The 57,671-nt window shown below is 72.3% G+C and carries 46 protein-coding genes (1 of these 46 only partly in view); 36 read left to right on the top strand and 10 right to left on the bottom strand.

Going from position 1 to position 57,671, the window contains the following annotated elements; all coding sequences use genetic code 11:
* Window positions 1-80: 80 nt before the first annotated feature.
* A complete protein-coding gene (locus G3I54_RS00475; protein WP_164609913.1) occupies window positions 81-1,250 on the top strand; it encodes a cysteine desulfurase family protein in 1,170 nt (389 codons plus the stop codon).
* Window positions 1,251-1,273: 23 nt separating this feature from the next.
* On the opposite strand, the gene G3I54_RS00470 is transcribed toward G3I54_RS00475, so the two are convergent.
* The gene (locus tag G3I54_RS00470; protein WP_164609911.1) at window positions 1,274-2,047 is read right to left on the bottom strand and encodes a peptidoglycan recognition family protein; all 774 of its coding nucleotides are present in this window, start codon (window positions 2,045-2,047) and stop codon (window positions 1,274-1,276) included.
* A 61-nt stretch (window positions 2,048-2,108) separates the two neighbouring features.
* Here G3I54_RS00470 and mnmA point away from each other — a divergent pair, with 61 nt between their 5' ends.
* Window positions 2,109-3,245 (top strand): tRNA 2-thiouridine(34) synthase MnmA, encoded by a 1,137-nt coding sequence (gene mnmA / locus G3I54_RS00465; protein ID WP_164609909.1) that lies wholly within the window; start codon window positions 2,109-2,111, stop codon window positions 3,243-3,245.
* Between the two features lie 44 nt (window positions 3,246-3,289).
* Here the strand turns inward: mnmA and G3I54_RS00460 are convergent, their stop codons facing one another.
* Complete coding sequence (locus G3I54_RS00460) at window positions 3,290-4,099, bottom strand: alpha/beta fold hydrolase (RefSeq protein ID WP_164609907.1); 810 nt, start codon at window positions 4,097-4,099, stop codon at window positions 3,290-3,292.
* Between the two features lie 76 nt (window positions 4,100-4,175).
* Window positions 4,176-4,511, bottom strand: coding sequence for a DUF427 domain-containing protein (locus G3I54_RS00455; RefSeq protein WP_164609905.1), 336 nt, complete (start codon window positions 4,509-4,511; stop codon window positions 4,176-4,178).
* 107 nt (window positions 4,512-4,618) lie between these two features.
* Between G3I54_RS00455 and G3I54_RS00450 the strand changes: the two genes are divergently transcribed.
* The 16 genes from G3I54_RS00450 (at window position 4,619) to G3I54_RS00380 (ending at window position 26,396) form a co-directional block, all read left to right on the top strand.
* Window positions 4,619-5,158 carry a TIGR00730 family Rossman fold protein gene (locus G3I54_RS00450; protein ID WP_164609903.1) on the top strand — a complete coding sequence of 180 codons (540 nt, stop codon included), beginning with the start codon at window positions 4,619-4,621 and terminating at the stop codon, window positions 5,156-5,158.
* Window positions 5,159-5,182: 24 nt separating this feature from the next.
* Window positions 5,183-5,872 carry an SDR family oxidoreductase gene (locus G3I54_RS00445; RefSeq protein WP_164609901.1) on the top strand — a complete coding sequence of 230 codons (690 nt, stop codon included), beginning with the start codon at window positions 5,183-5,185 and terminating at the stop codon, window positions 5,870-5,872.
* A gap of 45 nt (window positions 5,873-5,917) precedes the next feature.
* On the top strand, window positions 5,918-6,946 hold the full coding sequence (locus tag G3I54_RS00440; protein WP_164609899.1) for a methionine synthase: 1,029 nt from the start codon (window positions 5,918-5,920) through the stop codon (window positions 6,944-6,946).
* 32 nt (window positions 6,947-6,978) lie between these two features.
* On the top strand, window positions 6,979-9,210 hold the full coding sequence (gene ligA / locus G3I54_RS00435) for an NAD-dependent DNA ligase LigA (protein WP_164609897.1): 2,232 nt from the start codon (window positions 6,979-6,981) through the stop codon (window positions 9,208-9,210).
* Window positions 9,211-9,570: 360 nt separating this feature from the next.
* On the top strand, window positions 9,571-11,739 hold the full coding sequence (locus G3I54_RS00430; RefSeq protein WP_164609895.1) for a bifunctional diguanylate cyclase/phosphodiesterase: 2,169 nt from the start codon (window positions 9,571-9,573) through the stop codon (window positions 11,737-11,739).
* Between the two features lie 115 nt (window positions 11,740-11,854).
* Window positions 11,855-12,151 carry an Asp-tRNA(Asn)/Glu-tRNA(Gln) amidotransferase subunit GatC gene (gene gatC, locus G3I54_RS00425; RefSeq protein ID WP_003966094.1) on the top strand — a complete coding sequence of 99 codons (297 nt, stop codon included), beginning with the start codon at window positions 11,855-11,857 and terminating at the stop codon, window positions 12,149-12,151.
* A gap of 5 nt (window positions 12,152-12,156) precedes the next feature.
* Window positions 12,157-13,659 (top strand): Asp-tRNA(Asn)/Glu-tRNA(Gln) amidotransferase subunit GatA, encoded by a 1,503-nt coding sequence (gene gatA / locus G3I54_RS00420; RefSeq protein WP_164609893.1) that lies wholly within the window; start codon window positions 12,157-12,159, stop codon window positions 13,657-13,659.
* 5 nt (window positions 13,660-13,664) lie between these two features.
* Entirely contained in the window at window positions 13,665-13,898 is a 234-nt protein-coding gene (locus G3I54_RS00415) for a hypothetical protein (protein WP_164609992.1), read from the top strand.
* Between the two features lie 16 nt (window positions 13,899-13,914).
* Window positions 13,915-15,423 carry an Asp-tRNA(Asn)/Glu-tRNA(Gln) amidotransferase subunit GatB gene (gene gatB, locus G3I54_RS00410; RefSeq protein WP_164609891.1) on the top strand — a complete coding sequence of 503 codons (1,509 nt, stop codon included), beginning with the start codon at window positions 13,915-13,917 and terminating at the stop codon, window positions 15,421-15,423.
* A gap of 79 nt (window positions 15,424-15,502) precedes the next feature.
* Complete coding sequence (locus tag G3I54_RS00405; RefSeq protein ID WP_164609990.1) at window positions 15,503-16,762, top strand: SLC13 family permease; 1,260 nt, start codon at window positions 15,503-15,505, stop codon at window positions 16,760-16,762.
* A gap of 124 nt (window positions 16,763-16,886) precedes the next feature.
* The gene (locus tag G3I54_RS00400; RefSeq protein WP_164609989.1) at window positions 16,887-18,989 is read left to right on the top strand and encodes a phospholipase C, phosphocholine-specific; all 2,103 of its coding nucleotides are present in this window, start codon (window positions 16,887-16,889) and stop codon (window positions 18,987-18,989) included.
* 281 nt (window positions 18,990-19,270) lie between these two features.
* Window positions 19,271-21,511, top strand: coding sequence for an MMPL family transporter (locus tag G3I54_RS00395; RefSeq protein ID WP_164609889.1), 2,241 nt, complete (start codon window positions 19,271-19,273; stop codon window positions 21,509-21,511).
* Window positions 21,489-22,046: a GNAT family protein gene (locus tag G3I54_RS00390; protein ID WP_164609887.1), complete on the top strand. Its 558-nt coding sequence runs from the start codon at window positions 21,489-21,491 to the stop codon at window positions 22,044-22,046. The genes G3I54_RS00395 and G3I54_RS00390 overlap by 23 nt, the downstream gene beginning before the upstream one ends.
* 59 nt (window positions 22,047-22,105) lie before the next feature.
* The gene (locus tag G3I54_RS00385) at window positions 22,106-22,792 is read left to right on the top strand and encodes a hypothetical protein (protein WP_164609885.1); all 687 of its coding nucleotides are present in this window, start codon (window positions 22,106-22,108) and stop codon (window positions 22,790-22,792) included.
* 224 nt (window positions 22,793-23,016) lie between these two features.
* Window positions 23,017-23,193, top strand: coding sequence for a hypothetical protein (locus tag G3I54_RS38805; protein WP_203685358.1), 177 nt, complete (start codon window positions 23,017-23,019; stop codon window positions 23,191-23,193).
* A 53-nt stretch (window positions 23,194-23,246) separates the two neighbouring features.
* Window positions 23,247-26,396 (top strand): helix-turn-helix transcriptional regulator, encoded by a 3,150-nt coding sequence (locus G3I54_RS00380; protein WP_164609883.1) that lies wholly within the window; start codon window positions 23,247-23,249, stop codon window positions 26,394-26,396.
* A gap of 32 nt (window positions 26,397-26,428) precedes the next feature.
* On the opposite strand, the gene G3I54_RS00375 is transcribed toward G3I54_RS00380, so the two are convergent.
* The 3 genes from G3I54_RS00375 to G3I54_RS00365 all read right to left on the bottom strand — a co-directional run bounded on the left by G3I54_RS00375 (window position 26,429) and on the right by G3I54_RS00365 (window position 29,200).
* A complete protein-coding gene (locus tag G3I54_RS00375; protein ID WP_164609880.1) occupies window positions 26,429-26,854 on the bottom strand; it encodes a DUF6191 domain-containing protein in 426 nt (141 codons plus the stop codon).
* 38 nt (window positions 26,855-26,892) lie between these two features.
* On the bottom strand, window positions 26,893-28,104 hold the full coding sequence (locus tag G3I54_RS00370; RefSeq protein ID WP_164609879.1) for a PQQ-dependent sugar dehydrogenase: 1,212 nt from the start codon (window positions 28,102-28,104) through the stop codon (window positions 26,893-26,895).
* 139 nt (window positions 28,105-28,243) lie between these two features.
* Window positions 28,244-29,200, bottom strand: a complete 957-nt coding sequence (locus tag G3I54_RS00365; RefSeq protein ID WP_137234610.1) for an aldo/keto reductase — start codon at window positions 29,198-29,200, stop codon at window positions 28,244-28,246.
* Window positions 29,201-29,432: 232 nt separating this feature from the next.
* Between G3I54_RS00365 and G3I54_RS00360 the strand changes: the two genes are divergently transcribed.
* Window positions 29,433-30,545 carry a helix-turn-helix domain-containing protein gene (locus G3I54_RS00360; protein ID WP_164609877.1) on the top strand — a complete coding sequence of 371 codons (1,113 nt, stop codon included), beginning with the start codon at window positions 29,433-29,435 and terminating at the stop codon, window positions 30,543-30,545.
* 54 nt (window positions 30,546-30,599) lie between these two features.
* Here the strand turns inward: G3I54_RS00360 and G3I54_RS00355 are convergent, their stop codons facing one another.
* On the bottom strand, window positions 30,600-32,075 hold the full coding sequence (locus G3I54_RS00355) for a carboxylesterase family protein (protein WP_164609875.1): 1,476 nt from the start codon (window positions 32,073-32,075) through the stop codon (window positions 30,600-30,602).
* A 24-nt stretch (window positions 32,076-32,099) separates the two neighbouring features.
* Window positions 32,100-32,981 (bottom strand): acetylxylan esterase, encoded by an 882-nt coding sequence (locus G3I54_RS00350; protein WP_343240239.1) that lies wholly within the window; start codon window positions 32,979-32,981, stop codon window positions 32,100-32,102.
* Between the two features lie 235 nt (window positions 32,982-33,216).
* Between G3I54_RS00350 and G3I54_RS00345 the strand changes: the two genes are divergently transcribed.
* The 10 genes from G3I54_RS00345 to G3I54_RS00300 all read left to right on the top strand — a co-directional run bounded on the left by G3I54_RS00345 (window position 33,217) and on the right by G3I54_RS00300 (window position 47,881).
* Window positions 33,217-34,164: a 2-hydroxyacid dehydrogenase gene (locus G3I54_RS00345; protein ID WP_164609873.1), complete on the top strand. Its 948-nt coding sequence runs from the start codon at window positions 33,217-33,219 to the stop codon at window positions 34,162-34,164.
* Window positions 34,165-34,572: 408 nt separating this feature from the next.
* A complete protein-coding gene (locus G3I54_RS00340) occupies window positions 34,573-37,395 on the top strand; it encodes an EAL domain-containing protein (protein WP_164609985.1) in 2,823 nt (940 codons plus the stop codon).
* A gap of 218 nt (window positions 37,396-37,613) precedes the next feature.
* Window positions 37,614-39,470 (top strand): acetolactate synthase large subunit, encoded by a 1,857-nt coding sequence (locus G3I54_RS00335; RefSeq protein WP_164609871.1) that lies wholly within the window; start codon window positions 37,614-37,616, stop codon window positions 39,468-39,470.
* Window positions 39,471-39,493: 23 nt separating this feature from the next.
* The gene (gene ilvN / locus G3I54_RS00330) at window positions 39,494-40,021 is read left to right on the top strand and encodes an acetolactate synthase small subunit (RefSeq protein WP_003966072.1); all 528 of its coding nucleotides are present in this window, start codon (window positions 39,494-39,496) and stop codon (window positions 40,019-40,021) included.
* A gap of 105 nt (window positions 40,022-40,126) precedes the next feature.
* Window positions 40,127-41,128: a ketol-acid reductoisomerase gene (gene ilvC, locus G3I54_RS00325; protein WP_164609869.1), complete on the top strand. Its 1,002-nt coding sequence runs from the start codon at window positions 40,127-40,129 to the stop codon at window positions 41,126-41,128.
* Window positions 41,129-41,422: 294 nt separating this feature from the next.
* Entirely contained in the window at window positions 41,423-43,015 is a 1,593-nt protein-coding gene (gene serA / locus G3I54_RS00320) for a phosphoglycerate dehydrogenase (protein ID WP_164609867.1), read from the top strand.
* Between the two features lie 186 nt (window positions 43,016-43,201).
* Complete coding sequence (locus tag G3I54_RS00315; protein ID WP_164609865.1) at window positions 43,202-45,700, top strand: Tox-REase-5 domain-containing protein; 2,499 nt, start codon at window positions 43,202-43,204, stop codon at window positions 45,698-45,700.
* Between the two features lie 89 nt (window positions 45,701-45,789).
* Window positions 45,790-46,488, top strand: a complete 699-nt coding sequence (locus tag G3I54_RS00310) for a hypothetical protein (protein WP_164609863.1) — start codon at window positions 45,790-45,792, stop codon at window positions 46,486-46,488.
* Window positions 46,485-47,015, top strand: coding sequence for a hypothetical protein (locus G3I54_RS00305; protein ID WP_164609861.1), 531 nt, complete (start codon window positions 46,485-46,487; stop codon window positions 47,013-47,015). Before G3I54_RS00310 ends, G3I54_RS00305 begins: the two co-directional genes overlap by 4 nt.
* 83 nt (window positions 47,016-47,098) lie before the next feature.
* Complete coding sequence (locus G3I54_RS00300) at window positions 47,099-47,881, top strand: isoprenyl transferase (RefSeq protein ID WP_030714843.1); 783 nt, start codon at window positions 47,099-47,101, stop codon at window positions 47,879-47,881.
* Between the two features lie 15 nt (window positions 47,882-47,896).
* On the opposite strand, the gene G3I54_RS00295 is transcribed toward G3I54_RS00300, so the two are convergent.
* A complete protein-coding gene (locus G3I54_RS00295) occupies window positions 47,897-49,045 on the bottom strand; it encodes a helix-turn-helix domain-containing protein (RefSeq protein ID WP_164609859.1) in 1,149 nt (382 codons plus the stop codon).
* A gap of 191 nt (window positions 49,046-49,236) precedes the next feature.
* On the opposite strand from G3I54_RS00295, the gene G3I54_RS00290 reads away from it, so the two are divergent.
* The 3 genes from G3I54_RS00290 (at window position 49,237) to G3I54_RS00280 (ending at window position 53,152) form a co-directional block, all read left to right on the top strand.
* Entirely contained in the window at window positions 49,237-50,163 is a 927-nt protein-coding gene (locus G3I54_RS00290) for a proline dehydrogenase family protein (RefSeq protein WP_164609857.1), read from the top strand.
* Window positions 50,164-50,216: 53 nt separating this feature from the next.
* Window positions 50,217-51,848, top strand: coding sequence for an L-glutamate gamma-semialdehyde dehydrogenase (pruA, locus tag G3I54_RS00285; protein WP_164609855.1), 1,632 nt, complete (start codon window positions 50,217-50,219; stop codon window positions 51,846-51,848).
* A 236-nt stretch (window positions 51,849-52,084) separates the two neighbouring features.
* Window positions 52,085-53,152: a S1 family peptidase gene (locus G3I54_RS00280; RefSeq protein WP_164609853.1), complete on the top strand. Its 1,068-nt coding sequence runs from the start codon at window positions 52,085-52,087 to the stop codon at window positions 53,150-53,152.
* Window positions 53,153-53,258: 106 nt separating this feature from the next.
* Here G3I54_RS00280 and G3I54_RS00275 read toward each other — a convergent pair whose 3' ends face one another.
* Window positions 53,259-54,272, bottom strand: a complete 1,014-nt coding sequence (locus G3I54_RS00275) for an NADP-dependent oxidoreductase (protein ID WP_164609851.1) — start codon at window positions 54,270-54,272, stop codon at window positions 53,259-53,261.
* Window positions 54,273-54,409: 137 nt separating this feature from the next.
* Between G3I54_RS00275 and G3I54_RS00270 the strand changes: the two genes are divergently transcribed.
* The 4 genes from G3I54_RS00270 to G3I54_RS00260 all read left to right on the top strand — a co-directional run.
* Entirely contained in the window at window positions 54,410-55,327 is a 918-nt protein-coding gene (locus tag G3I54_RS00270; protein WP_164609849.1) for a LysR family transcriptional regulator, read from the top strand.
* A gap of 237 nt (window positions 55,328-55,564) precedes the next feature.
* Window positions 55,565-55,693 carry a hypothetical protein gene (locus G3I54_RS39950; RefSeq protein WP_256341920.1) on the top strand — a complete coding sequence of 43 codons (129 nt, stop codon included), beginning with the start codon at window positions 55,565-55,567 and terminating at the stop codon, window positions 55,691-55,693.
* 114 nt (window positions 55,694-55,807) lie between these two features.
* A complete protein-coding gene (locus G3I54_RS00265; protein WP_164609847.1) occupies window positions 55,808-56,851 on the top strand; it encodes a 3-isopropylmalate dehydrogenase in 1,044 nt (347 codons plus the stop codon).
* 256 nt (window positions 56,852-57,107) lie between these two features.
* Window positions 57,108-57,671: the 5' portion of a branched-chain amino acid aminotransferase gene (locus tag G3I54_RS00260; protein WP_164609845.1), read on the top strand. It continues 540 nt past the right edge of the window; 564 of the gene's 1,104 nt are visible here — the first part of the coding sequence; it begins with the start codon at window positions 57,108-57,110; its stop codon lies beyond the right edge, outside the window.

Below are 57,671 nucleotides of genomic sequence, written 5' to 3'. Positions count from 1 at the left end.
CCCTCACGGGCGTGCGCGGGTGCCGGGCCGTGACGCGCCCGGCATGCGCCCCACCCGGGGCTCGTAGAATCGGCCCCACCATGGCCTACCTCGACCACGCCGCGACCACCCCGATGCTTCCCGAAGCGATCGGGGCGATGACCGCCCAGCTCTCCGTCACCGGCAACGCGTCCTCACTGCACGCCGCCGGACGCCGGGCCCGCCGTACCGTCGAGGAGTCCAGAGAAGCCCTCGCCGACGCCCTCGGCGCACGCCCCAGCGAGGTCGTCCTCACCTCCGGCGGCACGGAGGCCGACAACCTCGCCGTGAAGGGCCTCTACTGGTCCCGCCGCGACGCCGACCCCCGCCGCACCCGGGTCCTCGCCGGGCCCGTCGAACACCACGCCGTCCTGGACGCCGTCGACTGGCTGGCCGAGCACGAGGGCGCGACCGTCGACTACCTCCCCGTCGACCGCTACGGCCGGGTGCACCCCGAAGACCTGCGCGAGGCGATCCTCCGCAACCCCGACGACGTCGCGATGATCACGGTCATGTGGGCCAACAACGAGATCGGCACCATCATGCCGGTCCGCGAACTGGCAGAAGTGGCGGCGGAGTTCGCCATTCCCATGCACGCCGACGCGGTGCAGGCCTTCGGACAGCTGGAGGTCGACTTCGCCCGCTCCGGACTGGCCGCGATGACGGTCAGCGGGCACAAGATCGGCGGCCCGTTCGGCATCGGCGCGCTGCTGCTGGGCCGCGACCACACCCCCGTACCCGTGCTGCACGGCGGCGGCCAGGAGCGGCATGTGCGCTCCGGCACCCTGGACGTGCCCGCCGTCGCCTCCTTCGCGGTCGCCGGGCGGCTGGCGGCCGAGCGGCGCGAGCAGTTCGCCCGCCGCGTGGGCTCCCTGCGCGACGACCTGGTGGACGCCGTACGCCGGGCCGTGCCGGACGCCGTGCTCGGCGGCGACCCGGACTCGGCCGGACGCCTCCCGGCCAACGCCCACTTCAGCTTCCCGGGCTGCGAGGGCGACTCCCTCCTCCTGCTGCTGGACGCCCAGGGCATCGAATGCTCCACCGGCTCCGCCTGCACCGCCGGGATCGCCCAGCCCAGCCATGTCCTGCTCGCCACCGGCACCGACCCGGACCTGGCCCGGGGCACCCTGCGCTTCTCGCTCGGCCACACCTCCACCGAGGAGGACGTCAAGGCGCTCGCCGAGGCGATCGGCCCGGCGGTCGAGCGGGCGAGGACCGCCGGACTCAGCTGAGGGCCGTCACCCGGAGACTGCCGTCACCCGGAAGCCTTCGCGGAAGCGGAGGCCGAGGCCGAGGAAGTGGGCGAAGGGGAGGGTGGCGCGGTGGCGGCCCGGCGCACCAGCTCCATGTACCGGTCCCAGTCCCAGTGCGGACCCGGATCGGTGTGGTCGGTGCCCGGCACCTCCACATGCCCGATGATGTGCTTCCGGTCGACGGGTATGTCGTGCCGGGCGCAGATCGACGCGGTGAGCCGCGCCGAGGACTCGTACATCGCCTTGGTGAGGTTCTTCGGCCGGTCCACGAACCCCTCGTGCTCGATGCCGACGGCCCGCTCGTTGAAGGAGCGGTTGCCCGCCTGGTACGCCACGTCCAGCTCACGGATCATCTGCACCACCCGCCCGTCCTGCCCCACGATGTAGTGCGTCGCGGCCTGGTGGGCGGGGTCCTGGAACACCTTCACCGCGCTGTCGAAGCTGCCCTGGGTGACATGGATGATCACCCGGTCGATCGGGAAGTCGTCGGGCCGGTCCGCACGCCGCCAGTTCGCCTCCGAGGCGGCCACCCAGGTCGCCCCCGCGTAATCCAGCTCGCCCGGCTTCCGCGGCTTCTCGATGCCGGGCACCTGCCACCACAGCCGCTTCACCCGGTCGCGCGCGAGCACGGCGGCGGTGCCGGCGGCCACCACCGCACCGCCGCCGATCAGCAGCGCGCGCCGGCTGACGCCGTCGGCGGGCTTCTTCCGCGACGGCCTGCCCGACGACTTGCCCGAGGGCTTGTCCGACGCCCGGGTGCTCCCGTTGTTCCCCATGTGGTCGTCAACGCATATCCGCGAGCGTTCGGTTCCCGGGGACCCGTACCCTGGAGAGGCTATGACTCAGACTTCCCAGCGCCCCCTGCGTGTTCTCGCCGCGATGTCGGGCGGCGTGGACTCCGCCGTCGCCGCGGCCCGTGCCGCCGAGGCGGGCCACGACGTGACCGGTGTCCACCTCGCCCTGTCCGCGAACCCCCAGTCCTTCCGGACCGGGGCGCGCGGCTGTTGCACCATCGAGGACTCCCGGGACGCCCGCCGCGCGGCCGACGTCATCGGTATCCCGTTCTACGTCTGGGACCTGGCGGAACGCTTCCGCGAGGACGTCGTCGAGGACTTCGTCGCGGAGTACGAGGCCGGGCGCACACCCAACCCCTGCCTGCGCTGCAACGAGAAGATCAAGTTCGCCGCGCTCCTCGACAAGGCCCTCGCCCTCGGCTTCGACGCCGTGTGCACCGGCCACTACGCCACCGTCGTGCTCACCGAGGACGGCAGCCGTGAGCTGCACCGCGCCTCCGACATGGCCAAGGACCAGAGCTATGTGCTCGGCGTCCTGGACGAGAAGCAGCTCGCCCACGCCATGTTCCCGCTCGGCGACACCCTCACCACCAAGGACGAGATCCGGGCCGAGGCCGAGCGCCGGGGCCTGGCCGTCGCCAAGAAGCCCGACAGCCACGACATCTGCTTCATCGCCGACGGCGACACCCAGGGCTTCCTCGCGAACCGCCTCGGCGGCCCGGCCGAGGGCGACATCCTCGACGAGTCCGGTACGAAGCTGGGCACCCACGAAGGCGCCTTCGGCTTCACCATCGGCCAGCGCAAGGGCCTGAAGATCGGCCACCCGGCCCCCGACGGCAAGCCGCGCTACGTCCTCGACATCTCCCCGGTGAACAACACCGTCACCGTCGGCCCGGTCGAGGCCCTCGACGTGACCGCGCTGACCGCCATCAAGCCCCGCTGGTGCGGAACGCCTCCGTCCGGCCCGGGCACGTACACCGCCCAGCTGCGCGCCCACGGCGGCGAGACCGAGGTCACGGCCGAGCTCGTCGACGGCACGGAGCTGAACGTCACCTTCACCGAGCCGGTCCGGGGCGTGGCCCCCGGTCAGGCGGTCGTCCTGTACGACGGCACGCGCGTGGTCGGCTCGGCCACCATCGCGACGACGGTCCGGCGCGAGCGGGTGGCCGCGGGCGGCTGAGCCCGGTCCGCTGACGGCTCACGACGCTCGGGCCCGCAGGCGGGTCACGACGCCTGTCGGTACGCGTACACGTCCACGTCCTTGGCGAAGAAGTCCGTCAGCACCGGCGCGATCACTTGGGGCGCCACCTCGCGCATCTGGCCCGTCAGCGTTCGGTGCCGGCCGCGCGGCAGGGCCTCGGCCAGGGTGCGGGTCGCCGCGCGGGCCGGGGCGCTGCTGAAGCCGCCGCAGACCACCAGCGTCCGGGCGGCGACCGCCGCGAACCGCTCGGCCGGGATCGCCCCGTCGCCCAGCAGCGCGTCGTCGTACGCCAGGGTGTGCGCCATCGCCTCCAGCTCCGCCCACACCGGCGTGCGCCGCATCCGGGCGGCCGTCTCCGCCGCGACGCCCGTCATGGACAGGAACAGCTCCACCGCCCCGCCCCGGTCACCGGCCGCCAGCAACCGGTGCAGCCGGGCCGTGCAGCGGGCCTTGAACAGCAGGCCGGACGCGCCCGGAGTGTAGGGCGGCTCGTACACGGCGAGCAGCTCCACCGGGAGCCCGGCGGCCGCCGCCTCCAGCGCCAGCGCCCCGCCCGACGACATCCCGAAGACCGCCGCACCCGCCCCGGCCGCGCCGACGACGGCGGCCAGATCCTCGACCTCCCGCGCCACGGTGCAGCGCCCGGCGGCACCGCTGGCGCCTCGGCCCCGGCGGTCGTAGGTGAGCACCGTGAAGCGCGGCGCGAGCAGGGCGGCCAGCGGCGCCTCGGCCGCGGCGGTGCTCAGCGCCCCGCCGACCAGCACCAGCGGCGGCCCCTCGCCCTGGCGGCGGTAGGCGATCGGCGTGCCGTCGGCGGAGAGAATCCTGTCCATGGGAGAGGAGACCGGGGCGGTCCGCGAAACTCATCGCTCCGGCGGAGAAAACTTCCGCGGACCGCCCGGAGCGGGGTCAGTCGGCCACCGTCTCCGTCGCGTAGAAGCAGAAGTGGTCCTTGATCGCGGCGACTTCGGGCTTCGGGTCCGGATAGGCCCAGACGAGATCGGCGGCCCCGGGCAGCGACCAGTAGGAGGCGTCCCCCTTGAACGGGCAGTGGGTGGTGGTGTCCGACGGGGCGAGCAGTTCGGTACGGACGTCCTCGGGCGGCAGGTAGTAGCGGACCGGACAGCCGGTCTCGCGGAGCGCGAGCGGGCGGCGGCTCTCGGCCAGCACCTGGCCCTCGTGCACCGCCCGGACGTGCTCGGTGCCCTGCTCGACGGTGATGCGGTGTCCTCGGGTGGCAGTCATGCTTCTTTCAGCGGCGTACGGGGCCGTCTTCTTCCCGTACGCCGATCCCGTACGCCGATCCGTCCCCGGAACGGGGGAGTGTCCGAGGCGGGTCGTACGGTGGCTCCATGAACATCTGCGTCTTCCTCTCCGCCGCCGACCTCGACGACCGCTACACCGTGCCCGCCCGGGAGTTCGCCGAACTGCTCGGCAGAGGCGGGCACACTCTGGTGTGGGGCGGATCGGAGAGCGGGCTGATGAAGGTCGTCGCGGACGGTGTGCAGGCGACGGGCGGGCGGCTCGTGGGCGTATCGGTCGACTTCCTCGCCGCGAAGGCCCGGGAGAACGCGGACGAGATGGTGATCGCCCGCGACCTCGCCGAACGCAAGGCCCTCCTCCTGGAGAAGTCCGACGCCATCGTGATCATGGTCGGCGGGACCGGGACGCTGGACGAGGCCACCGAGATCCTGGAGCTGAAGAAGCACGGCAAGCACACCAAGCCGGTCGTCCTGCTGAACACGGCGGGCTTCTACGACGGGCTGCGCCAGCAGTTCCAGCGCATGGAGGACGAGGGCTTCCTGCCGCTGCCCCTGACGGACCTGGTCTTCTTCGCCAAGGACGGCGTCGGCGCGCTGGCCTACCTGGAGGAGTCCGCCGGTCACCGGTAGAGGACCCGGATCTAGGATCGCCCCATGTCTACCCACCTCATCACCGGCGCCGGATCCGGCATCGGGGCCGCTGTCGCCCGCCGTCTCCTGGAGCGCGGCGACGGCCTCGTCCTGCTCGCCCGGGACGCCGGCCGCGCCAAGGAGTTCGCCGACCGCTATCCGGGCGCGCGCACCCTCGTCGGCGACCTTGGCAACCCGGACCGGCTGTCCTGGGCGTTCGGCCAGCAGGCCATGCCCGAGCGGATCGACACCCTGCTGCACATCGCCGGCGTCGTCGAGCTCGGCGAGGTCGGCGAGCTCACCCCCAAGGCCTGGCACTTCCAGCTCAACGCCAACCTGATCGCCCCCGCCGAGATCACCCGCCTCCTCATCCCGCAGCTCCGCGCCGCCCAGGGCCACGTCCTGTTCGTGAACTCCGGCGCCGGGCTCAACGCCCACGCCGGGTGGAGCGCGTACGCCGCGAGCAAGCACGGCCTCAAGGCGCTCGCCGACTCGCTGCGCCACGAGGAGCACGCCAACGGCGTGCGCGTCACCACCGTCTACCCCGGCCGCACCGCCAGCCCGATGCAGGCCAAGGTCCATCAGCAGGAGGGCAAGGAGTACGACGCGGAGCGCTGGATCGACCCCGAGTCGGTGGCGACGACGATCCTGATGGCCCTCGACCTGCCGCGCGATGCCGAGGTGAACGACCTCACGGTCCGCCCCGGCCGCTGACGCCCTGAGGAGCAGACGCCCCGCCGGTGACCGTAGGCTTCCCGCGTGAGCGAGAAGAGCAAGTTCAGCGGGTGTCCGGCGACCGGCATCGGGTCGATGCCCGGAGGAGACGCGAGGGAGGCGGCGAAGACCGTAACCGGCTCCTTCGCCGACGGCCAGGGCATGCCGTACCTGGCGGAACTGCCCGCGCGCGGGCCGGGCGCCGACATGATCGGCCGGACCATCGGCATGCTCGTCGAGATGTACGGGCACGTCGAGCCGAGCGGCTGGCGTATCAGCGACCGGCCCGGCCGCGACACCCGCCGCGCCCGCTCCTGGCTGGGCGAGGACCTGGACGCCCTGGAGGAGTTCACCCAGGGGTACGAGGGCCTGCTCAAGGTCCAGGCCGTCGGGCCCTGGACGCTCGCCGCCGCCCTGGAACTGCGCGGCGGCGAAGCCATGCTGGCCGACCCCGGCGCCTGCCGCGACCTGGCCGGATCCCTGGCCGAAGGACTCCGCGCCCACCTCGCGGAGGTCCGCCGCCGGATGCCCGGGGCGCAGATCGTCCTCCAGCTCGACGAACCCTCCCTGACCGCCGTCCTGCTGGGCCGCGTCCGCTCCGCCAGCGGCTACCGCACCTACCGCGCCGTCGACCGCCAGATCGTCGAGGGGACCCTGCGCGACGTCCTCGCGGCGGCGGGCGAGGACGGCACGACGCTCGTCCACTCCTGCGCCCCCGAAGTGCCGTTCGCGCTGCTGCGCCGGGCCGGGGCCGACGGAATCTCCTTCGACTTCTCCTTGCTCACCGAGCGTGAGGAGGAGACGATCGGGGAAGCCGTCGAGGGCGGCACCCAGCTCTTCCTCGGCGTGGTGCCCTCCACCGACGCCGCCTCGGACGGATTGTCGGACCCGGGCGGTAGCGTCATGGGAGTCAGGACGCTGTGGAGCAGGCTGGGGCTGAATCCGGGGACTCTCGCCGAGTCCGTCGCGATCACCCCGTCGTGCGGTCTCGCGGGTGCGTCGCCCGCGTACGCCCGTCACGCGCTCGCCCACAGCGCCCGGGCGGCGAGGTCGCTCGCGGACAACCCTGAGTGACGGGGACGACGGGTACACAGGAGGACGGGACGATGGCGGGCGAAGAGCGGGTGGAGCAGGAGAGTTCGGTCCCGGCGGGCGTGCGGGAGACCCACGCGCTGCTGGCCGAGCAGATCGAGGAGCACCGCTTCCGGTATTACGTGAAGGACCAGCCGGTCGTCAGCGACGCCGAGTTCGACCGGCTGATGCGTTCGCTGGAGGCGCTGGAGGAGGAGTACCCCCCGCTCCGCACCCCCGACTCCCCGACCCAGAAGGTCGCCGGGCCCTACCGCACGGAGTTCACCTCCGTCGAGCACCGCGAACGCATGCTCTCGCTGGACAACGCCTTCGACGACGAGGAGCTGGCCGCCTGGGCCGAGCGCGTCGCCAAGGACGTCGGCACCCCCGATCACCACTTCCTGTGCGAGCTGAAGGTCGACGGCCTCGCCGTCAACCTCACCTACGAGCACGGCCGCCTCACCCGGGCGGCGACCCGCGGCGACGGCCGCACCGGCGAGGACATCACCCCCAACGTCCGTACGATCGCCGAGATCCCGCACCGCCTGAAGGGCGAGGACATCCCGGCGCTCGTCGAGATCCGCGGCGAGGTCTTCTTCCCCATGGAGGACTTCGAGGAGCTGAACGCCCGGCTGGTCGCCGCCGACGACAAGCCCTTCGCCAACCCCCGTAACGCGGCCGCCGGTTCGCTGCGCCAGAAGGACCCGAAGGTCACCGCCACCCGCCCGCTGCACATGGTGGTGCACGGCATCGGCGCCCACGAGGGCCTGAGCATCGACCGCCTCTCCCAGGCATACGACCTCCTGCACTCCTGGGGCCTGCCCACCGCCCGGCACAACAAGGTCGTCGATTCCCTGGAAGGCGTACGGGAGTTCATCGCGTACTACGGCGACCACCGGCACTCCGTGGAGCACGAGATCGACGGCGTCGTCGTCAAGCTCGACGAGATCCCGCTCCAGGGACGGCTGGGCTCCACCTCGCGCGCCCCGCGCTGGGCCATCGCCTGGAAGTACGCCCCCGAAGAGGTCAACACCAAGCTGGTCAACATCCGCGTCGGCGTCGGCCGCACCGGCCGCGTCACCCCGTACGCCCAGGTCGAGCCGGTCGAAGTGGCCGGTTCCGAGGTCGAGTTCGCCACCCTGCACAACCAGAACGTGGTCAAGGCCAAGGGCGTCCTCATCGGCGACACCGTCGTCATCCGCAAGGCGGGCGAGGTCATCCCGGAGATCCTCGGCCCCGTCGTCGATCTGCGCGACGGCACCGAGAAGGCCTTCGAGATGCCGGCCCACTGCCCCGAGTGCGGGACGGAGCTGCGCCCCATGAAGGAGGGCGACATCGACCTCCGCTGTCCCAACGCCCGCACCTGCCCGGCCCAGTTGCGCGAGCGGGTCTTCTATCTCGCCGGGCGTAAGTGCCTGGACATCGACCACTTCGGCTATGTGGCCGCCGCCGCGCTGACCCGGCCGCTGGAGCCCGCCGAGCCGGTCCTCAAGGACGAGAGCGATCTGTTCTCGCTCACCATCGAGCAGCTGCTGCCGATCCGGGCGTACGTCCTGGACCAGGACAGCGGGCTGCCCAAGCGCGACCCGAAGACCGGCGAGGAGAAGATCGCGACGGTCTTCGCCAACCAGCAGGGCGAGCCCAAGAAGAACGCCGTCGCCATGCTGGAGGGCATCGCCGCCGCCAAGGAGGCCCCCCTCGCCCGGATTCTCACCGGGCTCTCCATCCGGCACGTGGGACCGGTCGCCGCCCAGGAGCTGGCCCGTCAGTTCCGCTCCGTCGACCGGATCGACGAGGCGAGCGAGGAGGAGCTGGCCGCCGCCGACGGCGTCGGGCCGACCATCGCCGCCTCCGTCAAGCAGTGGTTCGCCGAGGACTGGCACCGCGAGATCCTGCGCAAGTGGCGCGAGGCCGGGGTGCGGATGGCGGACGAGGGCTCCGACGAGGAGGAGGGCCCCCGCCCCCTCGAAGGACACACCGTCGTCGTCACCGGCACCCTCGCGGGCCACACCCGCGACGGCGCCAAGGAGGCGCTCCAGGCCCTCGGCGCGAAGGTCGCCGGATCGGTGTCGAAGAAGACCGCCTTCGTCGTCGTCGGCGACAACCCCGGCTCCAAGTACGACAAGGCGATGCAGCTGAAGGTGCCCGTGCTCGACGAGGACGGATTCGCGATCCTGCTCGAATACGGACCCGAACGCGCCCGGGAGGCAGCCCTTCCCGTACCGGAATCCGCGCCCGAAACGGCCCCGGCGGACAGCGGGGAGTAGACCGGGAGTAACCGACCGCCGGGCCGCACTTCGCCCGTTGTTCTCCGGATCGAGACGCCTTCGAGACGCTGCCCCGGCGTGGCGCGGCCCGAGCGGGGAAGGAAACGGGGCAGAGGGGTGAAGAAGGGTCGGGCGTGCCCCGAATGGCCCTGGCGCACCACCCGTTCGGGCCATTAGCAGATGGTGACGGGTGGTCGGCTCGCATTCGGGCAAGAGCTGTAGAGCGCTGCCCCTGGAAGCCTTTCGCGGCCTACTGTTGAGAGGTGCGCCCGCCGTGCACGGCTGCTCGACCGGGCCGTGACGTCACAGGAGCGGGCGCCACCGAGGGACATCGGCACCGCCGGCTGTGAGAGGGACGGAATGAAACCGACCGAGAGCGCCGCACCGGTGTCGCGGCTGCAAGGTTTCGTCGGCCTCACGCCCCCCGTGGGCGCCGCCGTCGTAGGGATCGCCGCGTTACTGCTGGCGGTCGGGTCCTACCGGACCGTCCAGCAGGGCCACGCGCTCTTCCCGGACGGAGCGGTGGGCTGGTCCCTCGCCGTGCTCACCGGGATCATCGTCGGCCATCTGGTGGCGCTCGGCCGCGACCGCTGGTGGGGCGGCACGGGCTCCGGGGCCGCCCTCACCCTCGCCGTGCTGCTGCTGTACGGCTGGCTGCCGGCCGTGCTGGTCAGCCTCGCCGTCGTGGTGCTCGTCGGGACTGCCCGCAGACACCGCTGGTGGCAGGGGCTGCTGCACGGCGGGGTCGACATGCTGGGCATCGGCGCGGCCGCCCTGGTGCTGGCCGCCTTCGGCGAGGTGCCCACCGTCGAGGAGCCCTGGCAGCCACTCGACTGGGGCATCGCGGCCGTTCCGGAACTGCTCCTGACGGCGTCCACGTATCTGCTCGTCACCCGGGTCCTGCTGTGGTACGCGCAGGCCCCGCACAACGGCGGGCTGCCCACCATCGCCCGGACCGCGATGCTGCGGCAGGGGCTCGTCGCTGTCGCGCTCCTCGGGCTCGCCCCGCTGATCTGCGCCGTCGCAATGTCCATGCCCGTCCTGCTGCCGCTCTTCGCGGTGCCCCTGATCGCCCTGGACTCCACGCTCTGGATCGCCCGGGCCCGCGCCGAGGAGCAGCTGCGCGACCCGCTGACCGGGCTGCCCAACCGCCAGTGGCTGCTGGAGCGCACCTGGTCGGCGCTGGAGGACGCGGAGTCCGTCGGCACCCGCTCCGCGCTGGTCCTCATCGACCTGGACCGCTTCCGCGCGGTCAACGACACCCTGGGCCACCTGGCCGGCGACCGGCTGCTGTTGCAGATAGCGGAACGCCTGCGGCTCGCCCTGCCGCGCGGTGCGGAGGCGGCCAGGCTCGGCGGCGACGAGTTCGCCGTCCTGCTGCCGCACACCGACTCCACCACCAGCGCCCAGCAGGTCGCCCGCCATCTCGTCGCCGAGCTGTCCTCGCCGCTCGACCTGGACGGGCTGACCCTCGTCTTGGAGGCCAGCGCCGGGGTCGCGGTCTACCCCGACCACGCCCTGGACGCCGAGGGCCTGCTGCGCCGGGCGGACGTCGCGATGTACCAGGCCAAGCGGGACCGCACGGGCGTGGAGGTCTACGAGTCCAAGCGCGACAGCAACACCCCCGACCGGCTCGGGCTCCTCGGCGACCTGCGCCGGGCGCTGGACGCGGGCGAGGTCGAGCTGCACTACCAGCCCAAGGTCCGGTTCGACGGGCAGGTCGCCGGTCTGGAGGCGCTGGTGCGCTGGGTGCACCCGGAGCGCGGCCGGGTCCCCCCGGACGAGTTCATCGCCATCGCCGAGTCCTCCGGCCTGATGCCGCACCTCACGGAGTACGTCCTGGAGACGGCGCTCGCCCAGGTGGCCCGCTGGCGGGCGCAGGGCCTGTTCGTTCCGGTCGCGGTCAACGTCTCCCCGCGCGACGTCCACACCCCCGGCTTCGCGGGAGGCGTCGCGGCCCGCCTCGCCCGCCACGGCGTGCCCGCGGGAGCGCTCCAACTGGAGATCACCGAGCATGTGCTGCTGGAGGACCCGCAGCGCGCCGCCGACACCCTGGCCGGGCTCACCGCGCACGGCGTGAAGATGTCCCTGGACGACTTCGGCACCGGCTACTCCTCCCTCGTCCACCTGCGCAGACTGCCGGTCAGCGAGCTGAAGATCGACCGGTCCTTCGTGGCCCGGCTCGCCGTCGACCACGAGGACGCGGAGATCGTCCGCTGCACCATCGACCTGGCCCACTCGCTCGGCCTGGTCGTCGTCGCCGAGGGCGTCGAGGACGACGAGACATGGGAGCGGTTGCGGGACCTCAGGTGCGACGCGGTGCAGGGCTGGCTGGTGGCGGCCGCGATGCCGCCCCAGGAGACGACGGCCTGGCTGCGGGCGCGCGGCGAGCACGGCTGGCGCAGGCCCGCCGAGCTGAAGGCCCAGGCGGCGGCCGCCGCGGGGTCGGCGACCGCCTCGGCGACCGGCTCGATGAACGGGTCGCTGAACGGCGCGGTGAACGGCACGGCGGAGACCGAGAGCCCCTGAGGACCGCAGGGGGCGTCGCCCGGAAAGGGGTAGCCCGATCGGGGTGGGGTACCCGGCCCTGCACGACCCCATAGGATTGGGCCAAAACCACACACCAACCCCTGAGGATCGCTGCATGCCTGGCATCACGCGCGAGGAGGTCGCCCACCTCGCCCGGCTGGCGCGTCTGGAGCTGAAGGGCGAAGAGCTCGATCACTTCGCCGGTCAGCTCGACGACATCATCGGCGCGGTCGCCCGCGTCTCCGAGGTCGCCGACCAAGACGTACCGCCGACCTCCCACCCGCTGCCGCTGACCAACGTCATGCGCGCGGACGAGGTCCGTCCGTCGCTCACCCCCGCGCAGGCGCTCTCCGGCGCCCCGGCCCAGGAGCAGCAGCGTTTCAAGGTGCCGCAGATCCTGGGGGAGGACTAATCGCCATGACGGACATCAGCACCATCATCAAGCTCACCGCGGCCGAGATCGCCGGGAAGATCGCCTCCGGCGAGCTGACCGCCGTCGAGGTCACCGAGGCCCACCTGGCCCGGATCGACGCGGTCGACGAGAAGGTCCACGCCTTCCTGCACATCGACCGCGAGGGCGCGCTCGCCCAGGCCCGTGCCGTGGACGCCAAGCGTGAGGCGGGCGAGAAGCTCGGCCCGCTGGCCGGCGTCCCGCTCGCGCTGAAGGACATCTTCACCACCAAGGACATGCCGACCACCGTCGGTTCCAAGATCCTTGAGGGCTGGGTCCCGCCGTACGACGCCACGCTCACGCGGAAGCTGCGCGACGCCGACGTCGTCATCCTCGGCAAGACCAACATGGACGAGTTCGCCATGGGGTCCTCCACCGAGAACAGCGCCTACGGCCCCACCGGCAACCCCTGGGACCTCACCCGCATCCCCGGCGGCTCCGGCGGCGGCTCCTCCGCCGCCCTCGCCTCCTACGAGGCCCCGCTCGCCATCGGCACGGACACCGGCGGCTCGATCCGCCAGCCCGCCGCCGTCACCGGCACCGTCGGCGTCAAGCCCACCTACGGCGGCGTCTCCCGCTACGGCATGGTCGCCTTCTCGTCCTCCCTCGACCAGGGCGGGCCCTGTGCCCGTACGGTCCTGGACGCGGCGCTGCTGCACGAGGCCATCGCCGGGCACGACCCGCTGGACTCGACGTCCATCGACGCCCCGGTCCCGCCGGTCGTCGAGGCCGCGCGCAACGGCTCCGTCCAGGGCATGCGCGTCGGCGTCGTCAAGCAGTTCCGCGGCGAGGGCTACCAGGCCGGTGTCCTCCAGCGCTTCGACGAGTCGGTCGAGCTGCTGAAGTCGCTGGGCGCGGACGTCGTCGAGCTGGACTGCCCGTCCTTCGACCTGGCGCTCTCCGCGTACTACCTGATCGCCCCGTCCGAGTGCTCCTCCAACCTGGCCCGCTTCGACGCCATGCGCTACGGCCTGCGGGTCGGCGACGACGGCACGAAGTCGGCCGAGGAGGTCACCGCGCTCACCCGCGAGGCCGGCTTCGGCGACGAGGTCAAGCGCCGCATCATCCTGGGTACGTACGCGCTCAGCTCCGGCTACTACGACGCGTACTACGGCTCCGCCCAGAAGGTCCGCACCCTCATCACCCAGGACTTCGCGAAGGCCTTCGAGCAGGTCGACGTGATCGTCTCGCCGACGACCCCGACCACCGCCTTCCCGATCGGCGAGCGCGCCGACGACCCGATGGCGATGTACCTCGCGGACCTGTGCACCATCCCCACCAACCTGGCCGGCAACTCCGCCATGTCGCTGCCCTGCGGCCTGGCCCCGGAGGACGGTCTGCCGGTCGGACTGCAGATCATCGCCCCCGCCATGAAGGACGACCGGCTCTACAAGGTCGGAGCGGCCGTCGAGGCCGCGTTCGTGGAAAGGTGGGGGCACCCGCTGCTTGAGGAGGCTCCGTCGCTGTGAGTGCCATGGCAAAGAAGGCCAAGAACTTCAAGAAGTCCAAGACGGGCGCGTACATCGCGATCGGCAGTACCGCGTTCGGCGCGATCAGTGTCGTCAAGCAGGCGAAGCTCGCCCGCAACGACAACGACATGCTGCGCCTCGTCGACGCGGCCGTCTCCGCGGCCGCCATCGTCACCGGACTCGCGATCCTCTATCGCGAACTGAAGCGTCTCGGCGACGACGACGTTCTGCTGGGCTGAGAGGGAAAGTTTCACCGTGACTGTCACTGACCTGGTGTCGTACGAGGACGCGCTCGCGTCCTACGACCCCGTCATGGGCCTCGAAGTCCATGTCGAGCTCGGCACCAAGACCAAGATGTTCTGCGGCTGCTCCACGGAGCTGAAGCAGGACGCCAACTCCCAGACCTGCCCGGTCTGTCTCGGGCTGCCCGGCGCGCTGCCGGTCGTCAACGAGATCGGCGTGGAGTCGGCCATCAAGATCGGTCTCGCGCTCAACTGCGAGATCGCCGACTGGTGCCGTTTCGCCCGGAAGAACTACTTCTATCCGGACATGCCGAAGAACTTCCAGACCTCCCAGTACGACGAGCCGATCGCCTTCAACGGCTATCTGGACGTCCAGCTGGAGGACGGCGAGATCTTCCGGGTGCAGATCGAGCGCGCCCACATGGAGGAGGACACCGGCAAGTCGACGCACGTCGGCGGCGCCACCGGCCGTATCCACGGCGCGTCCCACTCCCTGCTCGACTACAACCGGGCCGGCATCCCGCTCATCGAGATCGTCACCAAGCCGATCGAGGGCGCCGGCGCCCGTGCGCCCGAGGTCGCCAAGGCGTACGTCGCCGAGCTCCGCGAGCTGATCAAGGCGCTCGGCGTCTCCGAGGCGCGCATGGAGATGGGTCAGATGCGCTGCGACGTGAACCTGTCGCTGCGCCCCAACGGCACCGAGACCTTCGGTACCCGCTCCGAGACGAAGAACGTGAACTCGCTGCGTTCCGTCGAGCGGGCCGCGCGTTTCGAGATCCAGCGGCACGCCGCCGTGCTGTCCTCGGGCGGCACGATCGTGCAGGAGACCCGGCACTTCCACGAGGAGGACGGCTCCACCACGGCCGGCCGCATCAAGGACAACGCCGAGGACTACCGCTACTTCCCCGAGCCGGACCTGGTGCCCGTGGCGCCGGCCCGCGAGTGGGTCGAGGAGCTCCGCAAGGGCCTCCCCGAGCTGCCCCGGCTGCGCCGGGCGCGGCTCAAGGAGGAGTGGGGCGTCTCCGAGCACGACATGCAGTCCATCCTCAACGCGGGCGCGGTCGACCTGATCGTCGCCACGATCGAGGCGGGCGCACCCTCCGACCAGGCCCGCAAGTGGTGGATGGGCGAGCTGGCCCGTAACGCCAACGAGACCGGCCGCGGCCTGGACGAGCTGCCGATCACCCCGGCGCAGGTCGCCCGGGTGGCCGCGCTCGTCGCCAAGGGCGACCTCAACGACAAGCTGGCCCGCCAGGTCATCGAGGGCGTCCTCGCGGGCGAGGGCGACCCGGACACCGTCGTCGAGAAGCGCGGCCTGAAGGTCGTCTCGGACGAGGGCGCGCTGTCCACGGCCGTGGACGAGGCCATCGCGGGCAACGCGGCCATCGCGGACAAGATCCGCGGCGGCAAGGTCGCGGCGGCGGGCGCGCTCGTCGGCGCGGTCATGAAGGCCACCCGCGGCCAGGCCGACGCGGCGCGTGTGCGTGAGCTGATCCTGGAGAAGCTCGGCGTCGAGGGCTGATCCACCCGATCACCACCCGGAGGGGCGGTGCACCCGTGACACGGGGGCACCGCCCCTCCACCCGTCCGGAGAGAACCCGCTGAACACCGTCACCGCCGAGCTCGTCTCCTTCGCCCTGCTGCTGGGCGTCCTCGCCTTCGCCGTCGTACGCCCCCGGGGCCTGCCGGAGGCGACCGTCGCCGTGCCCGCCGCCGCGCTGGTCGTGGTGGTCGGTGCGGTCTCCTGGCCCGAGGCCCGGGAGCAGGTCGGCGAGCTGCTGCCGGTCGTCGGCTTCCTCGCCGCGATCCTGGTGCTGGCCCAGCTCTGCGCCGACGAAGGGCTCTTCCGGGCCGCCGGTGATCTGGTGGCCCGCGCCTGCCGGGGGCAGACCCGCCCCCTGCTCGGCGGCGTCTTCGTCGTCGCCTCGCTGATCACCGCCGTCCTCAGCCTGGACGCCACCGTCGTCCTGCTCACCCCGGTCGTCCTCGCCACCGCCGCCCGGGTCGGCGCGCGGCCCCGCCCGTACGTCTACGCCTGCGCGCACCTCGCCAACTCCGCCTCGCTCCTGCTCCCCGTCTCCAACCTCACCAATCTGCTGGCGTTCACCGCGAGCGGTCTCTCCTTCACCCGGTTCGCCGCGCTGATGGCGCTGCCCTGGCTCGCCGCCATCGCCGTCGAGTACGCCGTGTTCCGCCGCGCGTTCGCCGCCGACCTGGCCGCCGGGGCGCACGCGCCGGATCCCGAGGCGGAGCGCACCCCCGTACCCGTCTTCACGCTCGTCGTGCTGGCGCTGACCCTGGCCGGGTTCGTCGTGACCTCGTTCGAGGGGGCCGAGCCGCTGTGGGCGGCGCTGGCGGGAGCGGCCGTGCTGGCCGTACGCGCCCTCGTCAAGCGGGAGACCACTCCGGTCGCCGTCGTCCGCTCGGCCAACCCGCTGTTCTGCCTCTTCGTCCTCGCGCTCGGCGTCGTCGTCAAGGCGGTCGTCGACAACGGCCTCGGCGACGGCATCGCCGCCCTCCTGCCCGACGGCGACACCCTGCCCGCGCTGCTCGGCGTGGCCGTGGTCGCCGCGCTGCTGGCCAACCTGATCAACAACCTGCCCGCGATCCTCGCCCTGCTGCCGATCGTCGCGGCGGCCGGGCCGGGGCCGCTGCTCGCGGCCCTGATCGGGGTGAACATCGGGCCGAACCTCACCTACGTCGGTTCGCTGGCCACGCTCCTGTGGCGGCGCATCCTGCACGCCCACGGGGACGCCCCGGAACTGGGCCACTTCACCCGGCTGGGGCTGGCGACCGTACCGGCGACGCTGCTCGCCTCGACGCTCGCGCTGTGGGGATCGCTGCACCTCATCGGGGTATAGGCCGCGGGTTGGACTTCTCGTCCGACCTCTTGGACGTTCACCACCGGTCCGTACGCAGTCCTTCCCGCCGCCACCTGGGCTGACTAGCTTCCCGGCTGTGACCACCCGGAACCAGGAGGCTCTTTTGACCACGGACATGTCTCGGCGACGGCTCTTCGCGCTGGGCGGCGGCGCACTTGGCGCCGCTGCGGCCGGATCGTTCCTGCCGCCGTCGCTCCAGGCCGCCATCGCCGCGCAGCCCGCCCACGCGGGGTCCGGCGGGCTCGGGTCGATCAAGCACGTGGTGATCCTGATGCAGGAGAACCGTTCCTTCGATCACTACTTCGGCACCCTGCGCGGGGTCCGCGGCTTCGGCGACCGCAACGCCATCGAGCTGCCCACCGGCTCCACGGTGTTCGAGCAGCCCGGCGCGGCCGGCTCCGCCGTGCTGCCCTTCCCGGTGCGCGGCGCGGCCGAGGAGCAGAAGAAGGACCTCCAGTACATCGGCGCCCTCGACCACTCCTGGAACGGCGGCGCGAAGGCCTGGGGCGGCGGCTGGATGAACGGCTGGATCAGCGCGAAGACCGCGGCCACGATGGCGTACTACGACCGCCGCGACATCCCCCTCCACTACGAGCTGGCCGACACCTTCACCGTCTGCGACGCCTACCACTCCTCGATCCACACCTCCACCAGCCCCAACCGCAACCACCTGTGGAGCGGGAAGACCGGCTTCGAGCCGAACGGGAAGCGGGCCGTCGGCAACGACGCGTACAACGAGGGCACCCACCCCGGCTACGACTGGTCCACCTACCCCGAGCGGCTGGAGCAGGCCGGGCGCAGCTGGCGCACGTACACCGAGTGGGAGAACTTCACCGACAACCAGATCGAGTTCTACGCCACCTTCAAGGCGATCGCCCGCAAGGCACTGGCCAAGACCGGCGGCCATACGTACATGGAGGCCTTCTACGCCAAGGTCCGCGGCGCGTCCGAGGCCGAGCGCACCCGGCTCCTCGGGCTGCTGGAGGAGGGCGTCGCCACCCTCACGAAGCAGGAGCGCAGCCTGTTCGAGCGCGGGCTGCGCCGGCTTCCGACCGGAACGCTGGCGGACGAGTTCGCCAGGGACGTGGCGGCCGGGAAGCTCCCGGCGGTCTCCTACCTGGTGCCGTCGGCGATCGACTCCGAGCACCCGAGCGTCTCCTCGCCGGTGCACAGCGCCACCGTCGTCTACAAGATCCTCGACGCGCTCGGCAAGCACCCGGACGTCTGGCGGCACACCGCCGTCCTGATCAACTACGACGAGAACGACGGCTTCTTCGACCACGTCCCGCCGCCCGTCGCACCGCCCGAGGTGACCGACGAGCAGTGGGAGGGCCGGCCGACCGGCCTCGGGATCCGAGTGCCGCTGCTGGTCGTCTCGCCGTGGACCGTCGGCGGGTACGTCTGCTCCGAGGTCTTCGACCACACCTCGGTGATCCGCTTCCTGGAGCGCTGGACCGGGGTGAAGGAGCCCAACATCAGCGACTGGCGGCGTCGCGTCACCGGCGACCTCACCTCCGCCTTCGACTTCACCCGGGCCCGGCGGCAGCCCGCCGTGGAGCAGCCCGGCGCGATCCCGCCGCTCAGCGGACGCTGGCAGCCGAAGCCGCCGGCCGTCCAGCACCTGCCCGAGCAGGAGCCCGGCGCACGCCCGGCGCGCCCGCTGCCCTACCAGCCGGACGCCCGGGCACGGCGGTCGGGCGACACGCTGCGGGTGGACCTCGACAACACCGGCCGGTCCTCGGCGCACTTCGCGCTGTACCCGTACGCGGGCGAGTTCCCGGCCCCGCAGCACAAGGACGTCCGGGGCAGCGCGCACTGGACCGTGCCGCTGACGGGCGAGGCGTACCGCTTCACGGTCACCGGGCCGAACGGCTTCCGGCGTGAGTTCGCCGGACCGGCCGACGGGGGAGCGGAGGTCGCCAGCCGCATCGACCACCGCGACCGCGATCTCCACCTCACTCTGCGTAACACCGGCCGCCGGACCCTCACCTTCCTGGTGCGGCCGCTCGGCTACGTCGACGAGGACGACGTACGGGACTGGACCCGCCGGGTCACGGTCAAGCCGGGCCGCAGCCGGGCGCTCGTGCACTCGGCGGCCGACGCCCACGGCTGGTACGACCTCGCGGTCACCGTCGACGGGGAGGACGGCTTCCGGCGGCGGCTCATGGGGCACATCGAGAACGGCCGCGCCAGCGTCTCCGGCTGACCGGTCGAAGCGGACCCTATCCGGCCCCTATCCGGCCCCTATCCGGCCCCTATCCGGTCCCGATCCGGTCCCGATCCGGTCGACGGTCCGCCTCGGATACGACGGTCACAGGGCTTGATCCATCCCGTATAAGGAACAGATCAAGCCCTGTGACCATGGCCACGAAACGGACAAAGGATCACGTTCTGCTGACAGAGTGACGGTCTCAGGTCATGAGACGTTTGCGGGCAGATCACGTTATCTGCGGGTAAAGGTCCACGAACCCGCAGGGAGCTCATCCGTTGGCTGCCATCGCCCGCTGGTGCATCAGGCACCGCCTCGTCGCCGTCCTCATCTGGCTCGCCGCCCTCGGCGGAACCGCCGCAGCCGCGGGCTTCGTGGGTTCGGCGTACTCCAACGACTACGAGGTCCCCGGCACGGAATCCGGCCGGGCCACCGAGCTCCTCTCGCGCGGCTTCACCGACCTCGGCGGCGACACCGACACCGTCGTCTGGCACACCACCGGCTCCACGGTCCGCGCCGCCGACGTCGAACAGACCATGACCCGCACACTCCACGCGATCGAGGACCTGCCCGGCGTCGGCGGGGTCACCGGCCCCTACGGAGCGGCCGGCCCCGGCCAGATCAGCGAGGACGGCCACACCGCCTACGCCACGGTCACCTTCGACAAGCCCGCCGACGAGATCCCCGCCGCCCAGGCGCAGGCCCTCGTCGACACCGCGAAGGCCGCCGAGGCCGACGGACTCCAGGTCGAGCTGGGCGGCACCGCCGTCGCCCTCACCGAAGCGCCCTCCGTCCACCTCGCCGAGGGCATCGGCGTCGTCGTCGCGGCCGTCGTGCTCTTCCTCGCCTTCGGCTCGCTCGCCGCCAGCCTGCTGCCCATCGCCACCGCCCTGGTCTCCGTGGGCACCGCCTACGCGGGCATCGTGCTGCTCGGCCATGTGATGACCGTCGCCGACTTCGCCCCGATGCTCGGCATGCTCATCGGGCTCGGCGTGGGCATCGACTACGCGCTGTTCATCGTCACCAGACACCGCAGAGGCCTCCGGCGCGGGATGTCGGTCGACGAAGCGGCCCAGAACGCGGTCACCACCACCGGCCGGGCCGTCGTCTTCGCCGGGGCGACCGTCTGCATCGCCCTGCTCGGCATGCTGATCCTGCGGCTCGGCTTCCTCAACGGCGTCGCCATCGCCGCCTCGCTCACCGTCGTCCTCACCGTGCTGGCCTCGGTCACCCTGCTGCCCGCCCTGCTATCGCTCATCGGGATGCGGGCGCTCAGCCGCCGCGAGCGACGACAGCTCGCCGAACACGGACCGCGGCCCGAGCTGCCCACCGGCTTCGCCGCCCGCTGGTCCGCCTTCGTCGAGCGCCACCCCAAGCTGCTCGGAGGCATCGCGGCCGTCGTCATGGTGGTGCTCGCGCTGCCCGCCCTCGGCCTCCACCTGGGCACCTCCGACCAGGGCAACAACCCGGCCACGGCCACCACCCGGCAGGCCTACGACCTGCTCGCCGACGGCTTCGGGCCCGGCGTCAACGGCCCTCTCACCATCGCCGCCCAGCTCGACGGCGCGGACGACCGGCTGGCGCTGGACTCGCTGCCCGAGAAGCTGCGCACCACCGAGGGCGTCGCCTCGGTCGGCCCGGTCACCTACAACGCGGGCGGCGACACCGCCTTCCTCACCGTCGTCCCCGACTCGTCACCGCAGTCGCAGGACACCAGCGAGCTGGTCGACCGGATCCGCGCCGACGTCCTCCCGCCGGTCCAGGACAAGACCTCGCTGGAGGCCCATGTCGGCGGGGTGACGGCGAGCTACGACGACTTCGCCGAGATCATCGTCGACAAGCTGCCGCTCTTCGTCGGCGTCGTCATCGGACTCGGCTGCCTGCTGCTGCTCCTGGCCTTCCGGTCCATCGGCATCCCGCTCAAGGCCGCCGTGATGAACGTGGCCGCCGTCGCCTCCTCCTTCGGCGTCGTCGTGGCCGTCTTCCAGTGGGGCTGGGGCAGCGAACTGCTCGGCCTCGGCAGCGCCGGGCCCATCGAACCCTTCCTTCCCGTGATCATGGTCTCGGTCCTCTTCGGCCTCTCCATGGACTACCAGGTCTTCCTGGTCGGGCGGATGTACGAGGAGTGGCTGGAGACCGGCGACAACCGGCGGGCCGTCCGGGTCGGCCTCGCCGAGACCGGCCGGGTCATCAACTCCGCCGCCGTGATCATGATCTCCGTCTTCCTCGCCTTCGTGCTCAGCGGCGACCGGGTCATCGCCATGTTCGGCATCGCGCTCGCCACCGCCGTGGCGCTGGACGCCTTCGTCCTGCGCACCCTGCTGGTGCCCGCCCTGATGCACATGCTCGGCGGGGCGAACTGGTGGCTGCCGGGCTGGCTGGAGCGGCGGCTGCCCAGGATCAGCATCGAGCCGCCCGACTGCGTACCGCTCCATGCGAAGATCCCGGAGGCGCGCGCCACGCAGGAGGGCGCCGCGCATGCCGAGGAGGAGCACGATGTTCGCCATATCGCTGGGTGACGACACGGCGGAGCTGCGCCCGCTGGAGCCCTGGCAGGCCGTGGAGTTCCTGGCCCACATGGACCGGGCCCGGGAGCTGCTCGACCCGTGGATCCCGTTCGCCTCCTACGCCACCGACCTGGACTCGGCGCGCGCCCTGCTCCAGAAGTACGCGGACAAGCAGGCGGCGGACACCGGACGGCTGTACGGGATCTGGCTGGCGGGCACCCTCGTCGGCGGCGTCCTCTTCCCGTCCTTCGACGCCGAACGGGGCAACTGCGAGGTCGGCGTCTGGTTGGAGCCCGCCGCCCAGGGCCGCGGGCTGATCACCCGCGCCGCCGAGCGCCTGATCGACTGGGCGGTGTACGAACGCGGCATGCACCGCGTGGAGTGGGACGCCTCTCCCGGGAACACCCGGTCGATCGCGGTGGCGAAGCGGCTCGGGATGACCCGGGACGGGGTGCTCCGGCAGAGCTACTTCTACCGGGGAGAGCGCCACGACTCGGAGATCTGGTCCGTCCTCGCCCCGGAGTGGAAGGCCCGCGCGGCGCGCTGAGGCCCGGCGCACGCCCGGCGTTAAGGGGGCTCTCATCCGGGCCCCCTAGCGTGCGGCGCATGAACACCACCCCCTCCAAGACGACGACCCCGTCCACGACCACCCCGCCCGCCGGGACGACCGACCCCGCCGACGCCGTTACGGAGGACGCGACCGGACCGGACGCGACCGGGCAGGACGCCACGGCGAAGGACCCGCTCGCGAAGGACGCCACCGGTACGCCCTCCGACGAGGCCGACCCCGCGACGGCCTCCGACGACATCGCCGACCGGACCGACCAGGACGACCACGCCGACGACGAGGACCTGGAGCCCGACCCCTTCACCGAGGCCCGGCACGGCGTCGGCGCGGGCGCGGCCGCCGTCGTCTCCGCCGCCCTGGGCGTCGTCGCCCTGACCGGCGCGTGGACCGGCCGGGTAGCCGCCGAACGCGAGACGCTCATCGGCCAGATCAAGACGTCCGGCGGCGGCAGCGCGTCCCAGCAGATCTCCGAGATCTACGGCGACGCCTGGCACACCACCGCCCTGGTCAACGGCGTCTTCGCCGTCCTGGCCCTGCTCGTCGGCGTCTTCGTCCTGGTCCGCCCCGCCTTCGGCGTTCCCTCCCAGAAGCCGCAGCCCACCTGGGTCCGCGCGGTCGCCCTGGCCGGTGTCGCCCTCGGCGCGCTCGGTGTCCTGATCTCCGTGGGCATGTACTTCGACCTCTTCGCCGCGCTGCCCACCGCGGGCGCCCCGGCCGCCGGCTGACCCCGGGCCGAGGCCCCGTACGGCACACGTCTAAGGCCCCCGCCCACCCCTCGGACACGGGGTGGGCCCGCCTAAGGCCCCCACCGCCGCGAAGATGCGGAACTCGCCCGATGCGACGCCCCCTCCTGGCCGACGACAGTGGACACACAGCGGACACAGGGCCCCGGCCGACCGGCCGGGCACCCCTCCGGTCCGCTGCCACGACCAGGAGTCAGGGGCACACCGTGTACGAGTACGAGCTCTACCGCCACACCTCCGCCGAGCTGATCCGCCGGGCCGACGCCGAGCGCGAGATCGGCCGGGCCCGCCGCGCCCGCCGGGCCGCCCGCCGTACCGGACGCGGTGATCCCGAAGGGAAGGTGATGGAGGCCGACCGCACCCGCTTCGCCCCGGTCGCCTGACGGTGTCCCGGCCCGGGACGACCACCGAGCCGGGACCGGACCGTGCCCGGAGCATGATCACTGTCGGCGAAAAAGATCCCTCCGCCTCGTACGCGTATGCGATGCTCGGCGGCGTGGAGACCAGGTCAGTCAGCCCCGTGTTCGTCGGGCGCGCCGAGGAGCTCGCTTCGCTCACCGAGGCGCTCGGGCGGGCCGCGTCCGGCGACCCCCAGGCGCTGCTGATCGGCGGCGAGGCGGGCGTCGGTAAGACCCGGCTGGTCGAGCAGTTCGTCACGGCGGCCGAGCGGCGCGACGCCGTGGTGGCCGTCGGGTCCTGCGTCGAGATCGGGGCCGACGGGCTGCCGTTCGCCCCCTTCCCGACCGCCCTGCGCGCCCTGCGCCGGGCCCTGCCCGAGGAGATGGCCGCCGCCGTCGCCGGCCAGGAGGGCGAGCTGGCCCGCCTCCTGCCCGAGCTGGGCGAGGCCCACCGGGACGCGACCGACGAGCACAGCACCGCCCGCCTCTTCGAACTCACCGCCCGGCTGCTGGAGCGGATCTCCGCCGACCGGGCGGTCGTCCTCGTCCTGGAGGACCTGCACTGGGCGGACGCCTCCACCCGGCACCTGCTCGCCTATCTCTTCCGCACCCTGAGCACCGGCCGCCTCATGGTCGTCGGCACCTACCGCGCCGACGACATCCACCGCCGCCACCCGCTGCGCCCGCTCCTCGCCGAGCTGGACCGGCTGCGCACCGTCACCCGCGTCGAACTCGACCGGTTCAGCCACGACGAGGTCGGCCACCAGCTCGCCGGGATCCTCGCCGAGACGCCCGAGGCCGCACTCGTCGACGAGATCTTCGACCGCTCCGACGGCAACGCCTTCTTCGTCGAGGAGCTCGCCCGCTCCCTGGAGTGCTGCGGCGACAGCTCCGGGCTGACCGAATCGCTCCGCGACCTCCTGCTCGTCCGCGTGGAGGCGCTGCCCGAGCACGCCCAGCGGGTCGCCAGGGTCGTCGCCGAGGGCGGCTCCTTCGTCGAACACGAACTGCTCGCCGCCGTCGCCGGTCTCGGCGAGGACGAGCTCGACGAGGCACTGCGCGCGGCCGTCGGCGCCAACCTGCTGCAACCCGCGCCCGACAGCAACGGCTACCGCTTCCGGCACTCGCTGGTCCGCGAGGCCGTCAGCGACGACCTGCTGCCCGGCGAACGCACCCGCGTCAACCGCCGCTACGCCGAAGCCCTGGAGGCCGACCCCGCCCTCGTACGGGACGACGAGCGCGCCACCCGCCTCGCCAGCTACTGGTACGCCGCCCACGACGCCCCCAAGGCCCTGCCCGCCGTCCTCCGGGCCGCCGTCGAGGCCCGCCGCCGCTACGCCTACTCCGAGCAACTGAGGCTGCTGGAGCGGGCGATGGAGCTCTGGGACGATGTGCCCGACGCGGTGCGCGCCACCCTGCGCCCCTTCGACTACGCGGAGGTCTACCCGGGCTCCGGCCGCGACCCGGAGAACACGCCGCTGCGCTATCTGGACGTGATGGCCGAGGCCACCGTCGCCGCCCACTTCGGCGGCGACCGCAAACGCGCCCTGGCCATCTCCAAGAAGGCGCTGCGGGTGCTGGCCGCCGAGGCCGACCCGCTGCGCGAGGCCTGGTTCCTGGTGCAGCGCAGCCGGCTGGTGCAGGGGCTCGACAAGGGCGACGGCTGGGAGGAGCTGGCCACCGCGCAGGAGCTGGTGCGCGGGCTGCCGCCGTCGCCCGTGCAGGCCGACGTCCTGACCAATGTGGCCAGTTGGCGGGCGCTGCACCAGCCGGGCCCGCAGGCGCTCGCCGACAGCGACCGCGCGGTGGAGTACGCCCGGCTCGTCGGCGACGAGTACATCGAGCTGCACGCCCGTCTCACCCGGGGCTGGCTCACCGCGGACGCGGGCGGCGTCGAGGACGGCCTCGCCGAGATGTACGTCGTCCGGGACCGCGCCGAGAAGCTGCACCTGATGAACCTCCTCGGCCGGGTCAGCGTCAACCTGCCCTCCTCGCTCGAAGCGATGGGCCGTTCGCTGGAGGCCGTCGCCGCCGCCGACCACGGCATCGAGATCTGCCACAGCCACGGCCTGGCCGACTCCGGGGCCTGGGTGTACGCCAACCAGTCGCAGTCCCTGTTCTCCCTCGGGCACTGGTCCCAGAGCGAGGCCGCCGCCGCGTCCTCCGCCCGCCTGGCGCTGGGCCCCAAGTCGAAAGGGCTCGCCGCCCTGCGCCGTACCGAACTGGCCGTAGCCCGCGGGGACCTCGCCGAGGGGGAGGAGCTGCTCGCCCTGGTCCGCAAGCACTTCGGGCAGCGCGATCCGCAGCACCAGCACCTGATCGACCCCGTCCGGCACGGCATGGTGCTGGCCGCCTCACAGGGCAGGCTCGCCGAGGCCCGGGCCGCGTTCGAGGAGCTGGCCCGGCCCGGCTTCCCGCCCGGCACCCAGCGCTACGCCCTGCCGCTGCTCCAGACCGCCGCCATGATCGAGGCGGACGCCCGCGGACTGCCCGCCGCCGAACCGGACCGGCCGGAGCTGCTGGCCCTGATCCGCCGGTGCCTGAAGAACCTCCCGATGCTCGTGCCCGTATGGGTGGCCTACGGCGTCTTCATCGAGGCGGAGCTGGCCCGCGCGGAGGGCGCCGACACCCCCGACCACTGGGCCCGCGCCGCCGAGGCCTTCGGCCCGCTGTGCCGCCCGTACCAACTGGCCCAGATCCACCGCCGCTGGGCGGAGTCGCTGCTCATCGCCCCCGGCGACCGGTCCACCGCCACGGCCCTGCTGCACCGCGCCCTGGAGGCCGCCCGCCGGCTCGGCGCCCGCCCGCTCGCCGAGGCGGTCGAACAGCTGGCGGCCCGGGCCCGCATCCCCCTGGACGGCTCCGGCGCGGCAGCCGGCCACGACAGCGGGATCCACCCGGCCGTCCTGGCCGACGCGCCCCCCGGAGAGGGCCAGGAGCGGCCGTCGGCCGAGGAGCAGGATCCGGCCATCGCCGCCGTGGCGTCCTTCGGGCTGACCCCGCGCGAGCAGGACGTGCACCGGCTGGTCGCGGCGGGGCACACCAACCGCAGGATCGCCGAGGAGCTGTTCATCTCGCCGAAGACCGCCAGCGTGCACGTCTCCAACATCCTGGCCAAGCTCGGCGTCTCCAGCCGGGGTGAGGCGGCCGCCCTCGCCCACCGCCTCCGGCTCTACCCGGCCGCGTAGGACCCTCCCGGGTGCCGTGGGCCCCCTCGCCCCTACCCCTCGGGCTCCTCCTCGGCGCGGCGCTCCGGCCCGCTCACCGGCTTCCCGGCCCGGGGCCGGTCGAGCACGGCGTCCTGCTCGGGCGCGACCGGCCGCATACGTCCGTTCCGGGGCTCGGGCGCATCATGCCGCGCCGGAGCATCGTCCCGGGCCGGAGCATCGTCCCGGGCCGGAGCATCGTCCCGGGCCGGAGCACCGGCCCGCGCCGGATCGCCGTCCGGGGCGGGGGTATCGCTGTCCGGGGCCGGAGCACCGTCCAGGACCGGGGCGCGCACGGTCACCTTCCCGGAGGTCAGGTCTATCGGCCCACGGTTCGGATCGCCGATGCCGAGATCGACCCGGCTCAGCTCCAGCCGCTTCTGCTCGTCGGAGACGTGTTTGCGTCCCGGGGCGAAGAGCTCCTCGAAGAAATTGAACACCGGCCGTGCTCCCTCCGACATGCCGCGCGGGCCGGCGGTCACTCCACTTCCACCAGGAGGACCCTGTCGTCCCCGGGCTTCGGCGTGCCCCGTCCGTCCGTGTTGCTGGTGACCAGCCACAAGCGGTCGCTCCCCGCACTCACCACAGTGCGCAGGCGGCCGTGCTTCTCCTCCAGGAACGGCTGGGGGTCCGCCAAAGGTTCCTCGGCCTTCTCGCCCGACAGCGGAATCCGCCACAGCCGCTCACCGCGCAGCCCGGCCATCCAGATCGAGCCCTCCGCGTACGCGATCCCGCTCGGGGAGGCCTCGGAGGTCTTCCACTGCGCCACCGGGTCGATGAACCCGTCCTCGCCCTCCTGGCCCTCGACCTCGGGCCAGCCGTAGTTCCCGCCGGGCTCGATCAGATTCAGCTCGTCCCAGGTGTTCTGGCCGAACTCGGCGGCCCACAGCCGCTTCTGCGCGTCCCAGGCGAGGCCCTGCACATTGCGGTGCCCGTACGAATACACCACCGAGTCCGCCTCCGGATTGCCGTGCACCGGCTCGCCGTCGGGGGTCATCCGCAGGATCTTGCCCGCCAGCGACTCCTTGTCCTGGGCCAGCCCGGTGTCGCCGGTCTCGCCCGTGCCCGCGTACAGCATCTTGTCCGGGCCGAAGGCGATCCGGCCGCCGTTGTGGATGCTGCCCTTGGGAATGCCGCGCAGGACGGTGTCCGGAGCGCCGAGCTGCTGCCCCGCCGGGCGCTTCTCGTCGTAACTCATGCGGACGATCCGGTTGTCGGACGTGGTGGTGAAGTAGGCGTACACCAGTTGGTCCGCGCCGAACGTGGAGGAGACGGCGAGCCCGAGCAGCCCGCCCTCGCCGGCCGGGGACACCCCGGGCACCGAGCCCAGCAGCGTCTGCTTGCCGCTCTCGCCGTCGATCCGGTGGACCGTGCCCTCGTCCCGCGAGGACACCAGCAGATCACCGCCCGGCAGCGCGGCCAGACCCCACGGCGACTTCAGCTCCTCCGTCAGCGTCGAGACGACCTTCGCCGACCCCTTCTCGGGCGGCAGATCGGCCGAGCGGCTCGGCGAGGCCGGCGGAGCGGAGCCCTCCGAAGCGGTCGGGGAAGCGGCGGGCCGCCCGGACGCACCCCCGTCCCCGTCGGCGGAACACGCGGCCGACAGCAGCAGGGCGGCCGACGCCAGCGCGGCCACCGCCCCTCTGCGCATCGCCCGGGACTGCACAGGTCCGACCAGAGCACCACGCACGGAACCGATTCCTTTCGACGCTTGCCCGACTACCTGCTCCCGCACCGTGTTCCTACTCCCCGGCCGGCCCAGGAGTTCCCGACCCGCCCATTCTCCCGCCGTACGGCCCGCCACGCCCGGCCCACCGGACCCGCCCCGGTCAGTCCCACGATTCGCGGGCCGCGGGCAATGCGTCGATCTCCGCCAGATCCCGGTCGTCCAGGACCACCCGCGCCGCCCCGGCGTTCTCCACCGCCCACCGTTCCCGCTTCGCCCCCGGCACCGGCACCACATGCGGCCCCTGGCGCAGCACCCACGCCAGCGCCACCTGGGCCACGGTCGCCCCCCGGCGCTCCGCGACCCGCCGCAGACCGGCCACCACCGGCTGGTTCGCCGCCATCACCTCCGCCGTGAACCGCGGATGCCTGGCCCGCAGATCCTCCGGCTCGAACCCCTGGCCCGGCTTCAGCGTCCCGGTCAGATAGCCACTGCCCAGCGGCATCGCGGCCAGCAACCCGACCCCGCGCGCCACACACCACGGCAGCAGCTCCGCCAGCGCCTCGCGCGACCACACCGACAGCTCCGCCTCCACCGCGCTGACCGGGAAGACCTGCTGGATCCGCTCCAGTTGCCGGATCGTTCCCTCATGCGGCCCCTCGCCCGAGCGGCGCGGGGCCCGCGCCCCCACCGCGCACAGCCCGAGCGAGCGCACCTTGCCCGCGGTGACCAGCTCCGCCAGCGCACCCCAGGTCTCCTCCACCGGCACCTCGGGGTCGGCCCGGTGCAACTGGTACAGGTCGATCACATCGGTCTGGAGCCGCCGCAGCGAGGCGTCGCAGGCCCGACGGACGTACCCGGGGCGGCCGTTGGCGACGATGTGCTGATCGCCCACCAGCAGCCCGCACTTGGTGGAGACGAACGCCTCCTGGCGGCGGCCCTTCAACGCCCGACCCACCAGCAGCTCATTGGTGAACGGCCCGTACATGTCCGCGGTGTCGAGCAGCCGGACGCCCGCGTCCAGAGCCGCGTGCACCGTCCGCACCGAACGGTCGCCGAGCTGCTGCGACGCGCTGTAGCCCCAGCTCATCGGCATGCAGCCCAGCCCGACCGTGCCCACGGCCAGCCCCGCCGCCCCGATAGTCCTGCTCTCCAACTCCCCGAACCCTTTCCTGGACGAGCCATTCCGCCTTCCCCTCCGCCGCGGTCCGCGGGCGGCTCCTCCGGGAACGGCGCGAGAACGCGGTCCCGGACCCGGACGGCCACGCCCGCCTGATCCACGACGCAGGTCCCTGTAGGGGGAGTCCGGGGAGTGATTGACGGAAGCGTTTGGGCGATGTGACGATACGCCGATGCCCGCCCTACACGCACGGATGGCTGCTCGCAGCGGTGACCTCACCGCTGCCGTGGTCGCCCGGTGCACGGCGGAGATCCCCTTCTACGGGGAGTTGCCGCGCCGCACGCTGGAGGGCGAGGTGACCCGGTCGGTCACGGCCGTGAACGATCTGCTGCTGCGGGCCCTGCGTCAGGACGGCGTGATGGGCCCGGGCGAGCTGACCCGGCTCATCGAGTGGTCGGGGCGCCGGGCCGAGGAGCGGGTGCCGCTGGAGGCGGTGATCGCCGCCTACCTCGTCGGCGCGGAGGTCTGGTGGCAGGCGCTGGCCGAGACGGCGGAGCCCGAGGAGCTGACCGGCGCCGGAGCCAAGCTGCTGGCCTGCCTGCACGCGGCGATGCCCGCCGTCGTACTCGCCCACCGCACGGCCCAGGAGGACATCCACAGCGAGGACAAGCGGGTGCGGCGGGCGCTGCTGACCGCGCTGCTGGCCGGCCGGCCGTACGAGGAACTGGCGGCGGCGGCCGGGTTCACGGTGACCGGCGGCCACGAGGTTCTCGCCCTGGCCTTCGAGTCGAGTCCGCCGGCCCGGCTGGTGCAGTCGTCGATCGAGGCCCACGCGGGCGTCCCGGTGCTGATGGACCACGTCGCGGGCCTCGCGCTGCTGCCGGGCGGCCGCGATCTGTCCGGCCTACCGGACGCGCTCGGGAAGGACGTCGGGCAGCGGGTGTACGCGGCCGCGGCCCCGGCCGCCGGACCGGACGCCGTGCCCGGGGCGGCGGAGGAGGCCGGGCGGGTGCTTGAACTCGTCCGGCGGCTGGGCCGCCCGCCCGGGCTGTACCGGCTCGACGACGTGCTCCTGGAGTACCAGCTCGCGCGTCCGGGCGACGCGTTGCTGCGGCTGGCCGCCAAGCTGGACCCGCTGGAGGACCATCCGTACCTGCTGGAGACGCTGCGGGTCTTCGTCGACCACGGGCACCACCGCAGCCGGAGCGCTGCGGAGCTGTGCGTCCACCGCAACACGCTGGACTACCGACTGCACCGGGTGAGCACGCTGACCGGGCTGGACCCGACCGTGCCCGCCGAGGCGCGGCTGCTCCAGGCGGCGCTGGTCGCCCGGGACCTCGCCTGACGGCGGACCCGGCCGCGTGAACCGGCTGCCGGGCCCGCGGCGGCCCGCACGGCGCTACAGCCAGGCCCGCAGTTCCTCCTGTCGCGGCGCGAGGACCGTGGACGTACGGGGATGGTCGAAGACCCTGACCGGTCGGCGGCTGTCCCAGGCGGTCCAGCCGGGGTCGCCGAAGGCGGCGAAGTCGACCCAGGCCCGGTGCATGGCGTCGGCCAGCGGCTGCGGGGCGTCCGGCCCGGTCAGCGCCTCGCCGTGCCGGAGGTTGTCGAAGACGAAACCGATCTCCAGCGCATGGCAGGCGCCCAGGTCCAGGACCGGCGAACGCCAGGCGAACTCGTAGAAGAACGTCCGGGCGGGCCGGGCGGCGGAGGCGGCGGGTCCGCCGGTCCCGGTGTCGGGTAGCCGGGAGTCGGGGAGCCCGGCGTCGGGCAGCCGGGAGTCCGCCAGCCGGTTGAGCGGCCCCCGGAGCAGCAGATCGGTGGCAATCTCACCGAGGATCACCCCCGGCTTCGCGCCCGGCCGGCCGGCTCGGTACAACCGCGCCACCTGGCCGGGGATCTTGAACTTCAGCAGGGCCAGCCGCAGAGTCAGTCCGCCGACGCGGTCCACCGCCCCGCTCGGCACGAACCACAGGCGGTACTCCTCGCGGTTGCAGCCCAGCAGCAGATCGACCGAGGGAGGCGGCGGATCGGCCGGCACCACGTCGTCGTCGACCACGATGTGGAAGCCCGGCCCACCGCTGATCGGATCGGCCCCGCCGACCACCTCGTCCTGGGCGTCCAGCAGCCGTTCGCGGTCCACCGCGGCGAACCCCTCCGCCGTGGCCGGCACCCGCAGAGCCTTCGCCATCGCGCGCACGGTCCGCGCGCCCCGGTCGCGGGTCACGGTGTGCGGCGGGCCGCTCTGCAGGACCGCCCGGTGGAACAGACCGGCCGCGCGAGGGCTGGTCAGCAGGGCGGCGATGCTGATCGCTCCGGCGGACTCGCCGCACACCGTCACGCACGCGGGGTCTCCGCCGAACCCCGCGATGTTGTCCCGCACCCAGGTCAGGGCGGCGATCTGGTCCAGCAGACCCCGGTTGTCGGGTGCGTCGGGGAAGACGCCGAACCCCTCGACCCCGAGCCGGTAGTTGACCGATACGAGTACCACACCGTCGCGCGCGAAGGCCCCGCCGTCGTACAGGGGCATGGCGGCGGAACCGTTCCGCAGAGAGCCTCCGTGGATCCAGACCAGCACCGGCAGAGGTCCGTCGGCCGCCCGGGGCGCCCAGACGTTGAGGTTGAGGCACTCCTCCCCGGGGACGTCCACCTCGGGAATCAGCCGGTCCAGCGGCGGCCGGTAGGGGCGTTGCGGAGCGCTCGGCCCGAACTCCAGCGCGTCGCGCACCCCCTCCCAGGGCTCTACGGGCGCGGGCGCGCGGAACCGGTGGACCCCGAAGGGCGCGGCGGCGTACGGGATCCCCAGGTAGGAGGCGACTGCCCCGTCGACGCGGCCGCGTACCTTCCCGTGGCGAGTCGTCGCGATGATGTCCATGCCGGTCCGATCGGTCGGGGCGGGTTACGGAGTGGTGGCCGGGAGGCCCAGGGCCAGGCTGTTCCGGCGGACGTCGGACCAGGTGGCGGTGTCGGTGCAAATGCCGCAGCCGGGGCCGAAGAACTGGGCACGGGCCGTCCGGTCGCCCATGAGGTGGGCACGGAACCAGGCGGTGGTCGGCGCGGCGAACGGGCCGGGGTCGCCGACGACCGTGAAGTGGTCGGCCCCGCGCAACTCGCCGTAGAGGGCCGGAATGTGGTCGGCCGCGTTGTAGAAGGCCCGGACGAGGGCGGGGAAGACGATGCTGTCCTTCTGGCCGGCCAGCAGCAGCGCGGGCACATGCACCGCGTTGATGTTGGCCAGTGGACCGGGCTGGATCGGCAGGATGGTGTCGATACGGGGGTCCGCGCCGACGACGATGGCGGCCGCGCCGCCCTGCGAGTGCCCCGAGGCGCCGATGTGCTCCAGGTCGACGCGGTCGAAGAAGGCGCTGCCCGGGTCGGCGTTCCGGCCGGTGAGCAGGTCGATGCCCGCCCGCATGGAGATGCCGAGGTTGGACTGCGGGGTGTTCGCGGCGGCGACGATGAAGCCCTGCCCGGCCCAGTGGAGCAGCAGCTCCCGGTAGACGAGGGGGACGCCGCCGGTGCCGTTCCCCCACACGATCACCGGGTGGCGGCGGTCGCTGTCGGCGATGTCGCGAGGGTAGTACAGGGTGGTGACCGCCCCGACCTCCACCGCGGTGGCGTACGGGCCGGGGGCGCCGAAGTCGGCGGCGGCCGAAGTGGTGGGCGCGGCGGCGGCCACGGTGGTGTCCGTGGCCGCCACCGCCGTGCCCGCGCCGGTCGACGCGGTCAGGACCAGAGCGAGCGCGGCCAACGGGACCAGCGGATTTCTTCTCCACAGCACGGCGACTCCTGACGTCTGGGGGACCGAGTGACGCGTCCGGATCACATCGGTGTCTGACCGCACATCCTGGGGGAGCGATCGGCGGTCGTCTCTGCGCAATCGCGGCAATCACCCACGGCCGAGTTTGTGCAACCTGCCCAGAGACCGCCCCGCCGACCGCGGCCGCGCCGACAGCCCCCGGAGTTCCTGCCGCTGTCCTGGAGTGTTCGCACACCCGTCGCATAGCCTCCTGACCATGACTGCGACGACCACCGATGTGTGGCTGCCCTTCCCGGCCGAGGAGATCGACGGGCTGCCCGACGGCCTCAACTACCTGTTCTGGGACGGCGAACCGGACTACCCCGCCGACCCGGCCCACTGCGCCTACTACGTCGTGCCCTACATGAAGGGCCCCGAGGTCGCGGTGCGCCCGCTCGCCGCGATGGGCGCCGTCCAGGTGGTGCAGACGCTCTCCGCCGGCATCGACCACGTGGAGCCGGGCCTCGGCCTGCTGCCCGCCGGCGTACGCCTCTGCAACGCCAAGGGGGTCCACGAGGCGTCCACCGCCGAGCTGACGATCGCGCTCGTCCTCGCCTCCCTGCGCGGCTTCCCCGGGTTCGTCCACGGACAGGACAAGGAGGAGTGGCGGTCCGGTTTCTACCCCGCGCTCGCCGACAAGTCCGTCCTCATCGTGGGATACGGCTCCATCGGCTCGGCCATCGAGGACCGGCTCGTCCCGTTCGAGTGCGCGCGGGTGGCGCGCGTCGCGCGCTCCGCGCGGACCACCGCACGCGGCCCCGTACACACGCTCGACGATCTGCCCGCCCTGCTGCCCGAGGCCGACGTCGTGATCCTCTCCACCCCGCTGAACCCGTCCACGCAGGGGCTGGTGGACGCCGACTTCCTCGCCGCGATGCCCGACGGCGCCCTCCTCGTCAACGTCGCACGCGGCGGAGTCGTCGACACCAAGGCCCTGTTGTCCGAACTCGAGTCCGGACGGCTGCGGGCCGCACTCGATGTGACCCATCCGGAACCCCTGCCCGCGGGCCATCCTCTCTGGCATGCTCCGAATGTCTTGATCACGCCTCATGTGGGCGGCAGCACCTCGGCGTTCGAACCGCGCGCTAAGCGGCTGCTGGCCGCACAGCTCACCCGGTTCGCCGCCGGAGAGCCGGTGCACAACGTCGTCACGACCACCGGCTGACCCGTCGGGGCGGCCACGCTACGGGGTGGTCCGGATGCACGCAGTGCCGCTCACCTCGTCTTTCGTCACGGAGCGTAGAGAAGCTATGGCCCTGAGTGACGGATCTGGTGTATCGTCCGATCCGGGGGGCTGCGCCGTGGAAGGGACGGCGCGGGGGGAGCATCGGAACGCGAGGGGGCGACGGGCGATGTGCTGGCCATGGAGAGACGATCCGACGCGGACGGGTGGACGGTCGCTGCCGTACGCGCCGACGCATCACAGCACCCGCGGATGGCCGGATCCCTGCCCCGGACCGGCATCGCCGACGCCGTCGCGGCCGGGCCGGAGCGAGCGGCGCCGCAGGGGCCCCGCGAGGCGCCGGGCGCCGGGGAACGCCTGCCCGGCGGGCCCGGGGCGGGGAGCCCTCCGGTGAGCGCGCTGGGGGCCCTGCTCGCCCCGCGGTCCGCCTCCGGCTCCACGGGGATGCGGTCCCGGATCCTGCTCGGCTTCGTCTGCGCGGCGTATTCGGTGGGCGCCGCCGTCGGCTGGGGCTCGCCGCAGGTCGCCGTCTTCATGGGCGACTTCGGGCTCGCCGCGGCAGCGCTGATCGCCGCGGTCTCCTGCTTCCTCTACGCGAGGGCGGGCGCGGGCCGACTGCGGCCCGCCTGGCTGCTGTTCTCGCTCTCCTCCCTCATGGCGGCCTGCGGAAACGCCGTCTGGGGCTGGTACGAGGTGATCCTCGGCGTCCCCGTGCCCACGCCCTCACTCGCCGACGTCTTCTTCCTCTGCTTCGCGCCGCCCGCCATCGTCGGGCTGCTCGTGCTCGCCAAGCGCCCCGTCACCCGCGCCGGCTGGGTGTGTCTGGCCCTGGACGCCTGGCTGATCGGCGGCTCGCTGCTGACGCTCGCCTGGAGCCTCGCCCTCGCGCACACCACGCACCTGGCGGGCTTCCAGGACACCAGCGTCGCGCCCGCGGCCCTCTCGCTGGCCTACCCGCTGCTCGACATCGTGCTCGTCTCGATGGTGCTCGCGCTGCACTTCCGCCGGGCCGGGGTGAACCGCTCCGCGGTCAACACCGCCATCGCCGCCCTGGCCCTCACCGTGCTCAGCGACGCGGTGTTCACCTCGCCGCTGCTGCGCTCCACCTACCACTCGGGCCAACTCCTCGACGCCGGCTGGTTCGCCGGGTCGCTGCTCCTCGCCTACGCCCCCTGGGGCGCCCGGCGCGCGGCCCGGCCGGCCGGCCGCCCCGGGCCTCCGCGCGCCATCGCCAGCCGGCCCATCGCCGGCTCCCTGGCCGCGCTGACCCCGTATCTCGCCGCCGCCGTCTGCACCCTGGGCATCCTGTACAACGTGGTCGACGGCCGCCGGGTGGACCGGGTCGTCATCTTCACCGGCTGCACCGTCGTCCTGGCGCTGGTCGTCCGGCAGGGCATCATGCTCCTCGACAACATCTCCCTCACCCAGGAACTGGCCCAGAAGGAGAACCACTTCCGCTCCCTGGTGCAGGGCTCCAGCGACGTCATCATGATCGCCGCCCCCAACGGCACCCTGCGCTACGTCAGCCCCGCCGCCGCCGGGGTCTACGGGCGCGAGGCGGAGGATCTCGTCGGCTCCGAGCTGTCCTCGATCATCCACCCCGACGACCTCGGCGGGGTCGTGCACGAGCTGCGGCGCTTCCTTGCCGCCCCGCCGCACGAGGAGCCCACCACCCGTATCGAGTGCCGCTTCCGCTCGGGCGCGGGCGACTGGCTCAACGTCGAGTCCACCGTCAACCGCCACCAGGGCGGCCTCCTCCTCAACAGCCGGGACGTCACCGAACGGGTCAGGCTCCAGGCCCAGTTGCAGCACAACGCCGAGCACGACCCGCTCACCGACCTGCCCAACCGGGCCCTGTTCACCGCCCGGGTCCGCCAGGCGCTCGGCGGCCGCCGCTCGGGCGACCCCGGCACCGCGGTCCTCTTCATCGACCTCGACGGCTTCAAGCAGGTCAACGACACCATCGGCCACCAGGCGGGCGACGAACTGCTCATCCAGGCCGGCCGCCGCCTCCAGGACTCCGTCCGGGCCGGCGACACCGCGGCCAGGCTCGGCGGCGACGAGTTCGCCGCGCTCATCATGGGCGACGGCACCCGCGACCAGGGCGCCCGCGAGTACCAGGTCCACGAGATCGCCGACCGGCTGCGGCTCACCCTCTCCCAGCCCTACCGGATCGGCACCAGCGAGGTCCGGGTGGCCGCCTCCATCGGCGTGGCCTTCGCCGAGCCCGCCATCAGCCCCACCGACCTCATGCGCAACGCCGACCTCGCGATGTACCGCGCCAAGGCCGGCGGCAAGGACCGGGTCGAGCTCTACGCCCCGCAGATGCAGGCCGACGTCGTACGCCGCTCCGAGCTGGCCACCCGGCTGCGCACCGCCCTGCGCGACGGCGAGTTCGCCCTGCTCCACCAGCCCGTCGTCCACCTCGCCAGCGGCTCCGTCGCCGCCGTCGCCGCCCAGGCCCGCTGGCGCTCCGCCCAGGGCATCCTGTTCACCCCCGCCGAGTTCCTGCGGGTCACCGGCGACGACGACCGCACCGCCGAGCTCGGCCGCTGGCTCCTGGAGGAGGCCGTGAAACAGGCCGCCGACCGGGCCAGGGCCGGGCACCCCGTCGCCGTCTCCGTCCGGCTCTCGGCCGCCCGGCTGCTGGACGCGGGCCCGCCCCCCGGCTCCATCGAGGCGCTGCTGACCCGCCACGGGCTGCCCTCGGGCGCCCTGATGATCGAGGTCGCCGACAGCGACCCCCGGGTCTCCTTCGACGCCCTGGAGCAGCGCCTCGTGGCCCTGCGCCGACTCGGCGTACGGATCGCGCTCGACGGCTTCGGCAGCGGCTTCGCCGCGATCAACGCGCTGCGCCGGCTCCCCATCGACGTACTGAAGCTCGACCGGAATCTGGTCGAGGGCGTGGTCGAATCGGCCAGGCTGCACAAGATCACCAGCGGTCTCCTGCGGATCGCCTGCGATCTCGGCCTCCAGTCCGTCGCCGACGGCGTCGACGTCCCCGAGCAGGTCCTCGCCCTGCGCGCCATGGGCTGTACCCACGGCCAGGGCATGGCCTTCTCCGGACCGCTCGACGAGTACCGGCTGCGACGCGCCCTGGTCCGCGGGGAGTTCCCCGTGCCGGGCATTCCGAGCCCCCGGCCGGTGATGGCGGGCGGCTCGATCCCGCTGCTCACCGGATCACATACTGAGACGCCCGTCCCACCCACTTGACACGTCATGCGTGCCGGAGAGAGGGTCAATGCCATGCGCACCCGAATTCTCGTACTTGGAAAGCGCGTCGGCTGAAGCAGAGTCACTCCACGACACTCTGCGGACCGCACCCGGCGCGCTCCCCTCGCTTGCCTCACGGCACGAGGGGTTTTTTGTTGCACTGACACCTCTCAAATCGCTGCAAAACACCCGCGAAAACCCTCAGCTTCGAGAAGAGAATGCCGATGACCGAGCAGGCCACCGGGGCCCACCACCCGCAGCCGCGCGCCCGTAACGGCGGACAGCCGTCCGTCACCGTTGAGCACGTCACGGGCGCGCAGTCCCTCATCCGTTCTCTCGAGGAAGTCGGCGCCGACACGGTATTCGGCATTCCCGGCGGCGCGATCCTCCCCGCCTACGACCCGATGATGGACTCCACCCGGGTCCGCCACGTCCTGGTCCGCCACGAGCAGGGCGCCGGTCACGCCGCCACCGGCTACGCGCAGGCCACCGGCAAGGTCGGCGTCTGCATGGCCACCTCGGGCCCCGGCGCCACCAACCTGGTCACCCCGATCGCCGACGCGCACATGGACTCCGTGCCGCTCGTCGCGATCACCGGCCAGGTCGCCTCCAAGGCGATCGGCACCGACGCCTTCCAGGAAGCCGACATCTGCGGCATCACGATGCCGATCACCAAGCACAACTTCCTGGTCACCAAGGCCGAGGACATCCCGCACACCATCGCCGAGGCCTTCCACATCGCCTCCACCGGCCGCCCCGGACCGGTCCTCGTCGACATCGCCAAGGACGCCCTCCAGGCGAAGACCACCTTCAGCTGGCCGCCCACCCAGGACCTGCCCGGCTACCGCCCGGTGACCAAGCCGCACGCCAAGCAGATCCGCGAGGCCGCCAAGCTGATCACCCAGTCCAAGCGGCCCGTGCTGTACGTCGGCGGCGGCGTCCTGAAGGCCGGCGCCACCGCCGAGCTGAAGGTCCTCGCGGAGCTGACCGGAGCACCCGTCACCACCACCCTGATGGCGCTCGGCGCCTTCCCCGACAGCCACCCGCTGCACGTGGGAATGCCGGGCATGCACGGAGCGGTCACCGCCGTCACCGCGCTGCAGAAGGCCGACCTGATCGTCGCCCTCGGAGCCCGCTTCGACGACCGCGTCACCGGCAAGCTGGACAGCTTCGCCCCGTACGCCAAGATCGTCCACGCCGACATCGACCCGGCCGAGATCGGCAAGAACCGCGTCGCCGACGTCCCGATCGTCGGAGACGCCCGCGAGGTCCTGGCCGACCTGGTCCAGGCCGTCCAGGCCGAGCACACCGAGGGCCACACCGGCGACTACACCGCATGGTGGAAGGACCTCAACCGCTGGCGCGACACCTACCCTCTGGGCTACGACCTGCCCGAGGACGGCAGCCTCTCCCCGCAGCAGGTCATCCAGCGCATCGGCAAGCTCGCCCCCGAAGGCACGATCTTCGCGGCGGGCGTCGGCCAGCACCAGATGTGGGCCTCCCACTTCATCGACTACGAGCAGCCCGCCACCTGGCTCAACAGCGGCGGCGCCGGAACGATGGGCTACGCGGTCCCGGCCGCGATGGGCGCCAAGGCCGGCATGCCCGACCGCACGGTCTGGGCGATCGACGGCGACGGCTGCTTCCAGATGACCAACCAGGAACTGACCACCTGCGCGCTCAACAACATCCCGATCAAGGTCGCCGTCATCAACAACGGCGCCCTCGGGATGGTCCGCCAGTGGCAGACCCTCTTCTACAACCAGCGCTACTCCAACACCGTGCTGCACTCCGGCGCGGACACGGACGGCAACGCCGCCAAGGGCACCCGCGTCCCGGACTTCGTCAAGCTCTCCGAGGCCATGGGCTGCTACGCCATCCGCTGCGAGGACCCGGCCGACCTGGACAAGGTCATCGAAGAGGCCAACTCCATCAACGACCGCCCCGTCGTCATCGACTTCATCGTCCACGAGGACGCCATGGTCTGGCCGATGGTCGCCGCCGGCACCTCCAACGACGAGGTCCAGGCCGCCCGCGGCGTCCGCCCCGACTTCGGCGACAACGAAGACGACTGAGAGACAGAGAGAGAACGACTCCCATGTCCGAAAAGCACACGCTCTCCGTCCTGGTCGAGAACAAGCCCGGTGTCCTCGCCCGGATCACGGCCCTGTTCTCCCGACGCGGCTTCAACATCGACTCGCTCGCGGTCGGTACCACCGAGCACCCCGACATCTCCCGCATCACCATCGTCGTGAATGTCGAGGGCCTGCCCCTGGAGCAGGTGACCAAGCAGCTCAACAAGCTGGTCAACGTCCTGAAGATCGTCGAACTCGAGCCCGCCGCTGCGATCCAGCGGGAGCTCGTCCTGGTGAAGGTCCGCGCCGACAGCGAGACCCGCTCCCAGATCGTCGAGATCGTCCAACTGTTCCGCGCCAAGACCGTCGACGTCTCCCCGGAGGCCGTCACGATCGAGGCGACCGGAGGGGCCGACAAGCTGGAGGCGATGCTCAAGATGCTGGAGCAGTACGGCATCAAGGAGCTCGTCCAGTCCGGCACCATCGCCATAGGGCGCGGCGCGCGCTCGATCACCGACCGGTCCCTGCGCGCCCTCGACCGCTCGGCCTGAGCGGACGGAGCCGCGCGCTCCGCTCGCATGGCGAGACCCGACAACGCATACGACGCACCCGCCGTACGGTGGGACGCAACACCTGCACACCAAGGAGAAGACCCAGTGGCCGAGCTGTTCTACGACGACGATGCCGACCTGTCCATCATCCAGGGCCGCAAGGTCGCGGTTCTCGGTTACGGCAGCCAGGGCCACGCCCACGCGCTGTCGCTCCGTGACTCCGGCGTCGACGTCCGCGTCGGTCTGCACGAGGGCTCGAAGTCCAAGGCCAAGGCCGAGGAGCAGGGCCTGCGCGTGGTGACCCCGTCCGAGGCCGCCGCCGAGGCCGACGTCATCATGATCCTCGTCCCGGACCCGATCCAGGCCCAGGTCTACGAGGAGTCCGTCAAGGACAACCTCAAGGACGGCGACGCGCTGTTCTTCGGCCACGGCCTGAACATCCGCTTCGGCTTCATCAAGCCGCCGGCCGGCGTCGACGTCTGCATGGTCGCCCCCAAGGGCCCCGGCCACCTGGTCCGCCGCCAGTACGAGGAGGGCCGCGGCGTTCCCTGCATCGTGGCCGTCGAGCAGGACGCCTCGGGCAAGGGCCTGGCGCTCGCCCTCTCGTACGCCAAGGGCATCGGCGGCACCCGCGCCGGCGTCATCAAGACCACCTTCACCGAGGAGACCGAGACCGACCTGTTCGGCGAGCAGGCCGTCCTCTGCGGTGGCACCGCCGCCCTGGTCAAGGCCGGTTTCGAGACGCTGACCGAGGCGGGCTACCAGCCCGAGATCGCGTACTTCGAGTGCCTGCACGAGCTGAAGCTCATCGTCGACCTCATGTACGAGGGCGGCCTGGAGAAGATGCGCTGGTCCATCTCGGAGACCGCCGAGTGGGGCGACTACGTCACCGGCCCGCGGATCATCACCGACGCCACCAAGGCCGAGATGAAGAAGGTCCTCACCGAGATCCAGGACGGCACCTTCGCCAAGGCCTGGATGGCGGAGTACCACAACGGTCTGCCCACGTACAACGAGTACAAGAAGGCCGACAGCGACCACCTGCTGGAGACCACCGGCCGCGAGCTGCGCAAGCTCATGAGCTGGGTGAACGACGAAGAGGCCTAGGCCTCGGGGGGAGCGGGGCGGGTCCATCAACCGGACCCGCCCCGCTCCGCGGTACCGGGAGAAGCCGCTCCGTACGGGGGTCCGGAGGGGCTGTTCCGTACGGGTGTACACGACGTCCACCCTCGTGCGGGTGATCCTTCCACCGGGGCGCAGTAAGAAGCCCGTCGCATGACTACACTTCTCAACACATACACGCGTCAGGGCCCACAGTGTCGTGCGTCTACCACGCGGCTAGCCCCTCCACCGCCTGCGGCCGTCGGGACGGCCGTCCGCACTGGACTTGTGAGGACTCACGTGAGCTCGAAACCTGTCGTACTCATCGCTGAAGAGCTGTCGCCCGCCACGGTCGACGCTCTGGGTCCGGATTTCGAGATCCGGCACTGCAACGGCGCGGACCGCGCCGAGCTGCTCCCCGCGATCGTCGACGTCGACGCCATCCTGGTGCGCTCCGCCACCAAGGTCGACGCCGAGGCCATCGCCGCCGCCAAGAAGCTCCGGGTCGTGGCCCGCGCGGGCGTCGGTCTGGACAACGTCGACGTCTCCTCGGCCACCAAGGCCGGCGTGATGGTCGTCAACGCCCCGACCTCCAACATCGTCACCGCCGCCGAGCTGGCCTGCGGTCTGCTGGTGGCCACCGCGCGCAACATCCCGCAGGCCAACACCGCGCTTAAGAACGGTGAGTGGAAGCGCTCCAAGTACACCGGCGTCGAGCTCAGCGAGAAGGTCCTCGGCGTCGTCGGCCTCGGCCGCATCGGCGTCCTGGTCGCCCAGCGCATGTCGGCCTTCGGCATGAAGATCGTCGCGTACGACCCCTACGTCCAGCCGGCCCGCGCCGCGCAGATGGGCGTCAAGCTCCTCAGCCTGGACGAGTTGCTTGAGGTCGCCGACTTCATCACGGTGCACCTGCCCAAGACCCCCGAGACCCTCGGTCTCATCGGGGACGAGGCGCTGCACAAGGTGAAGCCCTCGGTGCGCATCGTCAACGCCGCGCGCGGCGGGATCGTCGACGAGGAGGCGCTGTATTCCGCACTCAAGGAGGGCCGCGTCGCCGGTGCCGGCCTCGATGTGTACGCGAAGGAGCCCTGCACGGACTCCCCGCTGTTCCAGTTCGACCAGGTCGTCTGCACCCCGCACCTCGGCGCCTCCACCGACGAGGCGCAGGAGAAGGCGGGCATCGCGGTCGCCAAGTCCGTCCGCCTCGCGCTCGCCGGTGAGCTGGTCCCGGACGCGGTCAACGTCCAGGGCGGCGTCATCGCCGAGGACGTACGCCCCGGTCTGCCGCTCGCCGAGAAGCTCGGCCGGATCTTCACCGCGCTCGCGGGCGAGGTCGCGGCCCGGCTCGACGTCGAGGTGTACGGCGAGATCACCCAGCACGACGTCAAGGTGCTGGAGCTCTCGGCGCTCAAGGGCGTCTTCGAGGACGTCGTCGACGAGACCGTCTCCTACGTCAACGCCCCGCTGTTCGCGCAGGAGCGCGGTGTCGAGGTCCGCCTCACCACCAGCTCCGAGTCGCCCGACCACCGCAATGTGGTCACCGTGCGCGGCACGCTCTCCGACGGCCAGGAGGTCGCGGTCTCCGGCACGCTGGCCGGCCCGAAGAACCTCCAGAAGATCGTCGCGATCGGTGAGCACGACGTCGATCTGGCGCTCGCCGACCACATGGTCGTCCTGCGCTACCAGGACCGTCCCGGTGTGGTGGGCGCGGTCGGCAAGATCCTCGGCGAGGCCGGGCTGAACATCGCGGGCATGCAGGTGTCCCGGGCCGCGGAGGGCGGCGAGGCGCTGGTCGTCCTCACCGTCGACGAGACGGTCCCGCAGCCGGTGCTGACGGAGATCGCCGAGGAGATCGGCGCGTCCTCGGCCCGTTCGGTGAACCTCACCGACTGACGCACCCGTACGATCCCGGCTGCCGGGCGCCCCTTCACCGGGGGTGCCCGGCAGCCGTTTTTTCTGCGGCTCAACCCGCCCGGGTGGGCCCGGGGTTGGGTCCTGGGGCCCACGACGTGAAGGGGCGCCCGACCCTAGGGTGACCGGTTGTCATGTCACTCATGGGCACCGGGGGTCGGATCACGTATGTCTGCTGTCGGTGGCATACCCGTAGCGGGAGGCCCGGCCCCGGCCGTCGCCCCGCGGCGTGACCTCCCGGGCCCGCTCACCGTGGTCCGGGTGGCTCTCCTCGTGCTGTTCGGCGCGACGGTGCTGGGCGCGATCGGCCTGTCCGGCTCGGCGCTCGCGGCGGACGCGATGGGCGCCGAGGTGCTCGGCATCCTGCTGTACGCCTCCGCGCCCGGGGTGCTCGCGGCACTGCTGGCCCGGCATGTCAGGACCGGTGGCGCACGGGTGCGGTGGGGCATCGTCGCCGTCCAGGCGTGGCTGATCCTCGGCGGTCTCGCCAACCTCGGCGACGGATCGCCGGACGGACTGACCCAACTGGTTCTGCCGATCCTGATCCTCGTCCTGGTCAACCGCCGGGGGAGCCGGGAGTGGTTCCGGCTGCCGCCCGGAGAGCGCGGGCAGCCGCCGAAGTTCTCGCTCCCGCACATGATCACCTGGAAGCGGGACCGGGGGCAGACCGCGCTGGAGTACCTGGGCCTGGTCCTGATCGTCGTCGCGCTGATCGCGGCGCTGACGGTGGGCGGCCTCGGCGGCCGGATCACCGAGGGCCTCCAGTCCGCGATCTGCTCGCTGACCGGCAGCTCCTGCCCGGTCTCGCCGGGCAGCGGCTCCGTCGAGGCGGGCGAACAGCAGGGCGGCGGCACGGACGGCGGGGGAGCGGACGGCGGTACGTCGGGGAGCGCGGACGGCGGTACGGACGGGGGAGCCGACGGCGGCTCGACGACCACCGGAGGCACCACAGGCGGCACGACCGGCGGCGACGCCACGGGCGGCACGGGCGGCACAGGCGGTCCCGGCGGTTCCGGCGGCACAGAAGGCAGCGGCGGTACGGCCGGCGCCACCGGAGGCGAGAGCTCGGGCGGCCCCGGCTCCACCACGACGAGCGGCGGCACCGGCGGACCCGACGATGCCGACCGCCCCGGCACCGGCGAGGACACCTTCCCCGAGGACAACGAGGAGCCGGAGGCCGCCTACGACGTACAGGCGTCCGACGACGGCGAAGGCGAGGGCGAGGGCGGCGAGCAGGCCGAGGAGAAGGAGGACTGCGGCGGCTGGGGCTTCTTCGGCTGCGCCTGGGACCGTACGACGCAGGTCTTCAAGGGCCTCGTGGTCGACGGGATCTGGGGCGACATCTCCGGGATCATCGACCTGTTCAAGCCGGAGACCTGGTCGGGTCTGGTCGACTACGGCAAGCAGCTCGGCGACCAGTGGGTCAAGGACTCCTCGGGCGCGGCCGACAAGTGGGCCGACGGCGACTACCTGGGCGCGCTCTGGGACTGGGGCGGGGCCTCCGTCAACACCGTGGTCTCCGTGGGCGACGACATCTTCGTCGGGGACGAGGTCCGCGAGCGCTGGAACAACGGCGAGAAGACCCGGGCCGTCACCGATGTGATCTGGAACGTCGGATCGATCTTCATCCCCGGCTACAACGTCGGGAAGGTCGTCGGCAAGGTCGGCAAGCTCGGGGTGCTGGGCAAGGTCGCCGGAGCCGTGGGCCGCGCCGCCGACGACGCGGGCGCGGCGGCCCGCCGGGCCCGTAAGGCCGCGGAGGCCGGCGACCTCGACGGCGTACGGAAAGCGGCGAAGGAGGCCGACGAGGCGGCGGACACCGCCGAGGACGCGGCACGCCGGACCGGCTGCGCGATCGCGGGCGGGCCGGCCCTCGTCCCGTACGGCGGAGGCGGTGGACACGGCACCGGCGGCACCGGCGGTGTGCCGGGCACGGGCACCGGCGTGCTGGCGGGCGGTTCCCCGGCCCGGGTCGTCCTCGCCGAGGGCGGCTGCGACGAGGCGGCCAAGGCGGCCGCCGCCCAGGCGCGGGCGGCGGAGCGGGCCGCGCACCTGGAGCAGAAGCGGCTGGAGGAGCCGGAGCGGGCGCGCAAGGCGGAGCTGGACAAGAAGAAGTACCCCGAGGCGCAGCGCAACGACACCTCCGACCCGCGCAACTACAACCCGCCGTCCTGGGCCGACGACCTCAAGGACCGTACGCTCGGTGACGCCGACGCGGGCGACGGCTACTGGGCGAGCCGGGACCGCAACCCCGCGCCGAACTGGAAGAACGAGTCCTGGCTCCGCTACCAGGAGCAGATCACCGGCACCAACCGGGGCCAGGAGTACGTCGTCCCGCATCCACGCGAGGGCAAGCCGGCGGTGGAGTACGACGGATGGGACTCCTCGCGGCAGACGTTCCTGGAGGCCAAGAACGGCTACGGCAGCTATCTGTCCAAGACCGACAGCGACACCCTCACCCCGTCCGGCAAGGACAAGTTCGTCACCGAGGCCCGCGCCCAGGTGGAGGCGTCCGGCGGCCGGACCGTGGAGTGGCACTTCTCCGACCCGGACGTGGCCAAGGCCGCGCGCAAGGCGTTCCGCGACGAAGGGCTGCCGGTCAAGGTGGTCCACAGCCCCACGAAGCCGAACGACAGCACGAGGAAACCGGGAGCCTTCGACGAGTAGCCGAGTAGCCTGCAACGCGTGGTGACCCCGGCCGTCGTCCGGCCGGGGGACCGCGGTGCAGCGGCCCGGGCGACGGAGGAGAGACGAGCATGCGACGTGTAGTGCGGGGCTTCTGGGGGCCCAGGCCGGAGCCGGTCGAGGCGCTGGCCGACCGGTGGCGGCGGACCCTCGACGGGCTCGCCGAACTGGTTCCGCAGGCGGCCGACGCCTGGAGCCAGGTCCACGGGAACGGGCCCGCCACCGCCTTCACCGCCGACGGCGACACCCTGCTCGCCGCGCTGCGCACCGCCCAGAGCGCGGCCGACTGGTCGGATCTGACCGGCACCGGGCTGCGGCTCGTCGGCACCGGGGCACGCGGCTGGGAGGCGGAGGTCAGCGGACTGGCCGGGGGAGCGCCGGAGTTCCTGCTCCAGTCGCTCGCGATCATCCTGCACGCCCCGGACGAGGCTGTGGTGCCCGAGGAGGCGTTGCTGTCCCTCGTCGCCCGGGTGTGGGAACCGGACTTCGGCGATGTGAGCGACGACGACGTGCTGGACGCGCTGGAGGACGACGCCGGGTACTCCGTCGGCGACCCGGTCGTCGGCCGGACCGGCTATCTCTCCCCGGCCCGCGCCGCCCTGGTCCCCGGCGACCTGGAGGCGGTCCGCGAACCCCTGCCCGGCGGCGGGGAGTTGCTGAGCATCGCGGCTCCTGGCGACAGTGCGACCGTGGTGCGGGTGTACGAGCGGCTGCGCGAGGCGGGGGCGCTGGCCCCGCTGCCCCGCCCGATGGACCGGCCCGTCCTGTGACCGCCCGGGCGGGCGAGGCCTTCGACGCGCGGCGGGCGGCCGCCGAGGTGGGGGCGCTCCTCGCCGCTCCCGTACCGGCCGAAGGGCCCACCACCGCCCAGGGCGACCCGGCCACCGGCGAGTGGACGGTCACCGTCGGGGCGGGCTTCCGGATCGTGCCGCTCTGGGAGGGCGACCCGCTCACCGGTGTGTACGCCCCCGAGTGGAACGACGCCGAAGAGGCCGCTGAGGCCCATCTGGCTTCGCTGGCCGAGGAGTTGGACCGCCACTGGGGCGCGCACCGCACGGTGCGGCTGCATGTGCCGCTGATGCGGTGGCAGGCCGGTGCGCCCGTGGAGCCGCTGTTCGCGGCGCTGTTCGCCGAGGACCTGTACGGGGACCTGGAGGTATGGGGCCCGGTGGACCCCGGCGGGCGGTGGATCGCCCTGGCGCTGGGCCACAGCGACGGGGACGCGCCGCTGGTGCTGGCCGCCCTGGTCAGCGACCGCCCGGTCACCGAACCGCCGGACGGCGACGGCCCGTTGTGAGCCCCGGCCCGGACCCGGCAGGAGGCGGCCGGAGCCGCTGATAAGGTCCTTCGACATCAGCCGTCCCGTCTTGGAGAGGGTTCATGAAGCTGCTCCCCCTGTTCCTCCGACGGCCGATCGAAGCGGTGTACGAGCGCCGGCTCGCAGCCACCCTGGTGGGCCTGCCGCGCCCCCAGCACGTCGGGATCATGGTCGACGGCAACCGGCGCTGGGCCCGCAAGGCCGGGCACACGGACGTCCGGGAGGGCTACCGGGCGGGCGGCGCCAAGGTGACCACGTTCCTGGGCTGGTGCACGGCCGCCGGGATCGAGCACGTGACCCTCTTCATGCTCTCCGACGACAATCTGGGCCGCCCCGCCGAGGAGCTCGGCCCGCTGATCGAGGTCATCGAGGAGACCGTCCGGGACATCACCGCCGAGGGCCGGGACTGGGAGGTCCGGGCGATCGGCTCGCTGGACATGCTGCCCGGCACCAGCGCCCGGGTGCTCAAGGAGGCCACCGCCGCCACGACCGGGCGCGGCGGCCTCAAGGTGGACGTGGCGGTCGGCTACGGCGGCCGGCGCGAGATCGTCGACGCAGTGAAGAGCGCCTTCGAGGAGCACATCGCGGCCGGCGGCGACCCGGCCGAGCTGGTCGCCCGGTTCGGCATCGACGACATCTCCCGGCACCTCTACTCACCCGTGGCCGACCACACCGATTTCATCATCCGCACCTCCGGCGAGCAGCGGCTGTCCGGCTTCCTGCTCTGGCAGTCCGCGTATGCCGAGATGCACTGGGTGGACTGCTACTGGCCGGCCTTCCGGCACGTGGACTTCCTGCGCGCGCTGCGCTCGTACGCGAACCGGGAACGCCGCTTCGGCAAGTGAGCGCTGCCGGAGCTCCTACAGCCGCGCCCGCTTCACCGCCATGTGCAGCAGCAGCCGGTCCTCGCCGTCGTTCAGATCGAGGCCGGTGATCTGCTGGATCCGGGAGAGCCGGTAGTAGAGCGTCTGGCGGTGGATGCCCAGCGCGGCGGCCGTCCGGCTCGCCTGGCCCGCGCAGTCCAGGAACACCTCGGCGGTGTGCGCCAGCTCCCGGTGCAGCGGGGTCAGCAGCGAGGCGACCGCCGGGTCCCCGGGGTCGTTGCCGGTGCCCGGGAGGGCGGTCAGCAGCCGGTACGGGCCGATCGCCGACCACCGGGCGACCGGGCCGAACCGGGTCTCGGCGCGGGCCGCGCGCGCCGCGGCCGTGGCCTCGCGCCAGGAGACCGTCAGCTCGTCCAGACCCCGGCGCGGCGCGGCGATCCCCCCGGTGGCGGCCGGTCCGGCACTGGTGCGCAGCCGGTCCGCGGCGCTCAGGGCCGGGTCCAGGCGGTCCGCCGAGCGCAGCCGGACGAGCGCGGCCAGCGACCGGGGCCCGGCCGCCCCCGGCGCGGCGACCGTCGCCAGCGCCGCCGCCGAGGCCACTCCTCGTACCGAAGGCGTGTCGTCCGCCCACGGGGTCACGCACACCACCGTGTGCAGCCCCTCCGCGTCCCGCCCCAGGGCCTCGCCCAGCGCGGCGACGGCGGTGTCGAGCTGCCGGCCGGGCCCCGCCGTGAGCACCGCGCCGAACTCCCGCGAGAGGTCCGCGCCCGCCCGTGCCTCGTCGGAGAGCAGCGCCCCGATCCGGGCGGCGACCTCCATCGCGGCGGCCAGCTGTTCGTCGGTGGGGCCCGGGTCCGCGTCGAGCAGCCAGACGTAACCGAGGACGACACCCCGATGGCGTACCGGAAGGCAGATGCGGTCCCGGAACACCCCGGCCTCCGGGGCGGCGGGAATCCGGACGGGCCCGGTCGCCCGGGTGATGCCGAACCCCTCGAACCAGGCGCGCACGGCGGGCGTGGAGCGCCGGGTCAGGATCGAGCGGGTGCGGACCGGGTCCATCGCGGTGTCGTCGTCGCTGTCGTGGGCTCCGAAGGCGACCAGGCCGAAGTCCCGGTTCTCCAGGGTGGCCGGAGCGTCGAGGAGGGCCGAGATCTCGTCGACCAGTTCCTGGTAATCGCCTGTCACTCCGCCATTCTGCACCCCTTCGCGGTCTTCTTCAGACAGATGTCTGAGATGGCGGCCACGGATGCGTGACAGGTGTCGATGGCACAGGATCGGAGCGGTCCCTAGATTTCACGGTGGTTATCCGTGCCGTACCGGTCCGTTCACGTTCGCACCGTTACGGCCCTTCGTCCGTACATTCGTGGAGGTGCCCCGTGCTGGGTCCCGTGATTCTCGCCGCATCGCGCAGCGACAAGATGCGCCGGTTCGTCTCGGCCGCGCCCGGCACCAAGCAGGTCGTCGACCGCTTCATCGCCGGGGAGACCGTCGACCAGGTCGTGCCGATCGTCGAGGACGCCGCGGACAAGGGCCTGGAGGTCACGCTCGACGTCGTCGGCGAGGACATCACCACCCCCGCGCAGGCCGAGGCCGCCCGCGACGCCTACCTGGAGCTCGTGGAGCGCCTGAAGGCCCTGGACCTGGGCACCCGCGCCGAGATGTCCGTGAAGCTGTCGATGTTCGGACAAGCGCTGGAGGGCGGCCACGAGCTGGCCCTCGCCAATGTCCGCCCGGTCGTCGAGGCGGCGGCCGCCATCGGCACCACGGTCACCCTGGACGCCGAGGACCACACCACCCTCGACTCGATGTTCGCCATCCACGAGGAGCTGCGGAAGGACTTCCCGCAGACCGGCTGCGTCATCCAGTCCTACCTGTTCCGCACCGAGGACGACGCCCGCCGCCTGGCCGCCGCCGGCAGCCGCGTACGCATCGTGAAGGGCGCCTACAAGGAGCCCGCCTCCGTCGCCTACCAGGACAAGGCCGAGATCGACAAGGCGTACGTCCGGATCACCAGGATCCTGATGGAGGGCGAGGGCTACCCGATGATCGGGTCGCACGATCCCCGTCTCATCGCCATCGCCCAGGAGCTGGGCCGCCAGGCCGGGCGCAAACTGGACGAGTACGAGTTCCAGATGCTGTACGGCATCCGCAGCGACGAGCACATCCGGCTCGCGGCCGAGGGCCACCGGATGCGCGTCTACACGGCGTACGGCACCGACTGGTACGGATACTTCATGCGCCGCCTCGCGGAGAAGCCGGCCAACCTGCTGTTCTTCGGCCGCTCGATCCTCACCAAGGGCTGAGCAGCCCCCGGGCTGACCCACACCCCCGCCGACACCAAGGAGACAAGGCAATCATGGACGCCGTCACCCAGGTCCCCGCGCCGGTCAACGAGCCGGTCCACTCCTACGCCCCGGGCTCCCCGGAGCGCGCCCGCCTGGAGGTGAAGCTCAAGGAGCTCGCCGACAATCCGATCGACCTGCCGATGACCATCGGCGGCGAGAAGCGGATGGGTGGCGGCGAGCGGGTCAACGTCGTACAGCCGCACAACCACAAGGCCGTCATCGGCACCTTCGCCGGCGCCACCGAGCAGGACGCCCAGGACGCCATCGACGCGGCCCTCGCCGCCGCTCCGGCCTGGCGCGCGATGGCGTTCGACGACCGCGCGGCGATCATCCTGCGCGCCGCCGAGCTGCTGTCGGGCCCCTGGCGCGAGACGCTGGCCGCCTCCACCATGCTCGGCCAGTCCAAGACCGCCCAGCAGGCCGAGATCGACACCCCCTGCGAGCTCATCGACTTCTGGCGCTTCAACGTGCACTACGCGCGGCAGATCCTCGCCGAGCAGCCCCCGGCGAACTCCCCGGGCGTGTGGAACCGTATGGACCACCGCCCGCTGGAGGGCTTCGTCTACGCGATCACGCCGTTCAACTTCACGGCCATCGCGGGCAACCTCCCCACCGCCCCCGCCCTCATGGGCAACGTCGTGGTGTGGAAGCCGTCCCCGACCCAGACCCACGCCGCCGTGCTGCTGATGCAGCTCCTGGAGGAGGCCGGTCTGCCCAAGGGCGTCATCAACCTGGTCACCGGCGACGGCATCGCCGTCTCCGAGGTGGCGCTGAACCACCGCGACCTGGCCGGCATCCACTTCACCGGCTCGACCCCCACCTTCCAGCACCTGTGGAAGACGGTCGGCAACAACATCGCCAACTACCGCACCTACCCGCGGCTCGTCGGCGAGACCGGCGGCAAGGACTTCGTCGTCGCGCACCCCAGCGCCGACCGCGCCGTTCTGAAGACCGCGCTGACCCGCGGTTCCTTCGAGTTCCAGGGCCAGAAGTGCTCGGCGTCCTCGCGGGCGTACGTCCCGGCCTCCATCTGGAACTCCGGTTTCCAGGAGGAGTTCGCGGCCGAGGTCGACTCCATCACGATGGGCGACGTCACCGACCTGTCGAACTTCATCGGGGCCGTCATCGACGAGCGCTCGTTCGCCAAGAACAAGGCCGCGATCGACCGCGCGAAGTCCGACCCGGCGTGCACGATCATCGCGGGCGGCACCTACGACGACTCGGTGGGCTACTTCGTCCGCCCGACCGTCATCGTCTGCTCCGACCCGGAGAGCGAGGTCTTCACGACCGAGTACTTCGGTCCGATCCTCGCGATCCACGTGTACGAGGACGAGAAGTACGACGCCATGCTGGAGCAGATGGAGTCCGTCTCCGACTACGCGCTGACCGGCTCGGTCATCGCGGGCGACCGTGCGGCCGCCGCGTACACGATGGACAAGCTCCGCTACGCCGCGGGCAACTTCTACATCAACGACAAGTCGACCGGCGCCGTCGTCGGCCAGCAGCCCTTCGGCGGCGGCCGCGCCTCCGGCACCTGCGACAAGGCGGGCGCCCCGCAGAACCTCCAGCGCTGGACCCTGACCCGGGCCATCAAGGAGACGCTGGTTCCGCCGACCGACTACACCTACCCCCACCAGGGCTGACGCCCTCCCGGGGCGCCGCAGCACGACGCCCCGGACCCGGGGTCTCCACTGCGGAGCCCCCTCAGAGCACCGCCCCCCGACCGGCCCCCCTGCCGGCCGGGGGGCGGTTTCCATGTGCGCACCTGTACGGGGCCGTCGGCGTGGCCCCGGGTCACGCGGTCTTGTGGTTTAGGTAATGGGCATGTCAAATTCCTTCTCGGTACGTCCCCACACGTCACCCCTGAAGGAGTTCCCCCATGAGACGCAACTCCCGCGCGCGCCTGGGCGTTTCCCTGCTGCTCGTCGCCGGCGCCCTCGGCCTCGGAGCCGCCCCCTCCGCCGCCGCCGACGCTCCCGCCGCCGCACCCTCGGCGATCCCCGCCCCGTCCGCGTACGCGCTCGACGCCGCCGTCGAACGACAGCTCGGGGCCGCCACCGCCGGAACCTACCTCGACGCGAAGACCGGGAAGCTGGTCGTCACCGTCACCACCGACCGGGCCGAGGAGCAGGCCCGCGCCACCGGAGCCACGGTCCGCCGGGTGGCCCGCAGCGCCGCCCAGCTCGACGCCGCGATGGCGACTCTGGAGGCCGAGGCGAAGATCACCGGCACCTCCTGGGGCATCGACCCGCGCACCAACCGGGTCGCCGTCGAGGCCGACTCCTCCGTCTCCGCGCGGGACTTGGCCCGCCTCGAAGCCGTCGCCGAACGGCTCGACGGCGCGGTCGACATCAAGCGCGTCCCCGGTGAGTTCCGCCGCGAGGTGCTGGGCGGCGGAGCGATCTACGGCGGCGGCAGCCGCTGCTCGGCCGCCTTCAACGTCACCAAGGGCGGGGCCCGTTACTTCGTGACCGCCGGACACTGCACCAACATCTCCGCCAACTGGTCGGCCAGCTCCGGCGGTTCGGTCATCGGCGTCCGGGAGGGCACCAGCTTCCCGACCAACGACTACGGCATCGTCCGCTACACCGACGGCTCCTCGCCCGCCGGAACGGTCGACCTCTACAACGGCTCCACCCGGGACATCACCTCCGCCGCCGACGCCGTCGTCGGCCAGGCGATCCAGAAGAGCGGCTCCACGACCAAGGTGACCTCCGGCACCGTCACCGCCGTCAACGTCACGGTCAACTACGGCGACGGGCCCGTCTACAACATGGTCCGCACCACCGCCTGCTCGGCCGGCGGCGACAGCGGCGGCGCGCACTTCGCCGGATCCGTCGCCCTCGGCATCCACTCCGGCAGCTCCGGCTGCTCGGGCACCGCGGGCTCGGCTATCCACCAGCCGGTCACCGAGGCGCTCTCGGCGTACGGCGTGACGGTGTACTGACCTGCGGGCGGCTGAGGCAGCCGCACGAGCCCGACGCCCGCCCGGACCACCGCGCACACGGTCCGGGCGGGCCTTTGCGCACGCGGGCGCCGGTCACCGGCGGGCCTCAGTCGGCGATCTTGATCAGCATCTTGCCGGTGTTCTCGCCGCGCAGCATGCCGAAGAACCCGTCCACCGTCCGCTCGAAACCGTCCACGACGGTGACGTCCGGCGCGATCAGACCGCTCTGCAGATGCGGCACCAGAAGCGCTTCCAACTCCGCCTGTGCGTACCCGTAGTCGCGCACCAGCACCCCTTCGAGGCGCAGGCTCTTGCCCACGATGTCGAACAGGTTGCGCGGAGCGGCGGGCGGCTCGTGGGCGGAGTGGTACTGCGAGATCGCGCCGACCCAGGCGATCCGGCCATGGTCGCGGAGGACCGAGATCGCGCCCTCCAGATGGTCTCCGCCGACGTTGTCGACGTAGGCGTCGATGCCGTCCGGGGCGGCCTTCGCCAGCAGTTCGCCGACCGGCCCGTCGTGGTAGTCGAAGGCCGCGTCGAAGCCGAGTTCCCCGGTCAGCCGGGCGACCTTGGCGGGCGTGCCCGCGCTGCCGATCAGGCGTCCGGCGCCGAGCAGCCGCGCGATCCGCGCCACCGCCGTGCCGACCCCGCCCGCCGCCGCGGAGACGAAGAGGTCCTGACCGGCCCGGAACTCCAGCGTCCGGGTGAGCGCCACATAGGCGGTGAGCCCGGTGCCGCCGAGGATCGAGAGGTGGGCGGCGAGCGGGACCCCGTCGTACGAGGGCACCGTCCGCACGCCGTCCTGACCGGGCGTCACCACGGCGTGGGTCCGCCAGCCCGCACGGTGGAAGACCAGGTCGCCCTCCGTGAGGCCGGGGGCGCGGGAGGCCGTCACCCGGCCGATGGCGCGGCCCTCCAGCGGAGTGCCCAGCTCCCAGCCGCCCTCGTCCATCAACTCGCGGTGGTACGGGTCCACCGAGAGGTAGAGGTTCTCCACCACGGCCGTACCCGGCTCCGGTTCCGGTACGGGCGTCTCGTCGACGGTGAAGAGGTCCGCCGTCGGGAAACCGTGCGGGCGGGCGGCGAGTTGGAAGGCGCGGGCGGTGCGCTGTGTCGTCATGCCGACGACGGTAGGAGGGAACGCGACGGCCGGACAGGGGGCGTCGTCGATGGAACAATCCTTTCCATGAACAGCTTTCATGCAGGGGGCCCGGGGGCGGGATCACATGAGGTGCGGGGCATGGGGCGGGCGGAGCGGTGACCGACCTCCTCCCGCAGGAACTCCGCGTCATCGCCGCCGTCGCCGACGCCCGCGGATTCTCCGCCGCCGCCCGGACCCTCGGCATGACGCAGTCCGCCGTGTCCCACTCCGTACGCGCCAGCGAACGCAAGGTCGGCGCGGTGCTCTTCGACCGCGGACGGCTCGGCGCCGCGCCCACCCCGGCCGGTGAGGTGGTCGCCGGGCACGCCCGGCGCATCCTCAGGCTGCTCGATGTGCTGGGCGCCGAGGCCCGGGGGGTGGCCGCCGGGTCCGGCGGGGCGGACACGGTGAGCGGTCCGCTGCGGATCGCCGCCTTCCGCAGTGCCGCCCTGTATCTGCTGCCGCCGGCGCTGGAACGCCTCACCGCCCGCCATCCGGGCATCGAGCCGGTGGTCCGGATGGTCCGCGAGGTGGGCCGGGGCACGGCGGGCGAGGTGCTGGACGGGCGGGCGGACCTGGCCGTCGCGACGCTCGGGACCACCTCGCCGGTGCCGCCGGGCCTGGTCGGCGGCGTACTGCTGGAGGAGGAGTACTCCCTGGTGCACCCGGCCGGACACGCGGCACCCCGCACCCTGCCGCTGGTCGACTGGGTCGAGAACTGCACCTCGTACACCCGCGACTGGTGGGCGGCCCAGGAGTGGATCCCCCGGGCGACGGTCGAGGCCGAGGACGACGGGGCGGTGCTCTCGATGGTCTCCCGTGGCCTCGGCATGGCGATCATGCCGGGTCTGTCCCTGTACGGAGCACCCGCCGGAACCGAGATCACCGCTCTCGGACCCGACCGCCCCACCCGCTCGATCGGCTATGTCACCACCCCTGAGCAGGCACGATCGCTCGCGGTGCGGGCACTGATCCGGGAGCTGCGGGCGGAACGCGCGGAGTCGGCCGTCTCAGATAGTAGGAAGTCCGACTAACTGTGGAGACAGAGCGGCCCGACTGTCCTAGCTTTGTAGGAGCCGAACGAATCGCTCGATCGAGCGACTGTGGCGGTTGCGGGCGCGCGCCCCGAAGCAGGTAACCCCTGCGGCGTACGCTCCCCGCTCCTTCCGGCACCTCGAAATCCGATTTCGATCCCTCGGCACCGTGCCGCGTCGTGGCTTCGCCCGACGCCCGGTCCCGACATCCACGCGATCTCAAGGAGTCGATCCATCATGGCCACCTCCACCGCACGCCGCGTCCGCCACACTCCCCGTCAGTCGGAGTCGGACCGCAAGAACGCCGCCGCCGCCCTCCAGCGCGCCCTCGACCGCCGCGACAACGGCGGCTCGACCGGCCACTGAGCCGCAGCCACCCCACCCGCCGCTCCGCCCGCCCGTACACCGAACACCCTTGCGTCCCGTCCGAATGGTGGACGTCGGATGTCATGGGGTGGGACGCACCGTTAGGCTTCCGGCATGTCTCGCAGCATCGATCTCGCAGTGATCCCCGGTGACGGAATCGGCCAGGAAGTCGTGGCCCAGGGCCTCAAGGTCCTCAACGCTGTCCTCCCGCAGGATGTGAAGCTGGAGACCAAGGAGTACGACCTCGGCGCCCAGCGCTGGCACCGCACCGGTGACACCCTCCCGGACACGGAGCTGGAAGCCCTCAAGAACCACGACGCCATCCTCCTCGGCGCGATCGGCGACCCGTCCGTGCCGTCCGGCGTCCTGGAGCGGGGGCTGCTGCTGAAGCTGCGTTTCGCCTTCGACCACTTCATCAACCTGCGGCCCTCCAAGCTCTTCCCGAACACCGCGACCCCGCTCGCCGGTCGCCCCGACATCGACTTCGTCGTCGTGCGCGAGGGCACCGAGGGCCCGTACACCGGCAACGGCGGCTCGCTGCGCACCGGCACGCCCGCCGAGGTCGCCACCGAGGTCAGCCTGAACACGGCGTACGGCGTCGAGCGCGTGGTCCGGGACGCCTTCGAGCGCGCGGCCGCCCGGCCCCGCAAGAAGCTGACGCTGGTCCACAAGAACAACGTCCTCGTCTATGCCGGCCACCTGTGGAAGAACACCTTCGACCGGGTCGCCGCCGAGTACCCGCAGGTCAGCACCGACTATCTGCACGTCGACGCCGCGACGATCTTCTTCGTCACCCAGCCGGAGCGCTTCGACGTCATCGTCACCGACAACCTCTTCGGCGACATCCTCACCGACCTCGCCGCCGCCGTCACCGGCGGCATCGGCCTGGCCGCCTCCGGCAACATCAACCCGACGGGCGCGTTCCCGTCGATGTTCGAGCCGGTCCACGGCTCCGCCCCCGACATCGCGGGGCAGGGCAAGGCCGACCCGACCGCCACGGTCCTCTCCGTCGCCCTCCTGCTGCGCCACCTCGGCTACGAGACCGAGGCCGCGCGCATCGAGGACGCCGTCTCCGCCGATCTCGCGGAGCGCGACGGGGCCACTGCGCGGACGACCGACGAGATCGGCGACGCTCTCGCGGTACGCGTAGCGAGCTGACCCGACGACTCCATTCGAGGCCGCCGGGTCAGCGAAAGCACCCGGCGGCTTCACCTGTGCGGCCCCCGGGTGCCACCATCGACCCCTGGACCGCATTCACACCATTTCGTGCACGGCCCCCCGCAAGTGATAATCGAACGCGGGGCCGTGGCTCGCGGTAAAGCTCGGACGTCCTAGGACCTGACCGGAAAGCGTCGGGCATGCACGGGCGTGGGCGCGGTCCATCACACACAAGACCGGTGAAGGACACGCACTCATGACGACGCCCACGATCGAGCTCAAGCCCTCCTCGAACCCGCTGTCCGACGCGGAGCGCGAGGCGATCCTGGCCAACCCCGGATTCGGCCGGCACTTCACCGATCACATGGTGACCATCCGCTGGACCGAGGGCCGCGGCTGGCACGACGCCGAGCTGGTGCCCTACGGCCCGCTGTCGCTGGACCCGGCCAACATGACCCTGCACTACGCGCAGGAGATCTTCGAGGGGCTGAAGGCCTACCGCCAGCCCGACGGCACGGTCGCCTCCTTCCGCCCCGACGCCAACGCCCGGCGCTTCCAGCGCTCGGCCGCCCGGCTCGCCATGCCCGAGCTGCCCGTCGAGACGTTCATCGCGGCCTGCGACGCGCTGGTGCAGCAGGACAAGGCGTGGGTCCCGGCGCACGGCGGCGAGGAGTCCCTCTACCTGCGCCCGTTCATGATCGCCACCGAGGTCGGCCTCGGCGTGAAGCCGGCCAACGAGTACCTCTTCCTGGTCATCGCCTCGCCCGCCGGCGCCTACTTCCCCGGCGGTGTGAAGCCGGTCTCCATCTGGCTCTCGGAG

This window comes from Streptomyces sp. SID14515, assembly GCF_010548505.1.
Taxonomy (GTDB): domain Bacteria; phylum Actinomycetota; class Actinomycetes; order Streptomycetales; family Streptomycetaceae; genus Streptomyces; species Streptomyces caviscabies.
This window is presented reverse-complemented; position numbering and strand designations above follow the sequence as displayed.

Coding starts and splice junctions, on each gene's coding strand:
- G3I54_RS00475 (WP_164609913.1), top strand. CDS start 81: ATGGCCTACCTCGACCACGCCGCGACCACCCCGATGCTTCCCGAAGCG.
- G3I54_RS00470 (WP_164609911.1), bottom strand. CDS start 2,047: ATGGGGAACAACGGGAGCACCCGGGCGTCGGACAAGCCCTCGGGCAAG.
- mnmA (WP_164609909.1), top strand. CDS start 2,109: ATGACTCAGACTTCCCAGCGCCCCCTGCGTGTTCTCGCCGCGATGTCG.
- G3I54_RS00460 (WP_164609907.1), bottom strand. CDS start 4,099: ATGGACAGGATTCTCTCCGCCGACGGCACGCCGATCGCCTACCGCCGC.
- G3I54_RS00455 (WP_164609905.1), bottom strand. CDS start 4,511: ATGACTGCCACCCGAGGACACCGCATCACCGTCGAGCAGGGCACCGAG.
- G3I54_RS00450 (WP_164609903.1), top strand. CDS start 4,619: ATGAACATCTGCGTCTTCCTCTCCGCCGCCGACCTCGACGACCGCTAC.
- G3I54_RS00445 (WP_164609901.1), top strand. CDS start 5,183: ATGTCTACCCACCTCATCACCGGCGCCGGATCCGGCATCGGGGCCGCT.
- ligA (WP_164609897.1), top strand. CDS start 6,979: ATGGCGGGCGAAGAGCGGGTGGAGCAGGAGAGTTCGGTCCCGGCGGGC.
- G3I54_RS00430 (WP_164609895.1), top strand. CDS start 9,571: ATGAAACCGACCGAGAGCGCCGCACCGGTGTCGCGGCTGCAAGGTTTC.
- gatC (WP_003966094.1), top strand. CDS start 11,855: ATGCCTGGCATCACGCGCGAGGAGGTCGCCCACCTCGCCCGGCTGGCG.
- gatA (WP_164609893.1), top strand. CDS start 12,157: ATGACGGACATCAGCACCATCATCAAGCTCACCGCGGCCGAGATCGCC.
- G3I54_RS00415 (WP_164609992.1), top strand. CDS start 13,665: ATGGCAAAGAAGGCCAAGAACTTCAAGAAGTCCAAGACGGGCGCGTAC.
- G3I54_RS00390 (WP_164609887.1), top strand. CDS start 21,489: ATGTTCGCCATATCGCTGGGTGACGACACGGCGGAGCTGCGCCCGCTG.
- G3I54_RS00385 (WP_164609885.1), top strand. CDS start 22,106: ATGAACACCACCCCCTCCAAGACGACGACCCCGTCCACGACCACCCCG.
- G3I54_RS00380 (WP_164609883.1), top strand. CDS start 23,247: ATGATCACTGTCGGCGAAAAAGATCCCTCCGCCTCGTACGCGTATGCG.
- G3I54_RS00360 (WP_164609877.1), top strand. CDS start 29,433: ATGCCCGCCCTACACGCACGGATGGCTGCTCGCAGCGGTGACCTCACC.
- G3I54_RS00355 (WP_164609875.1), bottom strand. CDS start 32,075: ATGGACATCATCGCGACGACTCGCCACGGGAAGGTACGCGGCCGCGTC.
- G3I54_RS00345 (WP_164609873.1), top strand. CDS start 33,217: ATGACTGCGACGACCACCGATGTGTGGCTGCCCTTCCCGGCCGAGGAG.
- G3I54_RS00335 (WP_164609871.1), top strand. CDS start 37,614: ATGCCGATGACCGAGCAGGCCACCGGGGCCCACCACCCGCAGCCGCGC.
- ilvN (WP_003966072.1), top strand. CDS start 39,494: ATGTCCGAAAAGCACACGCTCTCCGTCCTGGTCGAGAACAAGCCCGGT.
- G3I54_RS00315 (WP_164609865.1), top strand. CDS start 43,202: ATGTCTGCTGTCGGTGGCATACCCGTAGCGGGAGGCCCGGCCCCGGCC.
- G3I54_RS00310 (WP_164609863.1), top strand. CDS start 45,790: ATGCGACGTGTAGTGCGGGGCTTCTGGGGGCCCAGGCCGGAGCCGGTC.
- G3I54_RS00300 (WP_030714843.1), top strand. CDS start 47,099: ATGAAGCTGCTCCCCCTGTTCCTCCGACGGCCGATCGAAGCGGTGTAC.
- pruA (WP_164609855.1), top strand. CDS start 50,217: ATGGACGCCGTCACCCAGGTCCCCGCGCCGGTCAACGAGCCGGTCCAC.
- G3I54_RS00280 (WP_164609853.1), top strand. CDS start 52,085: ATGAGACGCAACTCCCGCGCGCGCCTGGGCGTTTCCCTGCTGCTCGTC.
- G3I54_RS00275 (WP_164609851.1), bottom strand. CDS start 54,272: ATGACGACACAGCGCACCGCCCGCGCCTTCCAACTCGCCGCCCGCCCG.
- G3I54_RS39950 (WP_256341920.1), top strand. CDS start 55,565: ATGGCCACCTCCACCGCACGCCGCGTCCGCCACACTCCCCGTCAGTCG.
- G3I54_RS00265 (WP_164609847.1), top strand. CDS start 55,808: ATGTCTCGCAGCATCGATCTCGCAGTGATCCCCGGTGACGGAATCGGC.